The organism is Kitasatospora sp. NPDC058243, from assembly GCF_042882025.1.
Lineage (GTDB): Bacteria > Actinomycetota > Actinomycetes > Streptomycetales > Streptomycetaceae > Kitasatospora.
Map to the genome: position 1 here is coordinate 51407 of NZ_JBHVWW010000018.1, position 50888 is coordinate 102294.

Here is a 50888-nt window from a genome sequence, read left to right on the forward strand (position 1 = left end):
TCCGTGATGGGGCGGAGGCAGCTGGGGGGGGGGGGGGGTGGGTCGGGGCTTTTGGGGTTTCGGGGGGGGGGGGGGGGGGGGGGGGGGGCAGCCCCCCCCCGCACCCGTTCAGGAGGCGAACAGCACCCGGGAGTAGTCCGGGCGCAGCACGACGTTGTTGTCGTACAGGCAGTACCGCACGGCCAGCAGCGGCACCGACGGGTCGCCGGGTTCCACCGCCGTACGCACCGCCGCGAGGACCTCCTCGACGGAGCCGAACCGGGCGGCCAGCTCCGCGCACACCTCGTAGGCGGTGCGCCCGGTCCGGTCGTCCCAGTACCGGGGCAGGCCGATCCCCGCGAACGCCGAACGGACAGCGGGCAGTTCGGTCCCCACCGCCAGCTCCACCAGGGTCCGGGCGAGCGGGCCCTCGGACTCCGACCCGTCCGCCGGATCCAGCAACCGCCCGACGAGAGCCACGCCGCCGTCCGACGCGAGGGCCGCCCGGACGGTGCGCAGCTCCGCGCTGTCGCCCTCACCGCCGCTCCCCAGGCGGCCGCACCAGGCTGCCAGTTCACCCGCCCCGGCGTTCCGGGCGAGGAACCCCTGCCAGTCGAGGCGGGCACGGTGGGCGCGGGAGAGGTAGGTCGCCTCGACGTGGGCGAAGAACTCGTCCACCGCCCGGGCGCCGCCGAGCGCCGCGACCAGGGCGGGCGGGTAGCTGAAGGTCGGATACAGCAGGTCCACGGTTTCCAGCCGGCCCCGGGGGCCGACCGAGTAGGCCGCGTCGCCCGGTTCTCCGGTGATCCCATCGCCGAGGTCGAAGACCCGGGTGGCACGGGTGATCAGGGAGTCCTCGAAGCGCTCGGCCAGTCGCAGGTCGCTGACCGCGCGCAGCGTGGTCGAGACGGTCTCGGGGGTGGCGTAGGAGTTCCCGAGGAACATGTCCAGCCTCCGCGGCGGCACCGGCAGGCCGCGTGCCAGGCGGAACGCCTCCTCCTCCTCCAGCCAGTCGACCTGTGCCTGCACGGCGTGGCGGGCCCGGTACGGCACGCGGGTACGTTTGAGGTTCGCGTCGTCGTACGAGCCGAACTGGTTCCAGCTGGGTTCGAAGTGCGATTCCAGCAGCATCCGGATCTCGGCGCGTTCGAGCGCCGGGTTGGGCAGCAGGTAGCAGGTCCACTGCACCGGCCGGGGCCGGTCGCGGTTGAGCCGGCGCATGCGCGCCGCCAGCTCGAACAGCAGGTCGTTGCGGCCGATGTTGACCTCGGAGCAGACCATCCAGATCCGGGTGACACCGCGATCGGCCAGGAAGCGGATGTCGGTGAGCACGGCGTCCAGGTCCCGCACCCGGTGCCGCCGGCCCTTGACCATCGGCTCGGTGCAGAAGTAGCAGCGGTACGGGCAGCCGCGCTGCACCTCCACCGGCACGTGGACCTCGGGCTCGGGGCCGAGGACGCGTTCGGGGCCGTAGAAGTCCAGGAGGTCGCGCAGGATCTCCTCGGTGTACTCGGGGTGGTCCGTGGGGGGCAGGAAGACCCGCTCGTTGACGGTGTAGCGGTCGCCGTGGCGGTGGGCCAGGTTGGCGATGCCGCGCAGGTCGTGCCCGGCCAGGATGTCGTCCAGGCGGCCCATGATCTCGTCCGGTTCGCCGACCACCCCGTAGTCCGGCCGCAGCCGCTCCAGCAGGGCGTGCGGCCTGGTGGTGAAGCCGAAGCCGCCGAGCATGACCGGGGTGTCGGTCAGGTCCCGCAGGATGCCGATGAGTTCCTCGGTCTCGTGCATCGGCCAGTAGCTGTTGCGGCGTACCGGTGGGGCGCCGGGGAGGTCGGCGTCGGCGTAGTTCCAGATGAAGATCGAGTCCAGTTGCCGCAGGTGGATGCCGATGAGGCGGGGGTCGGTACGCTCCAGCACCGCGGCCAGCACCGAGCGCCACTCGGGCTTGGGGGTGCGCAGCAGGTCGAACCGGGCGGTGGTCAGGCCGTGCCGTTCGGCGATCGCCGAAACCTGGACGAACGCGTAGGGATAGATGGGCAGTGCCGGGTAGTTCGAGGCGCTCAGCAGCAGCAGGTCCACGCCGTGTCGCCCCGGTACCACTGGGATGGGGTCTGCCATGCTGGGGATGGTGACACATCGTCAGTCCTCTTCACCACCATACGGATCAGCGCAAGGTGTCCGGATCCTCACTCTCTGCGGTGCAACCCCTTGACCGGAGCATGCACCGGACAACAATGGATTCCACGCTCCTGCCGCTCCGGCCCTGCGGCGGACCCACGAGCTTCCGCGTGCCACCGCCTCGCCGTCGCCCGCACCGCACCGCACCGTACCGACCGGACCCGCCGCGACGGCCCCCTCCCTCCCGTGAGGAGTGAATCCTTGACCTTTCCCGTGCTCTCGGCCGACTCGCACGTCGTCGAACCCGTGCGCCTGTGGACCGAAGGACTGGAACGCAAGTACCGCGACCGCGCGCCCCGGGTCTCCTGGGACGCCGAGCGGCGCGGCTGGTACTTCACCTGCGACGACCTGCCCCCCGCCCTCGTCAACAGCCTCTACGCCACCGACGCCACCGCCGAGGGGTTCGTCACCGACGCCGAGACGGTGGTCGAGGCGGCCCGGCCGGGCGGCAGCGATCCGGCCGCGCGGCTGAAGGACATGGCCCTGGACGGAGTGGCCGGCGAGGTGCTCTACCCCAGCCTCGGCCTGCACCTGTTCTGGCTCTCCGACGGAGAGTTCCAGCGTGCCTGCTTCCGCGCCTACAACGACTGGCTCGCCGAGTACGTGCGCCACACCCCGGAGCGACTGGTCGGCCTCGGGCTGATCTCACTGTGGGACACCGAGGAGGCCGTACGGGAGCTGCGCCGTTGCCGCGAGCTGGGCCTGCGGGGCGCCGCGATCTGGGCCTCCACCCCCACCGAGCGGGACTTCGGCGGGGAGATCAACGACCCGTTCTGGCGGGAGGCCCAGGCCCTGGGCATGCCGGTGTCGATGCACTGCCTCACCGGCTACCGGGACAGCCCGAAGCTCTTCGACTACGACAGCCCGCTCGGCCGCATCCGGCGCAACATGGGCTACCCGGAGGAACTCCAGCACACCCTCACCGACCTGATCTTCTCCGGGGTCCTCCAGCGCTTCCCGGACCTCCAGGTCGTCCTGGCCGAGAACGACATCGGCTGGATCGCCTACCATTTGCTGCACGCCGATCGCATCTACGACAAGCTCGGCCCGGCCCTGCGCACCGACCTCACCATGGCGCCCAGCGCCTACTTCCGCCGCCAGGTGCACGCCACCTTCACCGAGGACGAGGTGGGCGTGCTCACCATGCGGCTGCTCGGCTCGGGGAACTTCCTCTGGGGCAGTGACTACCCGCACTACGAGGGAAGTTGGCCGAACTCCCGGCAGGTCCTGGACCTCGGGCTGCGGGACGCCGGCCCGCAGGCGCGGCAACAGGTGACCTCCGAGAACTGCGCCCGGCTCTACGGGTTCGACCTCGCCACCCTGGCCGCCGAACCGACCGAGTGACCCAGCCGTCCACCGCTAGGGAGCCCGCATGGCGGAGCAGAACGCGAACCGCTGGTACCGCTTCATCGACGACGACATCGAACGAAGGACCCGGACGAGTGTCGGCTTCACCAACCTGATCTCCACCCGCCCCTACCCGATGGACACCGGGACCTTCGAGGGTTTCATCGATCGCAACGCCCTGATCCGCGAGTACCTGCGGATCACCCGGGACGTCTTCCTGGCCAGCGTGCGCGGCGAGATCGACCCGGCCGTCGCGGACACCCTGCTCGCCCGCCAGCCCCCGGAACGCGACCACACCTACCACAAGAACCTGACTGAACGGCACCTGGAACTGCCCCGGTACTTCCGCACCGACGAGCCGGCCCCCGGCCAGATCGCCGAGGTGCAGTGCCCGGCGTCCGGCTGGGAGATCGCCGACCAGGTGCACGCGCTCTACCAGGCCTTCCCGGACGACTTCGGCGGCCCCTCACGACACCTCGGGGCGCCGATCGACAACCTCGCCGACTCGCTCCGGGCCCGCTTCGGCGACGACCTCGTCGTCCACCACCTCACCGGCAACGCCTCCCGGCCGCACGGCGTCCAGTACACCGTGCAGCGACTGCGCGAGCGGGGCATCCGGCACTTCGGCTTCGACCGGGTGCACTGGAAGGACTGCGGGCTCGTGCGCGCCCACGAGTTCTACGACCTGCGCTACAACGGCTTCTTCGACCAGTGGATGGAGGCCTGCGAGCGCGGCGAACTCTTCTTCGACCACCCGCCGACCCCGCTCTACGACGCCAAGGTGACCATGGCCTGGCCGTTCTGGGAGAAGACCCGGCAGTACTACCCGGACCGGGTGCGCGGGCTCTTCCCGCACACCGAGATCGTCACCCCCGACGGCTTCCACCTGCCCGACGGCAGCTGGATCGGCCTGGACGAGTACTGCGCGCTCGGACAGGGCAAGCGCCGCTACTACCTCAAGTTCGGCAGCCATCACCCCACCCTGAACTGGGGCAGCCGCGCCGTCTACCACACGGGCAGCTTCTCCGGCGCGGCGCTGCGTGCCCTCTTCGACCGGGCCCTGGTCGACACGGCGGCCGGTCACCTCTGGGTCGCGCAGGACGCCCGCCTGCTGCCGGAACCGGCCACGGGCGTCACCCGGGACGGCGAGCAGGTGGGCTTCGACGCCTACACCAAGCTCAGCGGGTTCTACACCCCGGAGGGCCTGGCCGGAGTGATGGTCATGCAGGAGCGTGCCCACAAGGTGCACGGATCGCCGCAGACCGTGCTCAGCATCGCCTACTGACACCCCCCGACCCCGAACGAGGGAGAATCGCGGCCATGGCCGACCCGGGCGCGACCCCGACGCTGGCGGGACGCCGGCGTCGGGGTCGCGTACTTCCGCTTCCTGGAACGGGACGGCGTGGACTGGGACGCCTGGTGGGACGTCCTGTCCGGCCGCGTCGCCGGCACCATCTTCCGCGGCGCGCTGGCACCCGACGTCTGCGAGCGCACCTGCCGCCGTTTCTGGGCCAGTCCCCTGACCGTCAGTCCCCCGCAGGCCGTCCGCAGCACCGACCGCGTCGCCGGCCCGATCCTCGTCTCCTCCGGGAGCCTCGACGCCTACCTGGACGCGTCCGAACGCGCCCGCCCCGGCCTCGACGCGATCTGGGAGGGGCCGGGCCCGACCCTGCCCGATCTGCTGGAGGACTGCCGCGCGCACCTGGCCGGGCTCGGCGTCGAGCTGCGGCCGGCGGAACACGAGGGCCGACAGGCCGCCGTCTTCAAGCTGCGGTCGCGTGCCAACAGCGAGACCTTCGGCCTGCTGCCGCACGACGACGCCCCGTACGGCTGGATGAAGCCGCACCTGGCCGGCTTCGAAGTCATCCGGGTCCGACCAGTCTGCAACGCCCTCACCTGCCTGGAGAACGGCCCGGGCGGCGAGCTCGTCTACTGGAACGCCGCGCCCGGCCCCGAGGACCGCAGGGCCCTGGGGCTGCCGCCCGGGAGCTACGGCTACCCGCTGGAGGCCCTGGAAGGGGTGGAACGGATCACCCTGGAGATCCGCCCCGGAGACGTCTACGTGTTCGACGGCGGCAACGTCCACGCCGTCGCGCCCAGCGGACGACCGGACGTGCGCCGCACCGTGGCGCTCTGGTCGACCGGCCTGCTCGACGAGCGGACCGTCCTGCAGTGGGCCTGACCGGCCAGGCCGACCGACCGGAGGGAAAGGACCTCATGACGGAAGCAACGGGCGCGGGGATCGACGTCCGACAGCTCGCGGGCCACATCGGCGCCATGATCGACGGGGTCGACCTCGCCGAAGCCCTGCCCGACCCGACGATCGACGCCGTCCGCGCCGCCCTGCTGCGCCACAAGGTGGTCTTCCTGCGCGGCCAGCGGCTCGGCCACCCCGAGCACATCGCCTTCGGGCGGCGCCTCGGCGAGCTGACCCGGCGTCCCGGCCGCAAGCACGGCGTCCACCCGGACGGGTACCCCGAGGTCCTCACCGTCGATCCGGACGTGGAGGACACCCGGCACGGCCAGCGGTTCGAGGAGCGACTGAGGCCCAAGGCCCTGGAGCCGTACTCCGGCTGGCACGTCGACCTGGCCGCCGCCGTCAACCCGCCCGCCATCTCGGTCCTACGGGCCGAGACCGTCCCCCCGTACGGCGGCGACACCCAGTGGACCAACCTGGTCGCCGCCTACCAGGGCCTCTCCGAACCGCTGCGCGTGCTCGCCGACGGACTGCGCGCCGAACACACCCTCTACGCCGCGAACCGCCTGCTGCTGTCCGACAAGGAGGACGTCGAAGTCCTGCGCCGGCTCACCGAGGACACCCTGCTCTCCGTCCACCCGGTGGTGCGCGTCCACCCCGAGACCGGCGAACGCGCCCTGTTCGCACCACCCGCGTCCGTCACCCACCTGCGCGGGCTGCTGCCCTGGGAGAGCCGCCACCTGCTGGAGCTCTTCCACGGGCACATCGGCCGCCCAGAGTACAGCGTGCGCTGGCAGTGGGCCCCCGGCGACGTCGCCATCTGGGACAACCGCGCCGTCGCCCACCTGCAACCCGCCGACCTGGACCGCACCGACCACCGCCGCACCCTCTACCGGGTGACCGTACTCGGCGACCGCCCGGTCGGCCCGGACGGCTTCACCTCCGAGGCCGTCCACGGCGAACCGCTCACCGCGTACCGCGGCAGCTGACCGACGCTGACGACCGCTCCTACAGCGAGGACTCCCGCCAGTGGCACCAGATCGTCCGCAAGCTGCTGTTCCGGGCCCGATCCGCCCAAGCCGGCCAGCCCTGAACCTTCCCTCGACCCGCCTGACGAGGTCTCCCATGGACAGCACGCCGGACAGCCCCCTGTCACCGCACGCCCTCGGGCCGCAGCTGCTCGAGCGGCTCATGGCCCCCCTGCGGCAGGCTGGTTGGACCCAGGCAGATCAGTGGTACGAGGACGAAGAGGACGAGGACGATTCTGGCGCCGACGCGGCGGCAACGGTCGAGCTGAGCCGCTCCAACTTCCACCTCTTCATCAGCTGGTCTCCGGCCACCGGCCGCCTCGTCATCGACGACCCCACCGACGGCTGGGACTGGGACGGGTACCTTCCTCCGCTGTTCGCGCTCGACGAGCCGCTCATCATCGACCTGAGCCCGCAATCCACCCAGGTGGACAGGGCGGAGGCCGCACGCCGGGCTTTCGCCGCCGCCGGGCTGCTCGACGTGACGCGCATCTATCTGCCCGGCGACGAGACATCGCTCCGCGGGACCCTGAGCACCCTGTTCTGGAAAGAGCACATCAGCCCCGCGATCCGTCGGCACCGCCGCGAGCACGACAGCCTGCAGGTACTCAGGGCGTTCGGCGAGGACTTCTACTGGCGCATCGGAAGCGGGCTGCGTGCCTACCCGGTGATCTCCCCCGACTCGGTGCCGTCAGCGGCAGCGCGAGGGATCGCCGAATGGTGCTGGCGGCGCGAGAGCGACGTCGAGGACTGGCACTTCAAGATCGACGACATCGCGATGGCCCGGGCCAACATCGCCGCCACCCGGGCCGTCCTGCCCCACGTCCACCTCGAGGCCATCGACTGGCACGCTGTGCGTCTCGCCCTCACAGCCCCCGCCCGCCGACTCGCGGACGGCCAGGCCCTGCGGGACACCTTCGAAGAAGGCTGGGGGCCGATCCTTGCATCCATCCACCGTGAGATCGACCTTTGGCAACAGGTCGACGAGGATCTCGGCGCGGAGGCCACCATGCGCCTGCTCTCCATGCATGGTTCCCACACCGAGTCCGTTGGCGAGTGGTGGGGCTCAGGCTGGTTCGAAACCGTGACCCGCAGCGCTATCGCCCGTGCCGCGGATGCCGACACCCTCCCCGCCTCGGTCCTCGAGGTCTTCACAGACCCGGAACAATTCGCTGACGCCGCCGGCGGCCACCCCGACCTGTTAGACGATGACACCTTCGCTTGGCTGACACGTGCCATCTTCCACAAACGGCTCCTCCAGCAAAAGGCCCGTTTGCCCCGGACCACCGCACTGGCCCTTCCCGACTGGGCGACGCAGAGCCTTCTGGCCCTGATCGAATCGGACGATGAACCTTCACCGACAGAAGCGTCATGATGAGCGAAGGTGCCCACGCAGGCAGGCACCAAGAGCCAGATGGCGAAGCATCCACCCGAATCGTGGGGTCGAAGCATCGAGCCGGGCCGGCAGAGGGCTGTTACTCCGTGTGGCCGAATCCGATGCTGGGCCTTGACGCTGTTTTGGGAACAGCCGATTTGGGTGCTGGTGGACGCAGTAGGACTTCTCAGGACGGCAAGGCCTCAAGCTGGGCATGGTCCTCGGTTCGTCGGGATGCTGTCCGAGGTCGCGGCCCGCAGCCTGCTCACCGCCCGCCCCGAGGCAGTCGGCGTGCGCACCCTGCCGATGAGCCTGGCCTCCGTCGCCGCCGCCCCGCTCGGCGCGGCCCTGTCCGGATGCTTCGGTGCGCCGCCGACGTCGACTAGCGGCGCCGGACAGACTGCGGCCAGAGGTTGCCGACCGGGTGCGCTTCGTCAGCGGGTGAGGGGCAGGCGTAGAAGCGAGCCCGCCCGCGCCTACGACCGGCGCTCGCGACTGCGCACCCTGCAGAAAGGGTCAGCTCAGGCCGCGCGCCGCCCCCGCAACCCTCCCGGACTGGGCAGCTCACGACCTCCTCGACATGCTCCGCCCGGACTCCGAGGAGCACGAGGCCCCAGCTGCCGACGCCACGCTCGGGCGTCCCTGACCGGCCGCACAGCCAGAGACGCCTCACCCCGCCCAAGCCGCAGTACGGAAGCCCTCCGACGCGCGGCTACGCCGCCCGCCGGAGGACCTCACCAGGCCCGGGGACCGGACTCCGTCCGGCGGCGGCCCGGTCGAGGGCCTGGGCCAGGGCGAGCACGGCCTGGTCGGCGGAGTCCTTGAGGAGGTGGCCGTAGAGGTTGATCGTGGTGGCGATGGTGGAGTGCCGCAGGGTCTTGGAGATGACGGCGACGGGGATGTTCTCGGCGATCATGATGCTGGCCGCGGTGTGGCGAAGGTCGTGCAGGCCGATCCTGGGCAGGTCGAGCTCGGCGGTGCGCTTGCGGAGCTGGTCGAGGACCCACTGGGGCCGTAGCGGGGTTCCGCCCGGGCGGCCGAAGACCAGGCCCTCGAGCCGGCCCTCCGGGTCGCCGGCCATCTGGATGGCGGCCTGGTGGTGGAGGGCGGTCATGACCCTGGGGGAGAGGCTGATCCAGGCGCGGCCGGCCTCGGTCTTGGGCTCGCGGAGGTGGATCTTCCCGTTGTCGATCGCGGCGAGGGTCCAGCGGACGAACAGCTTGCGGTCCATGAGGTGGACGTCGGACCAGTGCAGGGCGAGAACCTCACCGCGGCGCATGCCGGTGCCGAGCATGACCTCGAACAGGTCGGTCAGCTGGTCCGCGTACTGCTCCGCACTGTGCTGCAGGAAGGTGGCTGCCTGCTCGGGGGTCCAGCAGGTGCGCTCGGCGGCGCGGGGCTTGGGCGGCACGGAGTGCTTGGCCGGGTTGTAGCGCAGGCGCCACGAGCGGACGGCGGCGTTGAGTGCGTTGCGCAGGGTGGACGCGGCCCGGTAGACGGTGACGCGCCCGCGCTGGGCCTCCAGCTGGGTGGTGACCCAGTCGTCGATGTGTTCCGGGCGCAGGTCGAGGAGCCGGAGGTGGCCGAAGGCGGGGACGAGGTCGCGCTCGACGCACGCGGCGTAGCCGGCGTAGGTGTTCGGTGCGAGGTGCGGCTTTCTCGTGGCGAGCCATTCGCGCAGGTAGCTCGCGACGGTGGTACGGCGGTTCTCGTATACCCCGCGCAGCTCACCGTCGAGCACCGCCCTCATCTCCCGGGCCGCCTCAGCGCGGCTGGCGAACCCGCCCCGCCGACGCGTACGACGCCTGCCCTCCTCCGGAGTGAGGTCGACGCAGTACGTCCACGACCCGTGACCCGCCTCCTCCAGCAGCCGCACACACCACGGACCCAACTGCTTCCCGTGCCCGCCCGTACAACCACACCGCCGGTAGACCCGACCACGCCGTGCACGCTGTCCCATGAGCTTCCCCATTCTCTCGGACCGGATGATCCCGAGACCAAGGTTCGCCGCCTCGTCGGGCGTGGCGGCAGAGCGTGCGGGGCGGTGCGCGAAGCACGTCAGAACCACAGGGCGACGACACGCTCAAGACGACACACCGCCCGGAAGATCACTGTCCGCAACCGGTGGGTAAGCGACCATGATCCGTCCGCAGGACCGGGACCCGCGGGTCGGCTGACGGCATCGACGCAGGGGCGGTCGGGCAGGTACGACGCCGCTTGCTGAAGGGCCGACAGGTTTCGATCACACGCAGTAGCTGTGGCGGGGCGCTCGGCCTGGGGACCACTTTGGGACCACACCCGATGAGCGCCTATGGGCGCCCATGGTCCGAAACGGACACTTCTGCACGAAGTAAACACTGAGCAACTGTCAGCTCGCTGCGTCGGCGATTCCGTTGAGAAGTCCCAACTCACTTGCACCTCAGGATGGTTGAGCAACAACGAAGCCGAGGCCACGAGGCCTCGGCTGCCGACAATAGTTGAACCCCTGGGGGTCAAGGGGTCGCAGGTTCAAATCCTGTCGTCCCGACCAGCGTTTTCGCAGGTCGTAGGCCGCTTTCACCGAAAGGTGGAAGCGGCCTTTTTGATGTTTCGTCGGCTGGTGGTCGCAGTGTGGTCCCGGGGGGTTGGCCGGGGCGCCGGTTGGCGACGTTGTGTCGTTTTCCGTGTCTGCTGGGTGGTCAGACGTGGTGCGCGGGGGCTGCGGGGGATTCGGGCTGCGTGGTTGCCGTGCAGGGCGTTGTGGTCGGCCTGGTCGAGGGAGTGGTTGATGGCGTCGACGGCTTCGCGGACGGCCTGGATGGTCAGGTAGTGGTAGACGTCCACGGTGGTGGAGAAGGTGGAGTGCCGCAGCGTCTTGGAGACGATGGGCAGCGGCACGTGTTCGTCCATGGCCAGGGCGCAGGCGAGGTGGCGCAGGTCGTGGACGCCGATGACGGGGACGCCGGCTTCGCGGCAGAGGCGGTGGAATCGGCGCAGGACGTAGGAGGGGTGGAGCGGGCGGCCGTGGCGGTGGAAGACCAGGCCGTGTCCGGGAGCGGGGTTGGGGCCGCGGAAGGTGTCGGGGGCGAGGCGGTGGGCGATCGCTGCGGTGGCGCGGTCCGACAGGGCGACCCAGTTGCGGCTGGAACGGGTCTTGGGTTCGGTGAAGACGAGTTCGGTGTTGTCGATGGCCGAGAGAGTCCAGCGGATGTACATGAAGCGCTTGTCGAGGTAGGCGTCGTCCTCGTGGAGGGCCAGGGCCTCGCCCTTGCGGATGCCGGAGCCGATGAGCAGTTCGGCGAGGTCGGCGATCAGGGGGTCGGCGCCGTGGGCGTAGCGCAGGAACGTGGCCGCGTGGTCGACGGTCCACTCGATGCGGTCGGCGCGGCGCGGCCGGCGGAGGACCAGGGGCCGACCGACGTTGCGGCGCAGGCGGCCGGCCCGGACCGCGTCCCCGAGCGCGCTGGAGAGCGTGCACAGCATGCGGTGGACGGTGACCCTTCCGCGGCCGTGGGCGAGCTGGTGGTCGGCGAAGGTGCGGATGTGGGGCCGGCGGAAGTCGTCGAGGCGGATGGTGCGGAAGGCGGGGATGAGGTCGTCGTACACGTACCTGCGGTAGTGGGAGGCGGTGGTGGGCTTCAGTTCGGCCTGTTTGGCGTGGAACCAGTCGTCGAGGTAGTCGGCGACGCTCTGGTCGGGGTCGCGGGGGATGCCGGTGCGTTCGCCTTCGAGGTAGCGGTGCAGGGCTTTTTTCGCGGCCTTCTTCTTGAGGTAGCCGCCGCGGCGGATGGTGTGGCGCTTGCCGTCGATGGCGGTGTGGCTGTCGACGGCGAAGGTCCAGGTGCCGTGGTGGGGGTCGGCGGCGAGGAGGGGGCAGCGGGCGCCGAGCTGTTTGCGGTGCTGGTCGCGGCAGCCGCAGCGGCGGTAGACGCGGCCGCGCTTGGCGGAGGAGCGCATGATGATCACTTCACGCAGGGTCGTGGTCGGGTTGGCCTTTCCAGTTTCGTCCCGTGCGGGCGCACTGCGGCTGCCGATGGGACCACCGTGCGACCACCAGAGGCTTTCAGGGCCTCTGGCCTGGTGTGATCCCTTGACCTGCGCTCAGATTGCCTACGGCTCCCTTCGGTGGCTCGCAGCCTTGTGGATCATGTCCGGAACTCTGGCGTCCGGACGTGTCGTCGCTGATGGCGACCGGACGGATGCTCTCGGGTGTGGGAGGGTCCGGGGTGCGACGCCGACTGCGGTGCGGCCGGAGGCCGGCTGCGAGTGATTCTGAGGTGCTCTGATTTTATCGAATTCCTCCGGATATCGGCAGGGAATGGATCTCTCATTCCCCGCCCGCGGGGCCGCTCGGGCCGTTTCGGAGGAGGCAGAATTGCGGCCGCTTTTCGGGGATGCGGAATTCCCGGACCTGATTGTACGTCAGGCATGCATGCCATGATGGTCACGCTGAGTAATATCGGCCGGGGTTCGAGGGCGGGTGTCGACGGCCTGGGGCGGACGTGCCGTTGCCGACAGGTCGACGGCTGTCACGCGGAGCTGCCGACAGGCGCGGTGGCCAGAGCCCTCCGCTGTCACCCTGGGTGATTGTCGAGGGATGCGTCGTGTGTCCGGGCAGGCGGTCTCGGCGGCCGGTCAGGTGAGCCGGTCGCGGTGGACGGCTGCGGCTTCGCGGACGAGGTGGGCGAAGCGTTCGCGGCTGTGGTCCTGGTGCCGCTCGGCCGGTTCGTCGTCCCCGTCCTCCGCCTCGTCGGCATTGGTGTCCTCGTCGTCCAGTTCGTCGTACTCCTCGTGGAGGAGCCAGCAGCCGTGGATGCCGGCGAGGAGGTCTTCGAGGAGGTCGACGGCGGGGCGTTTGGGGTCGAGAGGGGTCAGGCGCAGGCCGGTGTCCTCGGGGTCGGTGTCCGGGCCGGTGTGGTCGGCGAGGTCGTCGTCGAGGTCTTCGAGGTGTTCGCGCAGGCCTGCGGGGTCGGGGAGGAGGCCGTCGGCGACGTGGAGGGCGTGGCGTACGAGGCCGGTGACGGCGTCGTAGGGCGAGACGCCGGCTTCGATGAGGCCGAGGACGAGGGTTGGGGTTTCGTGGGGCAGGGCTTCGATGTCGTCGGCTTCGAGCAACACGGTGATGGGGGAGTGGCCGGTGACCTCGGCGGCGGCCGCGAGCCAGTGTGCGGCGGCGACGGCCGCGGCGGTGGGGTCGATCTCGGAAAACAGTGCGGCGGGGCCGAAGGGGTCCTGTTCGAGGAGGTGGTCGGCGGCGGCGACCTGCACGGGGGAGGCGCCTTCGCGGCTGAGGAGGACGGCCTGGCGGGCACGGCCGGTGAGGTCGCCGAGCTCGGCGTTCTCCACGGCGGCGAGCTCGATGGCGGCCTCGGCGAGGACGGCGTCGGTGAGCTTCCGGTCGTCCAGGCCGTGCAGGGCGCGGCCGGCGCGGTGGGCGGATTCGACCAGCGGGCTGTAGGAGACGTCGAGCATGCCCTCCTGGGGAAGGTTGGGCCGGGCGATGGCGCCCGGGACCTCGTCGAAGGACTTGCGCTCCTCCTCACGGCGCCAGCCTTCGGAGCCGGACTCCTGGGAGGCGGCGGCGCTGGCGGGGTGGGTGTAGGTGCGCCAGGCGGCGTCGGACAGGTGGCTGAGCGCGCGGGCCAGGCGCAGGAGAACGGAGGCCTCGGCCCCGGCCGGGAAGGAGGCCACCCGAGTGGCGAGGTCGCCTTCACCGGTTCCCCAGGTGGCGAGCAGCTCGTGCCGCTCGGGGTCGACGCTGTAGCGGGTCACGAATCCCTACCTCCAGGACTGCCGCGGTGCTCGGTCGCCGTGCGGGCCCATTGTGACCGACCGGCGGGAGTCGGAGGCGCGGGCGCAGGCCTTCGGCCCGGCAGCGGGCGGAATCGATCGGGAGTGGTCCGGTTCCTTCGCGGTACGGTCGTCCCGTGACTCAACTTCCCAGCAGTTCGGCCACGTTGGTGGTGCGTACCGACTTCTCCGGCCCCGCTTCGTGGGAGCGTCTGCGCAAGGTCCTGGCCACCCCGAACGAATACGGGTTCCTTCCCGACGTCGAGCTCGTGGACGATCCCCGCTTCGCGGGTGCGACCTGCGCCGAGGTAAGAAACCTGCTGCCGAGCGACTATCGGCACCCGCTGCTCGTCCTGGCGGACACGGTGGCGCTCGGCTCGGCCGAGCTGCCGGTCGTCGTCGTGGACCTGTGGGGTGAGCCGGGGCGCTTCATCCGGGTTGTCGCCGCGGAGCTTTGGGGGATCGAGAACAACCTGTCGATCGCGAACATGGACTTCGACGATTTCGCCCGTGCCGTCGACCAGGACGGGGTGTTCAGGGACTTCTGAGCCGGACCGGCCGGCCAAGCCGCTGGTTGCAGAGGGCGGGTTCACTGCCCAGGAGCAACAGCGTCGGGAGCGGGTGCGGCTGGAGGTGGGCTTTACCCCGCCGCAACCCGCGCCGCGGTCGACGAAGTCGTCGCCACCTGGGAGAACCAGGCCCGGGAAGCGGCCGCATCCGAGGAGTGCACCGCTCTGCAGCAGGTGACCGTACGCCTGCCCGAGGTCAAGGAGGACACCGCGCCGCCCTGGCGCGAGCACGGCTTCCTCCGTGACCTCGACGACTGGACGACCGGCGTGCTGATCACCCACCTCGCCCACGCCGACTGGGTGGGCCGCACCCTCACCCTGCGCGTGTCACGGCTCATCGCCGACCGGCTCCTGTCCCGCTCCCACGGCCTCGACTGCCAAGCCCACCAGGACAGGCCAGCCCCCACCGTGCCCGTACCTTCGGCGAGCCCGATTCGGCCCGGGATCTTCGACGACACCCCGGTCCACGGACGCCAGCCGCTCACCGCGGATCATCTGCGCCTGCTGCGTTCCACTCGGGCCGCAGCCGCGGACGAGCTGTACATCGTCTTCTTGTAACTCCTCACCCCCGGTTGGAACATCCGAAAGAGTCGAGTTTCTGGCGGCCATCTGACCTGGTCGCCGTGGGTGATCTGAGTCAGGCTGTCTCCTGGCAGCCAAGCACGGGGATCGGGCGGGGACGGCCGACGACGGTGGCAGCACCCGGGTCTCCGCGTGCTGCCACCAGTATGTCGGCGCCCCGTACTCCTCGTGGGCCCGGCCGCACGCCGTGGGATGATCAGTCCCATGAAAGGCACCGGCCTGCGGGGGACAGCATGAGTGACGGCACCGGACATCTGTCCAAGCACGTCTGGTCGGTGGCCGACCTACTGCGTGGCGACTTCAAGCCTTCCGAGTACGGGCGGGTGATCCTGCCGTTCACGGTGCTGCGCCGGCTGGACTGCCTGCTGGCACCGAGCCGGCCGGCGGTGCTCGACGAGGCCGAGCGCACCGACGGCGAGCAGGAACGGGAGCAGCGCCTGACGGCGGCCTCGGGTTGGTCCTTCTACAACCTCAGCCGGTTCTCCATGGAGAGCGTGCTCAGCGATCCGGAGAACGCCGACCGGGTGCTCCTGGGCCATGTCGCCGGGTACTCCCGGAACGTCAGGGAATTGCTGGACGGCTTCGAGTTCGAGCGGACCGTCGCCCGCCTGCACCAGGCACGACTCCTCTACCCCGTCGTCAAGCAGTTCGCCTCGATTGACCTGGGGCAGATGATCACCGACGACCACATGAAGGACCTCTTCGAGGAGCTCGTGCGCCGGTTCGCGGAGAGCAGCAACGAGTCGAGCGGGGAGCACTACACCCCCCGGGATGTCGCCCACCTGATGGCCGGCTTCCTCATCTCCGCAGACTCGGACCTCCTGGCGTCGCCGCACGCCGTCCGCACCATCCTTGATCCGGCCTGCGGGACGGCTGGCCTGTTGACTGAGGCGGCTTCGTACATCGCGCTGATGAACCCCGGGGCAGACATCACGTTGTACGGTCAGGAGATCAACCGGGAGTCATGGGCGATCTCCCGTTCCACCCTGCTGACCAGCGGCCGCCGGGCCTCGACGATCGCCTTCGGGAACGTCTTCGCCGAGGATGGGCACCAAGGAACCGCCTTCGACTACCTTCTCGCCAATCCGCCGTTCGGCGTCGACTGGAAGAAGAGTGTGTACGCGGTCCGGTCGGAGCACGAGCAGCTCGGCTTCGCGGGCCGCTTCGGGGCCGGTCTTCCTCGGATCAACGACGGCTCACTGCTCTTCCTGCAGCACATGCTGGCGAAGATGAAGCCGGTGAGCGCCTCGGGCGAGGGCGGCAGCCGGATCGCGGTCCTCTTCAACGGCTCCCCGATGTACGCCGGGGCCGCGGGGTCCGGCGAATCGGACATCCGGCGGTGGATCGTGGAGAACGACTGGCTCGAGGCCGTGGTCGCGCTGCCCGAGCACCTCTTCCACAACACCGGCATCAGCACCTACCTGTGGGTCCTCAGCAACCGCAAGCCGGCACAGCGCAGGGGCCAGGTGCTGCTGCTCAACGCCCAGGACCAGTACCAGCGGATGCGCCGCTCCATCGGCTCGAAGCGCAACTACATCACGTCGGACCAGATCGCCGAGATCACCGGGCTCTACCTGGACACCCTGTCCGCCGACCCCGCCCAGCAGCCGGACGACCGGGTCCGCATCGTCTCCACCGACGAACTGATGTACCAGCGGGTCACAATCGAACGACCGCTGCGGCTCCGGTACGAACTGTCCGAGGAGGTCCTGACTCGGCTCGCCGAATCGCGCATGATGCAGAAGACCCGCGATCCCGCCGCCCTGGTGGCCGCCCTGCGTCCGCTGGTCGGCTCGACGTGGACGAGGGGCCAAGAGGCCGTCACGGCGCTGCGCGGGGCGGTCGCCTCGGCCGGCGTGAGCTGGCCGCGCGGGAAGGTCTTCGAGGCAGCGGTCCGCAAGGCCGTCGGCGTGCGCGACGGCGACGGAGAGCCGCAGCGGATCGGCGAGGCGTACGAGCCGGATTCCGAGCTGCGCGAGTTCGTCCACCTGCCGCTGCAGGTGGATCCGAGCGACCACCTCCGACGCGAAGTGCACCCGACCGCTCCGGACGCCTGGATCGACGACAGCAGGACACGGGTGGGCTGCGAGATTCCACCCGCGCTCTTCTACCGGCCGGAACTCGACGGCGACTTCGAACTGCTGCGCAACCTCGCGCGGCTGGAGACCACCCGGGTCAACCCGCCGCAGAGCGGGGAACAGGAGGACGGCGCCGACCGGCCCAAGCACCTGCGCGCCCAGGACCTCCACGAGGCGGACTCGGCCGTCGAGCTCCCCGACGCTCCGGAGGATGGGACGTCGCTGACCCTGTGCTCGGGCGGCATGCTCGTCGGACGGCCGGGCAACTGGCGCCTGCTGCCGCAGGGCTTCGGTGAGGCGGCGACCTCCCTCTTCGTGCTGCAGCCGCTGCGCGGCAGCGGCCAGGCGCTCTGCGAGTGGCTGAACTCCCGCAAGGACAACGGCCAGTACCCCAGCGCCCGCGATCTGCTGGACACGCACGTCCCCGTCGACCTGGTGACCGACAGCGAGGTGGAGAGCCTCCTGGAGACCGTGCAGGAGGGGCGGCGCGCACTGCGGACCACGATGTCGGGAATCCTGCCCAATGTCTTCGGCAGCGGCGAGCGGGACGTCCAAGGCGTTCGGAACGAGATCAGGTTCGCCGCCCACGAGGCCGGCCTGATCGGCGAACTCGTGCGGCCGCTGGACGACCCGATCTGGCGCGCCGAGTGGAGCTTTCCGCACCATGTCGCCGCGCTGTCCCGTCGGTACCGGGTCAGTACACACCCGGCGGAGCGGAAGGACGGACTGCTCAAGCTGGGCGAGGGCCTTGCCCGGGTGCTGGGCGTGCTGGCGCTCACCGAGCTCGCAGCGTCGAACGGCTTCTCCAGGAACCTGCGCAAGCAGTTCCGGACCGGCGCTACCTTCGGTACCTGGCTCTGGCTCCTAGACCGGTTGGAGGCCGAGGGCATCGCGCCCCGCGTTCAACAGCTCGCCACCGTGCGCGACCGGGGTAACGCACGCGCCCTGTTGGGCCACATCAAGGACTTCAGGAACACCTCGCACCACGCCCACGGTGTCCGCGCCAGCCATCAACTGGCGGAGGACGTCGAGCGGCTGGAACCGCACGTGGTGCGGGCGATCAGCGCGGTCAGCTGGCTCTCCGGGGCACACTGGGACTGGGTGGAGCGGTGCGAGTACCTCGACGAGGGCTCGTACCGGATCGTCGGGCTCCGGCTAAGGGGCAGCCATCCGAGTTGGGAGCCGTTCGAGCGGTCGAGCACCCAGCCGCTGCGGCCCGACCGCATCTACGTGGACAGTGCACCGCACGGGGCTCCGGTCGACCTCTGGCCGTTCGCCGCCGTCAGCCTGTGCGAGGAGTGTCGGACCCGGGAGCTCTTCCTGCTCAATGAGGTCCGGGACGGCCAGTTGACGCTCCGCAGCCTGGAGGAGCATTCGCTGGAGATCACCTACGACCTGCCCCAGTAGCGGCGAGTTGCTCCGTCAGCTGGGCTTGGCACTGGCTTGCCGATGGGAGTTCGCGGCCGCAGCTCTCCACTGCTCAGCACCCGGGCCGCACCAGTACGGCGCAGCAGGGCGGCGACCGGTTCGGTCGGTCGGAGCAGGTGGAGCTGCGCGCCTGCTTCGCGGGCCCGCAGGTGGGCGCGGATGAGGGCGCTGAGGCCGCCGGAGTCGCAGAACGCGACGCGGGACATGTCCACCACCAGCTCCCCCTGGAGGGTGGGCAGGCCGGTGGCGTTCTCCACGGCTGCCTCCAGCAGCGGCGCGGTGTCTTGGTCGAGGTCGCCGACTGCCCCTGGAAGCTCATGGGACAGCGTGCGCGGCGGGGACGGGTCTACCGGCGGTGCGGGTCTCCCTTGGCCAGTGCTCAAGGGAGACCTGGTAGGAGGCAGGCCCGGTCCTACTGCCGGGCGGGCCGGTCAGATCAGGCGGTCGTGGTGCTGAGCTGCAGTCTCGTGGACGCGCTGGGCGAAGCGGTCGCGGCTGCGTCGCTGGTGTTCCTCGGCCTGTTCGTCGTCCCAGTCCTCGGCGCGGCCGAGGTCTTCGTCCGTGTCGAGGCTGGCGTGCTCGCTGTGGAGGAGCCAGCAGCCGTGGATGCCGGCGAGGAGGTCTTCGAGGAGGTCGCGGGCGGGGCGCTTGGGGTCGAGCGGGGTCAGGCGCAGCTCGATGTCCTCGAGGTCGGGTTCGTCCTCGTCGGTGTAGTCGCCGAGGGTCTCTTCGAGGTCGTGGAGCTGTTCGCGCAGGGCGGTGGGGTCGGGGAGCACGCCGTCGGTGATGTGCATGGCGTGGCGGACGAGGCCGGTGACGGCCTGGTGCGGGGTGGCGCCGTCGGCGATGAGGCCGAGGACGAGGGTGGGGGTTTTGTGGGGGAGAGCCTCGATGTTGTCGGCTTCGAGGACAACTTGGGTGGGGTGTTCGCCGGAGACTTCGGCGGCGACCTCGGCCGCGGCGGCGAGGCAGTGGGCTGCGGCGACGGCAGTGGCGGTGGGGTCGACGGCCAGGAAGAGTTCGGCGGGGCCGAAGGGGTCCTGCTGCAGGAGGTGGTCGGCGGCGGCGACCTGGACGGGGGAGGCGTCCTCGCGGCTGAGGAGGACGGCCTGTTGGGCGCGGCCGGTGAGGTTGCCGAGCTCTGCGCTCTCCACAGCGGCGAGCTCGGTGGCGCTCTCGGTGAGGACGGCCTTGGTGAGGTCGGAGTCGTCGAGGTCGTGCAGGGCACGCCCGATCCGGTTGGCGGATTCGGTGAGGTGGCTGTAGGAGACGACCATCGCGCCGCCGCTCGGGAGATTCGGTCCGGTGATCGCACCGGCGACCTCGGCGAAGGCCTTGCGCTCCTCCTCGCGGCGCCGGCCCTCGGAGTTGGGCTCCAGCGACGGGGCGGCGCTCGCGGGGCGGGTGTAGGTGCGCCACGCAGCGTCCGACAGCTGGCTGAGGGTACGGGCCAGGCCCAGCAGCGTGGACGTGCCTGCGCCGTCGGGGAGGGCCGCGATGCGGGTAGCGAGGTCGCCCTCGCCGGTTCCCCAGGAGGCGATCAACTCACGTCGGTGAAGGTCGACGCTGTAGCGCGTCCTGGGCTGCACCTCCGATGGTATTGCTGTGCACCGTATGGTCGTTCGCCATTCTGACGCACTGGCAGGCGACCGGGGCGTCGCGGCTGGAGGTGCCCTGGGCCCGGTTGACCTGCCGGGTGGGATGGACGTGGTGATTGGGGAAGGGGGGCTGATGTCGGTCGGGCAGGGTCGAGCAAGGGGCGCGGTCCCGAGTTCAGCGCGACCACTTGGGGCCGTCGTGGCCGTCGGCGTGCCGCAGCTCCGCTGGTACAGAGGTGAGAGCCGGCCGGAGGCGTGCGAGGGCGGGATGCCGGTGACGTTGAGTGCCAGCTACACGGCCTGTCGCTGGCGGCACTGACTTTATGCATAAGCCCGCGGACATCTCCGATAGGCGCGTGAAGGACCCGTAGGGACGGGGTCGACGGCGATGTTGAGGTGTCTGTGCTGTCGAGTAATCGCCAGGTTGCGCAGGGTGGCCAGGTCGTGGGTCCGCGGTTGGCGCGGACTGGCCTCGGCGGCGCGACTCGACTGCCTGCCCCGTCCTCACTGGGGCCCTGGCCGCAGGCTGGCAGTGCGCTGAAGGTGGCGCTTGGAAGGCTCGCCAAAGTTGAGTGCCATCTTGTCAAGAAAGCTTTGGTGGCGCTATAACTTTCTCGTCGAGGTGCCCGGGCGGGAGAGCAGGGCTGGGCAGGCCCGGCGCCATGCCGTCCGTGGGCACCCGTGGCCGTTCACGACTGTGAGGAGCTGATCTCCCTTGCTGATGCGTACCAACTCCCTGCGCGACCTCGACCGGCTCCCTCCGCAGCCGGTCGGCACAGTCTCCCAGCCGGCAGGGATGCCGCTGGTCGCCTACCGCGACGGCGAGGTGTTCGTACTGTGCCTGGATCTGCCGGGCATCGACCCGCAGACCGTTGACCTGAACGTGGAGCGCAACGTGCTGACCGTGCGCGCGGAGCGCGCGTCCGGGCTCCCGCAGGGTGCGCAGGTGCTGGCGGACGAGCGGGTACTGGGCCGGTTCTCCCGGCAGGTGCTCCTGAGCGATGCACTGGACACCGACCGGATCGAGGCCGACTACGACCAGGGCGTGCTGAGCGTGCGCGTGCCGATCGGCGAAAAGGCCCGCCCCCGCAAGATCACCATCACGGCCAAGGCCGAACGCGAGGCCATCTCCGCCTGACCCTGGCGGCGCGGCTTGGAGGTTCGTTCCCAGTCCCTGCCGCTGACCGGCCGCCGCCCTGCCGGGTGTCGCTCGCCGACACCGGCGAGCACCCTGGGCGCGAGCGGACCCGTTCGTACGGGCCCGGACCCCCCTTCCGGTCCGGGCCCGTACGGCGGGCCGCCAGCGGGGTGCCGGCGTGGTCCACGGCTGGCCGGCCGGCCGGCCGCCCTTGCCCGGGTGCGGTCGCGTGCGCGGCCTTGGGCGCGCACGGTTGACCCATGGGGATCGTGGTTCTGCTGGAGCTGGTCGAGCCGTTGGACGCGCGCATCCTGGGGGTGGGCGGTGATCCGGTGGACGTCCTGTCGGTGTGCCGGGTCCACGCCGCTCTCTCGGATCCGGATGCCCCCGGTGGCCCGGGGCCTTCGACCGCGTGCGGAATGGACACCGGCGCGATGGTGGTCGAGCGATGGAGCCCGGAACGGCCGGGGCAGGGGTGGCATCCGCCGCGTTGGGCCGGATACGTCTGCCTGACCTGTGATGCCGCTGTCCGCGCCTTCTGATTCAGGAATGCGGCGGGCCGGCTGGGCCTATCGGGCCCGCGGCGGACTGTCATCGTCGTGGGGGGCATCGATGGCGTCGCGCAGGGCGGGCAGGTCCGTGATGGCGGCCTGTTCGGCGAAGCGGGCCAGAAGCCTACGGAGGCCCCGCTCGTCCCGGTCTCGGACTGCTTCGCCTATGGCCGCCGCCAGCGACGCCTGGGTATGGGGGTCGGGGGTGCGCACCTGCCGCGCGGCCTGCGGCCCTTCCACCGCTCGCCTCCCGTTCACTTGTGGTCCTGGCCGCTGGGCGCGGCGTCTTCCGTCCTTGCGCGGCTGCGGCGACCGGTCGCCCCACCCCGTGCGGGGCGAAGACTACCTCCCCAACCGGCACCGAAAAATCTATGCCCGCCGGAGTAGACATTGCCGCGCACCATGGTTAATGTTTCTCTCGTAGACGAGGTCAGCGGTACCCGCCAGACACGAACTGGCGGGCAGCAGTACAGAAGTTCGCAGGTAGGAACGGTTGCAGGGTCCTGAAGCCAGGGATGGTGCAGTAAGGCGACATGACCGGTGACCGGGCCGGGCGCCCGCAGGTATCAGGGGCCGCCGCCCAGCGGTACCGCAGTTCAGCAGGAGCAGTACCCGTAGGTGAGAAGGACGCAGGACGCGCCGAGCAGGTGGGCGTGAAGTAGTGACGCAACAGCGGCGCGGTAGCGGAGTCCCGGAGCTACGGCAGGTGCAGGACGGCGACGGGACTGGCGGCCGGGCCAGGTGGCCCGCAGGCATCAGGGGTCGCCACCGAGCGGTACCGCAGTTCGGTAAGCGCAGTACCAGCAGTGTGAAGTCGAGTTGGGCAGTACCAGCAGTCGAAGTACGCGGTATCCCGGTGAAGGCGCCCAGACTGCGGGCGCGCGCGCTGGGAGTCCGGCAGTGGGGTTCCAAGCCGAGTGCTTAGCAGGACGGGCGACGGGGCTGGCTGCCGGACCCGGTGGACCGCAAGGACCGCCACAGCAGCACCGAGTGGTTGGCACTACCACGCAGTTCGAAGTACAAGCAGTTCCGCAGTACCAAGCAGTTCGCAGTACCAGGCCAGTACAGAGGATGAATGGAGGGGACAAAGCGCCATCAGGATCGCCCGGCCCGTGAGGAAGTCGCCCGGGCGGAATCCGAGGACCCCAAGGCAAGGACGGTGGTTTCCGGTCACGCATACGCGATCCCCGCACACCCCCTCCCCCGGGGCAGTGCGGATACAAGGAAGCCGGCCACAAGGCCGGCAGATGGTGTAAAACCCTTCGGGGCCCCGGGAGCCGAAATGGCCCCGGGGCCCCTCAGCGCGTCCCCGGACACAACAACAAGAAGAGGTGCAGTGACCACGGCAACCATTCGACCGCATACCCCCGACTCCCTCGACGACGACGACTACCCCGCCTACACCATGGGCCGCGCCGCCGAGATGACCGGCACCACCCCCGGCTTCCTGCGAGCCCTCGGCGAACACCGCCTCATCACCCCCCTACGCTCCGACGGCGGCCACCGCCGCTACTCCCGCTACCAACTACGCATCGCCATGCGCGCCCGCGACCTCGTCGACCAGGGCACCCCCATCGAAGCCGCCTGCCGCATCGTCATCCTCGAAGACCAACTCGAAGAAGCCCTGCGCATCAACGAAGAGCTCCGCCGTTCCCCGCGCGGCCAGGAGTCCGCCGCCGACACCTGACCCGCCTGCCAGGCTGACGAGACCGGTCCGCGGTGAGCGACGGGCGCTCACCGCAGGCCGCCCCGGGGCGCGACTACCCCTCAGTCCCCGATCGCCGGCCGACCGTTCTCCAACGGCCAGGCTGCCGGGCCCCCTGTCTCACTGGCGCGGACCGGTTCCAGGCCACCCGGTATGACGGCACGCCGCCCGTTGAAGTGCACGCCAGGGGTTCATCCACCACCGTTCTGCCCGGGTCATGACGCGTGCCCCGCAGCGTGGGCCCCGGCCTGCCCGAGACCGGGGCTGCGAGGAGTACTTCGGTGGCGGTCCCCGCGGAGTCCGACTCCTTGCCCTCGCCATCCGCCTGCGACCGGGGACCGGCGCCCTGGTGTTCGACGCGACGGGCGACCGGGACCAGGACGGCGGCCGAAATGCTGAACGCCGTCGTGGACAGCGCCCTGGGCACGCGACTGCCGGCGCGTCGGCGCCGGCAGAGCCGGCCTAGAAGCTGAGCAGGCCGATGGCGTGGCCGTCGGGGTCGACCACCGGCCACGTGTCCAGGCCGCGGGCGCGCATGGCGGCGGCTGCGGTGTCGGCGGGCATGTCGGCGGTGGCGAACGGGGCCTGGACGAGGACGATGTCGCGCACGGGGGTGCGCTCGGTGGCCCGGGTGCGGGTCTGGAACGGGGCGAGGTGCATGCGGGTCAGCAGACCCGCGCAGCGGCCGTCGTCGTCGCGGACCAGGAGGTGGTCGGCGCCGGAGCTGTGCAGGATGTCGATCGCCATGTCGACCATGACGTCGTCGCTGATCTGCAGCTCGGGGTGTCTCATGAGGTCGCCGACCGTGGCGGTGGTCGCGGGGTGTTCGAGGGTGAGGGTCATGGGCGGACTCCTTGGTGTCGGTTCCGCCGGGGCCGGCGATGGTCGGGGCCTCGGCGGTGGGATGGCCGGCGGGGTCCGCCGGACCGAGCCGGGACTCGTGTTTCGCGCTGGTGAGTCGTGGGGGGGTTTGGCGCGGGGGGGGGGTAAGGACCACACCGGGGTTGTGTTTTTGTGGGGGGGGGGTGGGGTGGCGTGGGTCGGGGTGGGTGCCCAAGGCCCACACCTGCCTACTAGGCGGCGAGGGCGACGCGCCTCGGTGCCCGGCGGCGGCCGGAGGAGCCCTGGTTGTCGCGGCCCGCGACGGTCGCGCGGGTGTCACCGGTCGCGCGGGCGGGGCGTCCTCGACGGTTGCGGCTGGTGGAGGTGCTGCGGCGGGGGCGTTCGACGACGGGGGCGGCGATCACGGTGGGGATGCCGGTGGGCACGCGGGCGCCGGTGATGCGGGCGAGGTCCTCGTCTCCGGCGCTGACCCTGGTGGTGGCGGGGGTGATGGCGGCCGTGGTCATCATGCGGGCCATCTGGCGGCGCTGGTTGGGCAGGACGAGGGTGACGACGGTGCCGGACTCGCCGGCCCGGGCGGTGCGGCCGCCGCGGTGGAGGTAGTCCTTGTGGTCGCTCGGCGGGTCGAGGTTGACGACGAGGTCGAGGCCGTCGACGTGGATGCCGCGGGCGGCGACGTTGGTGGCGATCAGTGCCGTGACCTGGCCGGTGCGGAACTGCTCCAGGGTGCGGGTGCGTTGCGGCTGGGACTTGCCGCCGTGCAGGGCGGCGGCCTTCACGCCGTTGGCGAGCAGGTCGTCCACCAGGCGGTCGGCGCCGTGCTTGGTGTCGGTGAACATGATCACCCGGCCGTCGCGGGAGGCGATGTGGGCGATCGTGGCGTTCTTGTCGTAGTTCTGCACGTGCAGCACGTGGTGTTCCATGGTGGTGACCGCCGCCGCGGACGGGTCCACCGAGTGGGTGACCGGGTCCTTGAGGAAGTTCCGCACGAGGCGGTCGACGTTGCGGTCCAGGGTGGCGGAGAACAGCATCGTCTGGCCGCCTTCGGCGACCTGTTCCAGCAGTTCGGTGACCTGCGGCAGGAAGCCCATGTCGGCCATCTGGTCGGCCTCGTCGAGGACGGTGACGCCGACCCCGTCCAGCCGGCAGTCGCCGCGCTGGATCAGGTCCTTGAGCCGGCCGGGGGTGGCCACCACGACCTCCGCCCCCTGGTTCAGGGCGTGGGCCTGGCGGCCGATCGACATCCCGCCGACCACGGTCACCATCCGCAGCCGCACCGCGTGGGCGAACGGGGTGAGGGCGTCGGTGACCTGCTGGGCGAGCTCGCGGGTGGGGACCAGCACCAGGGCCAGCGGGCGGCGCGGCTCGGCGCGCCGGCCGGCGGTGCGGGCCAGCAGCGCGAGACCGAACGCGATGGTCTTGCCGGAGCCCGTCCGTCCACGTCCGAGGACGTCGCGTCCGGCCAGCGAGTTCGGCAGCGTCGCGGCCTGGATCGGGAACGGCTCGGTGACGCCCTGACGGGTCAGGGTGGAGAGCAGGGCCTTCGGCATGTCCAGTGCGTCGAACGCCTCGACGGCCGGCAGCGCCGGGGTGGTGCTCACCGGCATCGCGAACTCGCCCTGCGGAGAAGAACCCTGGCGGCCGCCACGGCCGCCGGCGGGCCGGTCGCCGTAGAAGGAGCTGCCGCCGGAGCGGGAGGAGGACGAGGAGCGGGAGGAGGACGAGGAGCGGGAGTTGGCGTTCTGGTACGGGGAGCGGCTGGAGCGGTTCATGTGAGACCTTCCTGGGGCGGCACGTCGCGAGGAAGCTCCGCAGCGCGGGGCGCCGGCAGGAGGCCGCAAGGAACGGGCCGAAGTGTGGAGTGCGGGGCGTGGACGGTGGAACCGTGCGGCACGTCACCTTGAGGTCGGCGCTCACCGCGGAGGGCGGGAGCGGAGAACCTCGAACCGCGGGGTGTCACGGCAGGGCGGCGATCCGGACGCGGCGCTGTGCGTCTCGCGTGGGGATGGCAGCCGGTGGCGGAGCCAGGGGGCCGGAATCAGCCGGGGAAGCGCGTCGTGGCGCAATGCCGAGGGGCCCGCACCGGGCATCATGTACGCGGTGCGGGCCCCTCGCTACCAGGCGGGTGCCGTGGCAGAAAAACTACAGCGGACGAATGTTCTCGGCCTGCGGGCCCTTCTGGCCCTGCGTGACGTCGAACTCGACCTTCTGGCCCTCGAGCAGCTCACGGAAGCCGTTGGCGTTGATGTTCGAGTAGTGGGCGAAGACGTCAGCGCCGCCACCGTCCTGCTCGATGAAGCCGAAGCCCTTTTCCGCGTTGAACCACTTCACAGTGCCATTAGCCATAAAGAAATCTCCTTCAAGGGGCTGTCCGAAGCCCGCACAGCGCGCGCTTCGAGTCGCCGCGATGAGCACCCACCCGGGGAAGAGCCGGGAAACAAAAAGGCGCCTGCGAAACATCAGCAGGCGCACACAAAGTTCATGGGAACCACTACTGCAACTAAAGCGACTCTAGCAGGCCCAGGCCCGTCGCGGGTGGATATTTCACCCCCACTTCTCCGGGAGCCTTCCCCCGGGGCCGTCGGCCGCGAGGCGACAGGACCACCAACACACATGGAGAGCGGCCTGGTTGAGCGATCACCCGTACTCCTTCGGCGCCGACCACTCGCCTTCCCCGGGGAAGGCGAGTCGCGCGGGTGCGCAGCGCCTGCCCTGGCCGCGCCAGACCCGTGAAAGCGACGCACCACGCCCACCGGCGCCATCCGGGGGCGCGCTGTACGGCTTGCGCGAAATTCCTGTCGTAGCTCCGAAATTGAGTGCGTCGAGAAGTCCCGCTCCCGCGACTTTCGGCGCATACTGCAGGGAATGACGAAATCTGCAGCAGTCCGCCGTGTCCTGCCCACCAGTCCCTTCAAGGCCCGGATCGAAGCGCCGCGCAAGCACTTCGCCGTCGGCGACCGCGTCACCCACGACACGTACGGCCTCGGCCGGGCCATCGGCGTCGAAGGCGACAGCGACATCGCGGTACTCGTCGACTTCGGATCGCGGCGGGAACGCATCACCCACCCCTACGCCGCGATGTTCAAACTCTGACCCAGGGCGCACGCGGCTCTCCGCCGAGTGTGCCGCGAGTGTGCGGACCCCTGCGGTACGCCCCTGGCTCGCCGCGTCGGCACGCCGTCCAGGGGACACGCACCCCGATCGGGTCGAACGGGAATCCGCAGCTCCGGCCCTGTAGCCTCGCCGGCCATGGCTGGAACAGCATGTGACGAAATGTCAAGGGCGGCTGGCTGCGGGCTGGGCAGGCGATAAACTCTGCGCGTGGATGACAAACATCTGTTTGAGTCCGTCTGTGCAGTGCTCTCCCTCCGAGGGTTCGAGCCGGCGCCGCCCCAGGCGTCCGGGCTCTGCGCCCGGCGGCGTCCGGGGATCGGCCTGGTGCTGGAATGGAGCCCGGGCCAGGACCTGATCGGACCGACCCTCCACGCCTGCCCGCATCCCGCCGACGCCGCCGGGCGCACCGAGTTCCGCGGCATCCGCGGCGCGCTGATGCTGGCCCTGGCGGAGGTCCTCGGCTCCGAGGGCTTCACCGTCACCGCCCTCGGAGCCGACCTGCTCGTCACCGCCGGCCCGTACGATCCGGGCGATGCCCCGACCCTCACGGCTGCTCTCAACTGCCCCGCACCACGACGCAGCCGATCGGCGTGTCAGGTCGCCGCCATGTAGCGCCGTGCCGTGCAGCAGGCGCAAGGCCCGTGGTCGCCGTGGCCGCTGCCCCGACCCGTGGGCGCCGCGGAGGCCGTGTCCTATTCTGGTGGGCATGTCGAACCCTGACGGGCTGCTCGTCGACATCGCCGCGATGGTCGAGTCCGAGCACAGCAATCAGATGTCCCTGACCGTGGTGGTCCCCGGCGCGGTGATCACCGGCAGGCTCGCGCCGGTGACCCTGTGGTTGGATCGGGTGGCGGAGGTCCTCCAGGCCTCGGAGCACCTGAAGCCGTTCGCCGCTCTCTTTGCCCCGCCCGCCGACGGCCCGCCCGCACGGCCCACCCATCTGCATCTCCACCGGGCGAAGATCCTTCAGGGCGACTTCGGGCTGCCCCACACCGGCGGCATGTACCGCATCGCCATCGAGGATGTCAGCAGCTGGACGGTCGGGGACCTCAGCTACTCCGATTCCTGAGGACCACGGCAGGCCGAGCGGCCGCCCGGCTCGACGCCCTACGTCCCCGCTGCAAGGAGTCGCTGAGCCTCGAGTGGGGTGTCGTGACCGCTGGCCAGGGTGTCGGGGTGGAGCCGCTGACGGCCCCGGCCGGAGAGACGAAGGGCACAGCGGGCAGGCGGAAGGCGCCGGCGCCCCGGGCGGTGCCGTCCATCTCCGAGCGGACCATCCCGAGGACGCGCCCGACGGCGTCCAGCCCGGCTGCGCCCTCCAGTCGCCACGTCTTGTGCCGCGCTGCGGTGTTGCCGTCCGGGGCGACGGCCAGAGCGTGCAGCGCGAGGCCGTCCCCGATCCGGCCCCTGCGGCGTGGCCGTGCGGCTGGAGGGAGCTGTGGCCGGGTTGCCGGTCCGGTCAGGTGTCCGCGGCGGGTTCCTGGTGGTGTTGGGTGCGGCGGAGTTGCTCGTTGATGCGCAGGGCTTCTTCGAGTTGGTCTTCGAGGATGACGATGCGGCAGGCGGCTTCGATGGGGGTGCCCTGGTCGACGAGGTCGCGGGCGCGCATGGCGATGCGTAGTTGGTAGCGGGAGTAGCGGCGGTGGCCGCCGTCGGAGCGTAGGGGGGTGATGAGGCGGTGTTCGCCGAGGGCTCGTAGGAAGCCGGGGGTGGTGCCGGTCATTTCGGCGGCGCGGCCCATGGTGTAGGCGGGGTAGTCGTCGTCGTCGAGTTTGTCGGGTGTGTCGGGGCTGGCCGTTGTAGTCACTGCACCTCTCTGGTTCTCGGGGAGAACGCGTCGAGGGGCCCCGGGGCCGTGTCGGCTCCGGGGCCCCGAAGGGGAACAACACCATCTACCGGCCTGGGCCGGTCCTTCTACTTCCGCACTGCCCCGGGGGAGGGGTGTGCGGGGATCGCGAATGCGTGACCGGAAACCACCGTCCTTGCGTTGGGGTCTGCGGTGTCCGCCCGGGCGAGTGTTCACGGGCCGGGCGATCCTGATGGCGCTTGCGCCCTCCGTTCATCCTCTGTACTGAACTGTCACTTTCGTACTGCTGGTACTGCACCTGCTGAACTGCGTCCTGCTGGTCGGTGGCCGTGACGGCCCACCCGGTCCGGCAGCCCGGGCCCGCCGGCCGCCCCGCGTCTGCGGTGGCCTGGAACCCCACTGCCCGGACTCCTCGGCACGCGCGCCCGCAGTCTGGGCGCCTTTGCCGAGGTCCTGCTTGTCTGGCGACTGCCGGGTACTGCACTCACTGAACTGCGCACTGCTCGGTACCGCTGGTGGCGGCCCCTGATGCCTGCGGGCCGCCCGGTCCGGCAGCCAGTCCCGTCGCCGTCCTGCGCCTGCCTGGCTTCGGAACTCCACTGCCGGACCGAACTGCGAACTTCGGTCCAACAACCCCGGCCAGTTCGTGTCTGGCCGGTATCGCCGACTGCTGTCTACGAGAGAAACGTTAGACCCACCCACGAGCAATGTCTACTCCGGCGCGCATAGATTTTGCGGCACCCGTGTGTGAGGTAGTCTTCCGCTGCGCGGCGGCGGCAACCCCCCGAGCCGCCGCCGTGCGCCCGAAGAAACGAGCGACACACCGCATGGAGGCGGCAGTGGAAGAGCTGGTGCCCACAGCACCAGAGACGGCCCGGAACGGACAGGCGGCCCTGATCGAAGCGATCACCGAGGCCGTGCGCAACGGTGACGACCGCCCCGTCCGCCGGCTGCTGGCCCGCTTCGCCGAACAGGCCACCATCGCCGACCTGTACGCCCTGCGCGACGCCCTCGACACCACCCGCCCATCCGGCGACCACGGGCAGAGGTGACTCCTGCCGGAACGCACTCGCGACCCTGCCCGGCCAGGCGTTCAGGTCGACCCCGGGCCTGGCGTCGCGGCTGCTGCGAAATGCGCGCTCGCCCTGGCTGACCGGTGCGAGGGAGCGGGTTCCGCAGGCCAACTGGCTCCGGCACCGTGCCCGTGTCGGCCGGCGCCCGGCACGGCTGGGCCGTTCGCACCTGCCCGAGGTCGATGTCGCGGCGCACCACCGTGGCGCCGGACTCGAACCGGGCGCCCGGCGGGGGCGGTCGGTCTCTCGTCGTCGGTCAGCGCTTGGAGGCCGACGCCGGCCGGATTGAACGGCCCGGCGCCGGCCACCCTGCCATGTTGTGTGGCCGGTGGCCGGCGCCGGTAGTGCCGCCCCGGGTCAGGCCGCGATCGTGAGGTCGGCGCGGCCGAACAGGAGCGCGTAGCCGCGGGGAAGGCCGGCGAGGAGGCGGTCGGTGAGGTGGTCGCCGGCGAGGTCGTTGAGGGCGGCCAGGACGGAGGACGCGTCCCAGCGGGCGCTGGTGAGGCTGGTGTTCAGGGCGCGGGCGACGGCTTCGACGAAGGCGGGCGCTGCGACCGGCTGGGGCAGGGGGATCTGGGCGGCGAAGACAGCGCGGGCCCGGTCGGGGAGGCTGGCGGCGACGTCGCAGCGCTCCTCGCCGGTGAGCTGGGAGCCGAGGACGGCCAGGACAGCGTGCAGGACGCGTTCGGCCTCCTCGTCGGAGGTGTAGCGGCCGAGGGTACGGACCTGCTGGAGAAGGAGACGGTACCGGGTCATGGCGGTGGTGGCCTTCCAGGGGTGGGCCGCCGCTGGCGGTACGGCGGCGCGAAGGTAGGGGTCAGGGCCGGTGGCCGGGCTGGGGGCGGCCGAACAGGAGGTCGTAGCCGGGCGGCAGCTGGAGCAGGACACGCTCGATGAGGTCGTCGCCGGCCGCGTCGGCCACGGTGCTGAGGACGGCGCCGATGTCCCACAGGGCGGTGGTCTCGGTGGCGCCCTCGATCCAGGCCGCCGTCGCGCGCACGAACCTCTCCGGGCTGAGCGGCTCGACCGCCCGCAGCGGGCTGAGCAGGACCAGGGCCGTGGTCTCCGGCAGGCGGGCGGCCAGTTCGGCGCGCACACCGCCCGCCAGGTGGGCGCCGAGCAGGGCCAGAACGACACGCGCCGCCCGCTCGGCCTCCTGGGGTGTGTCGTACTCACCGCGTTCCCGGATCTCCTCCAGGAACGCCTCCCATCGAAGAGTCACCACAGTTCTCCCTCTGTCCCAAAGACGGGCGCGAACGCCGTCGGCGCCCGGTCAGGGCTCGACGATCAGGCGCCCGTTCAGACCGGTGAGCTTGAGCAGCCGGACCACGCAGCGGCCGGCGCCGCGAAGGGCCAGGCGCCCGCCGCACCGGTCGGCCTGGTTGTGGGCCTGGACCAGGACGCCCAGGCCCGCGCAATCCATGAACGTCACCTCCGACAGGTCGAGGACCACCTCCCGATGTGACTTGAGCGCGGCGGTCAGGGCACGGCGCAGCGAGGGGGCGGTGCCGAGGTCGATCTCGCCGTCCGCCCGGACCACGAAGGGGTCGTGCCCTTGGTCGTGCATGGTGTCTCTAGCTGTCGGCCCGGGACGCCGTGGTGTGCAGGGGCCGCTGGGCCGGGCGGGTCGTGGCTGGGTGGGGTGGCCGTCCCGCAGGGCCCGGGGGATTGGCGGTGCGGGACGGCGGTCCGGGGGCCGGTCAGGCCTGGATCTGCTTGCGGCTTCCGCTATGGCTGATCTCGATCTTGCGGGGCTTGGCCTTCTCGGCGACAGGGATCTTCAAGGTCAGTACGCCGGCGTCGTAGTCGGCGCTGATCCCCGCGGGGTCGAGGGTGTCGGAGAGCATGACCTGGCGGGAGAACACGCCGAGCGGTCGCTCGGACAGCTCCCACTTCACATTGTCGCCCTCGTGGCGGGGGCGGCGTTCAGCCTTGACCGTCAGCATGTTCCGTTCGACGTCGATGTCGATCGCCTGCGGGTCCACCCCGGGCAGGTCGAAGCAGATCACGTACTCGTCGCCGACACGGCAGGCGTCCAGCGGCATCGGGGCCGGCCGGGACCAGGTGCCGTTCGTGCCCAGGAACTGCTGGGTCAGACGGTCCAGCTCGCGGAACGGGTCAGTGCGCATCAGCATCGCGAAACACCTCCACTGATCGATGGGAGCCAGTGCGCTTCACCTGAATCTGTTCTAGCATGTCATCCATCCGATGACAAGCAGCGAAGTCGCCAAAGGAGTGACACCTATGGGAAAGCGGCACGACCCGCCCGCCACCGGCGGCAGCCCACCCACAGGACCGGCGTCCTTCCTCGCCGCCGCCGCCGCGGCGCTCGCCGCCATCGCCGACGCCGTCCGCACCGCCCAGAACACCAGCCCGGCCACCCGGCCCGGCGCCGGTGCACCGGACGAGGGACCGAGGCCGGCCCTGGCCGCGCTGGTGCTGCTGCGCGAACTGCGCACCGAGCTCGCCGGCTGGGAGGCGGGCCTGGTGGAGAGCGCCCGCGCCGGCGGCGCCACATGGGCCGACCTCGCCCGGCCCATGGGCGTCGCCAGCCGTCAGGCCGCCGAGAACCGCTACCTGCGCCTGCGCCCCGCCGACAGCGGCTCCACCGACGCGGAGACCGGAGCGGAGCGCGTCAAAGCCGTACGCGACCGCCGGGCCGCCGACCGCGCTGTCACCGCCTGGGCCCGCGACAACGCAGCCGACCTGCGCGTCCTCGCCGCCCAGATCACTGCCGCGCCCGGCCTCATACCCCGGGCCCGCCCAGCGCTGACCGAGCTCATAACCGCCCTCGGCGCCCCCGACCCGGCCGACCTGATAGCGCCCCTCGCCGACATGCGACCCCACCTCGCCGCCGCCCACCCGGACCTCGCTGCCCGCCTCGACGACCTCACCAACCGCACCGACCGCCTCCGCCATGACAGCGACCAACGACGAACCTGACCCCCTCATCACCGAAGACCGCTGGCAGCACATCGAAGACCGGCTCGCCGCCATCGAACGCCGCATCCGCGAGCACAGCAGCGACGCCATTGCCACCGTCGACGCCTGCCTGGCCAGACTCGACGCCCTCCGCCACGACCTGGCCCACGGGTCCCGGCTCCCGCAGGCCTTCCCCACGCCCGCGGACCCTCCGGCCATCCCGCCGCAACCGGCGCGAGCCCGCACCGAGAGCCCGCCCACAACGGCCGGCCACCGGCACGCACCAACCGTCCCCGGACTCACCGCGACACGCCTCGGAGGCCGCCAGGCAGCGGTCCGGGTGCCCGCATGACAGGGAAGGTATGGAGAGCTGCCATCCCAGATGGCCCAGGCGATACACCGTGATTGGACGTTACGGTCGAGCGGAACCGCGCCGACTTCGTCCTTGTCTTACCTGGCTGGACACCCCTGCCCCTGACGTTGGTGAGGCGGCCGGGCTGCGGCGGAGGACTCCGCGTGCGCGTCCCACACTGCCCCGGACGTGCGCTGTCGCGGCGCGGGAGGCGGGCAGGTCACGCGGCATTCGCCAGCTCGGGCAGCCAGCCCGGCAGCCATCCCCGCCCGGCTCAGACCCGGGTCCTGCGAGCGCACCAGTCGGTGCAGTAGCGGCGGGCGCGGCCGGTGGAGGCCGGCGGCATCGCCTGGGCGCAGCCCGGGCAATGGCCCGGCGGAACCGGAGCGGCCAGGTGTTGATGAGAATCCGCGATTTCCCCCAGACCTGCTCGACCCGTCCGACGATCAACGAAGCGGGGAGGCCGGGTGAGTAGGCCGTTTCCGACGCCGTCAACGGCAGGGCGGGTACCGTGCGCGTCGGCCCGCGGCGGTGCGTTCAGGGCTCGGGATAGCCGGGGCCCGGCGTGGCCTCGACCAGGGCGGCGTTCAGCGTTGCCAGCGCGGCGATCACCGCGTTGACCTGCCCACCGGGCAGCCCAGGGAGCAGCTGGCGCAGTGTCGATTCGGCGTCCCGGTTCCTGGCTTTCTGCCGTGTCGCCGCGCGCTGGGATGCCTCCTGCGTCCTTACAGCCCTCGTCGGTGATCAGCTCACGACGGCTTCCTCACCTACCTCCTACTCCCCCCGCGGCTACGCGCTTCTGTCGCCGCCGTCTGGCCCTTGCCGGCCAGGACGGCCGCTGATCCGTCCCGCGCGCATGAACGGACGAATATCGGTAAAAAGGGGTGAAGAAGGGGCGGTGCGGCTGCGGCGCCCGGCGGACGACTGGAGGACCTGATGAGCGACCTGTCGAACAAGGCGCGGGAACTGGGTGGCAAGGCGAAGGAGAAGGTCGGTGACCTGACCGGTGACGAGGAACTCAAGGGCGAGGGCCAGGCCGACCAGGTCGATTCGAAGGTCAGGCAGGCCGCGGACGATGTCAAGGACGCCGTACAAGGCGCCGCCGACCGGGTGAAGGGCGCCCTGAAGCGGAACGACTGACCAAGGGAGGCACCGGAATGGCCCTGTTCCTGTTCATCCTGTTCATCGCCGTGGTGTTCGGCTTCGTCGGCGCCCTCGTGAAGGGCCTGCTGTGGCTGCTCGTCATCGGCGCCGTGCTGTTCGTCGCAGCCCTGGTGCTCGGCGGCGTGCGCCTGGGCCGCGGGCGAGGTGCACGCAGATAGGCGCGGGCCCCAGGCGTACCGTCCGCACAGGGGACAGGCCGCCTGTGTAGGCGCTGCGCTGGCCTCTGCGACACGATCCTCAGGGGACAGGACCGGCTCTGGGGTGGCACGTGTTGGCAGGTCTCCCGCCTCTCCCGCCCCACCTGCGCCCATCGGTGTCTCGCAGCGGCATTCCGTAACCGGCCACGGGGGACGGGAGTTACCAGGTTCGTGACCGAGACCGCCCAGGTGCATCAGAACCGGTCTCGGCGTACCGGGCACTCCTGGTCCGTGGCGCGCTGGCGGGCGTGCTGGCACGGTTTCATCCACTGGAACGTCACAGGAGCGCGCCAGCGGGCCGCGGAACTCTGGCATCTGGAGGTTCTCAGAGCACGGTATTTCACGTGATCCCAGGCTGGGCGATAGCGGTATCGCCGGGGTACTCGGGCCTCAGCCCACGACTTTCGTCCTGGGCCGCTCTGCGCGTGCGCGTTCTCCGGTTTCAGGGGGAGCCGGAGCCGCCGTAGCCCGCGCGAAGCGTCGGTGAAAGGGAACGGTGGGGCGTAGCCCGGCTCGTCGAGTTCAACTGGCCGTGGCCCACTGGGTGGTTCGCGCGTGCAGACGGGAGACGACTGCGGCGTAGCAGTTTCCGGGCAGGTCGGTGACCCAGTCGAGGGTGACGCCGTGCTGGGCGGCGGCGTGGAGCATGTCGGCCAGCAGGACGGTCGCGGCGGCTTTCTGCTCCTCGGTGCCGGGTGTGGTGCGGCGCTGAGCGGCTTCGTTGATGCGGTCGGTCAGGTCGCGGTGCCTGAGGACGGCGCGGTAGCACGTGCTGGGCAGGTCGGTGACCCAGTCGAAGGTGTCGAGGGTGATGCCGTGCTTCGCCGCGGCGTGGAGGATGTCGGCCAGCAGGGCGGTCGCGGCGGCGCGGTCCTGCTCGGTGCCCTCGTCCGGGCGTCGCTCGGCGGCGGCGTTGACGCGGTCGGCCGGGTCACGGCGCCTGGCCATGGCGCGGTAGCACGTGCCGGGCAGGTCGGTGACCCAGTCGAAGACATCGAGGGTGACGCCGTGCTGGGCGGCGGCCCGGAGCATGTCGGCCAGCAGGGCCGTCGCGGCGCCTTTGTCCTGCTCGGTGCCCTGGTCGAGGCGTCGCTCGGCGGCGGCGTTGACGCGGTCGGCCAGGGTGCGGTTCTTGCGGTCGGTGTACTGGTACACGCTTCTGTCTCCTCGGTCGGTCGGGTGGCCGTCGGCGTGGCCGGGGTTCGTTTCCGGCTGTCGAAGCGGGTGATGGCGGCGGTGCCGCAGGGGGTGTGGACGCCGAACCGGGTGCTGCACGCGCGTCCCGCCGGGCCAGGCTCGGCTCTGGCGGGACGCTCGGTTCGATGCGACTCGTGTGAGGCGCCCCCGACCCTTGCCTGCGGCGTGTGCCGGGCGCGGACGGCCAAGCGGTGCGGGGGTGCGGCCGGCCGGGCTGGTTAGGCGTACGGCGGGCCGCACCCCGGTGGGAGCGTTACAGGCTGTGGGTGAGGTGGTCGGTCAGGAGGCGGGTGAAGCGGGCCGGGTCGGGCAGGTCGCCGCCCTCGGCGAGCAGGGCGCTGCCGTGGACGAGTTCGGCGATGTCGGTGAGGACCGGGTCGTCGGACTTCGCCCCGTGGGCCCGGTGCAGGGCGGTGATCAGGGGGTGGGTGGGGTTGAGCTCCAGGATCCGCTTCACGGTGGGGAGTTCCTGGCCCATGGCCCGGTACATCTTCTCCAGGGTGGGGGTCAGGTCGTGGGCGTCGCCGACCAGGCACGCGGCCGAGGTGGTGAGCCGGGTGGAGAGGCGGACCTGCTTGACGTGCTCGGCCAGGGTGGCCTGCAGCCAGGTGAGGAGGGCGGCGAAGTCCTCCTCGCGCCGGGCCTTCTGCGCCTTCGCCTCGTCGTCGCCGTCGGTGTCGGCGTCGTCGCCGAGGTCGACCTGGCCCTTGGCGATGGACTGGAAGCGGTGGCCCTCGAAGGCGGGGACCTGGTCGGTCCAGACCTCGTCGACGGGGTCGGTGAGGATCAGGACCTCGTAGCCCTTGGCGGTGAAGGCCTCCATGTGCGGGGAGTTCTCCACCATCTGGCGGTTCTCGCCGGTCAGGTAGTAGATGGTGTCCTGGCCGTCCTTCATCCGCGCGACGTACTCGCGCAGCGTGGTCGCCTTCTGCGCGTCGTGGGTGGAGGCGGCCGAGACCAGGGGCAGCAGCGCGTCGGTGTTGTCGCGGTCCTCCAGCAGGCCTTCCTTGATCACCCGGCCGAACTGCTCCCACGCCGTGGCGTAGGCCTCGGGGTTGGCGGCCTGCATGTCCTTGAAGGCGGTGAGGACCTTCTTGACGAGTCGCCGACGGACCGCGGTGATCTGGCGGTCGTGCTGCAGGATCTCGCGGGAGACGTTCAGCGACAGGTCGTGGGCGTCGACGACGCCCTTGACGAAGCGCAGGTAGTTCGGCATGAGCGCGTCGCAGTCGTCCATGATGAACACGCGCTTGACGTACAGCTGCACGCCCCGCTTGGTGTCGCGGGAGAACAGGTCGAACGGGGCGTGGGCGGGGATGAACAGCAGCGCCTCGTACTCGAAGGTGCCCTCGGCGCGCATGTGGACGGTCTCGGCCGGGGGCTGCCAGTCGTGGCTGATCTGCTGGTAGAACTCGTGGTACTCGGCCTCGGTCACCTCGCTGCGGGGGCGGGCCCACAGGGCCTTCATCGAGTTCAGCGTCTCGAGCTCGACTGCGGGTTCGGCGCCGTCCACGGTCTCGGCCTCGGTATCGGCACCGTCCGCGGAACCGGCCGCGGCGGCGGGTTCGGCGGCCATGCGGATGGGCCAGCGGATGAAGTCCGAGTACTGCTTGACGATCTGGCGGATCTTCCACCCCGCCAGGTAGTCGCCGAGACCGTCCTCGCCGTCGGCCGGCTTGAGGTGCAGCGTCACCGAGGTGCCCGCCGGCAGGCCGTCGGCCGGCGCGATCGTGTAGGTGCCCTCGCCGTCGGACTCCCACGCGGTGCCCTGCTCGGTGCCGGCGCGGCGGGTGTGCAGGGTGACCTTGTCGGCGACCATGAACGCCGAGTAGAAGCCGACGCCGAACTGGCCGATCAGGTTCTGCGCCGCCTCCGCGTCCTTGGCCTCCTTGATCCTGGCCAGCAGGCCGGCGGTGCCGGACTTCGCGATGGTGCCGATCAGGTCGACGACGTCCTCGCGGGTCATGCCGATGCCGTTGTCCCGCACCGTCAGGGTGCGGGCCTGCCGGTCGACCTCCAGGGTGATGTGCAGGTCCGAGGTGTCGACCGCCAGGTCGGTGTCGGTGAGGGATTCCAGACGGAGCTTGTCGAGGGCGTCGGAGGCGTTGGAGATCAGCTCGCGCAGGAAGATGTCCTTGTTCGAGTAGATCGAGTGGATCACCAGCTGCAGCAGCTGGCGGGTCTCCGCCTGGAACTCCAGCGTCTCGGTCGGGCTGACCACGGGAGGCGTCTCCTTTGTATGCGCGTAGTGGGAAGGGCTCGGGTCGGGCTGCCGGGGCTGGCCGGGGTGCTGTGTGGCCGGCCCCGGGGGTGTTCAGATGTGGCTGAGGGGTTGGTAGGGCTGCTCGGGGCGGGCGGTGCCGGGTCGGGCGGTGCCGTAGCAGGACAGGAAGAGCTTCCAGCCGTCGCGGCACTCCAGCGTCGCGCCGTAGCGCACTGCGGGTGGGTCCGGGCGCGTGCTGTACCGGTCGACGCGCACGATCCCGGCGGCCGGGTCGTCGGCCGCCATGGCGGCTGCGACCAGGGCCTGCTCGACGAGGGCCACCGGAATCGACGAGCCCGTCAGGTCCGGCGCTTCCACGCTCTCGGCGCCGTCACCGTCGCCGGTGGTGATGGTGGGGGCGGTGCCGCTGGCACCGGTGATGGTCCACCACACCTGTCCGCCGCTCTCCAGGGTCACGGTCAGTCCGTAGGGGCTGTCGTCGTCACGCTGGCAGGCGCCGGTAATGCCCGGTATGCCCAGGGCGCGCTCGATGAGCAGTTGCTGCAGATCGGCTGGAGTCATGGGAGTCGGCTGGGATCGGGGACGGCGCGACCGTCGCCGTCCGGAAGATTCGGGTGGTCTGCACGCCGCGAGCCGTCAGGCGTCAACTCGCGCCCCGTGTGGGGGCACAGGCGCCTCGTGCGGGCTTGCGGCGGTAAGCCGGTCCACGGCGTGCGGGTCGTGGACCGGCAGGGGTGTGACTCGGGGTGGTCACGGGCTGGCTGAGGGTGTGCGGCGCTGCCGGTTGCTGTCGGCGCGTAGCTGGTCGGCTCGGGCGGTGAGTTGATCGAGGCGGTCTGCGATCTTCGGGTGCTCCGCCTCCAGTAGGGGCCGGGTCTCGGTGAGCGGGGCGAGCAGGCGGGCGGGGTCGTTGTGGCCGAGTGCATCCAGGAGGCGCTCTATGGTGGGGGCCGCTTGTGTGCCGAGGCCGTCCAGAGCGCCGATCTGTCCGGCGAGGCGGCGCAGGTCGGCGGCGTTGTCGCGGGCCCAGGTGGTCACCGCGCGGTCGGCGGCGCGCTGGTCGCGCGTGGCCTGGACGCGTTGCTCGCCGGTGCTTCCCGCCCCGGTGCCGGCGTTCGCGCTGGGACGCAGGCGCAGGTAGCGGCGTTCGGCGGCTTGGCGGCTTTGGACGCCCAGTGGTTCGGCGAGGTCGGCCCAGGTGGCGCCGGCATCGCGAGCGGTCTCGATCAGGCCGGTCTCCCAGTCGGCGAGTTCCTCGCGCAGGTGGCGTAGCAGCAGGATTGCGGAAAGGGCCGGTTGTGGATCGCTTTGGCCTGCGTCGTCCGAGGGTGCGTGGCGGGCGGTGCGGGCGGCGGCGTCCATCATGCCCAGCGCGGCGGCGGCGGCCAGGAACGAGGCTGGCCCCACCCCGGCCGCGCCGGTGTCCTGGGTATCCATGTCGTCACTCTTTCGCTGACTGGGTGAATGTCATCGTCTGGATGACATGCTACAACGGTTCGTGTCGCGCCGCGCCGGCGCGAACCACCCAAAGAGCTGGCGCGAACCACCCAAGAACCTTCTGGACCGGAGGTGTCCGACGATGTCCATACGCACTGCGGAGACCCACCAGGCGTCCCAAGCCCTGGTCGTAGCCGACCCCGATCCCGATGGACACCTGACGCGAGGACGACCGCCTCGTGCTCGCGCTCGACCTGCCCGGCATCCCGCTGGAGGCGATCGAGGTTCAAGCGCTGGGCCGGATAGTCACCGTGAGGGTCGAGCGCCGGTCCGACCCGCGCTGCCAGGGCGTGCACACCCAGCTCGCCGAACGGGCCCCGGGGGGCGGGGGGCGAGCGCCGCATCCAGCTGGCCGACAGCCTCGACCCGGCCCGCATCGGGGCTCACCTGCATGACGGCGTCCTGACCCTCACTGTCCTCGTCGCCGACCGGCTCCTGTCCCGCTCCCACCGCCTCGACTGCGAAGCCCATCAGGACAGGCCGGTCCCCGCCGTGCCCGTACCTTCGGCGAGCCCGATCCGGCCCGGATCTTCGACGACACCCCGGTCCACGGACGCCAGCCGCTCACCGCGGACCATCTGCGCCCGCTGCGTTCGATGCGGGCCGCAGCCGCGGACGAGCTGTACATCGTCTTCTCGACGGACGGCGGCGCCGAGGTCCTGCCCCTGCCGGTGATCGAGAAGCGCCTGGCCCGCGGGTGGCAGTGCTTCCTCCTCGCCGGCACAGTTGACCTTCCCGCAGACGTGACCGAACCATGGGCCCGTGAGGTCGGTCCCAGGCCCGAAGGACAGGAGAGCCTCTGGCCGCAGTACCCGCGCAGTGCGCACGACCCGCTCTTCGGCGAGGACCTCGGCCTGGCACACGGCGCCACACGGGCGGCGTGGATCGGGTACGAGCACGAGGACGCGGAGCGCAACCTGCGTCTGCTCGCCATGGCGCGCGGCGTGCGGGACCTTCGGACGCTGGACGGCGGGTACGACGACCACGGCCGCTCCCGCCCCCTTCCCCAGTCGGTGTGGCTGGGGCTGCTGGCCCACGCCGAGGACCTGGACCGAGAGCCGTTCGAGGCCCCGGGCACCGACCGGTGGCGCAGCGGCGGCAGTGGCATCCCGCTCGGCGTCCTCGCGGACGTGCAGGTCTACACGACCAACGCCGACCCCCGGATCCAGGGCAAGGGCCACTCGCCGTTCTGCGCGCACTCCCGTGAACGCGGCGTCGTCGCCGGCGACGACGTGCTGACCGTCGCGGACCTGCTCGACGACGGTGGCTACGACTGGTGCAGCAAGTGCCAGGGCTACGCCGTCCGGCGCCTGACCGACACCGAGCTGTCCTACTGCCGCGCCGCCCACCGGCTCCACGACATCGCGCAGAATCTCGACCCCGGTCGAGGCGGCCACGACCGCCTCGATGCCGAAACGATCATCCGCCAGCTCCGTGAACTCGCCGACTGGCGACCGATCGGCGAAGACCACTGGTACATGAGCGGAGCGCGGCGCTGGCGACGCATCGTCGGCGAGCTGCAGGTGAGGGCGGACGCGGCCGGACGCGACACCCCGTGACCCAACCGCGCAATGCCCCGAACGCGACCGAACTGAACAGGCCACCCATGACCAGCACACCGCGCGAGACGACCCTGTCGCCGCACGCCACCGGCCCCCGGCTGCTCGCCCGGCTCACTGCACCGCTCCGCCAGGCCGGCTGGACGGAGGGCGAACTCTGGGACGAGACGGCCTCATGCGGCGCTGGCGAGGCGTAGAAGGTGGAGCCGAACGCGAGGCTGGTGGGCGTGTCGGCTGCCGCCCCGGCGTGGTCCGCCCGGGCCTTGTCTGCGCGTCGGTGCTTCGAAGGAGTGGCGAACCGCTCGTTGCTCTCTCGTAGCAGACCGGTAGGCTCCGGGACGTCGCGTACCGGCTGCGGGCAAGCTCATGGCAGACGCGGCCGGTGTCAGAGGTCCCGGGTACCGTCCGATCGGAGGGTCAAGTTCGGGCGGGAGGGATCGGTATGGCTGCGGAACGGAAGTGCAGGGAGTGCGGGAAGGGGGCGAGTGCCAACCGCAAGGGAAAGCCCGGCAGGTGTGTGCCTTGCATCGACGGGCACTACGTGAAGCTCGGCTGGAACCCCTGCGAGCCCCATGTCTGCACGGAACACGAGCGTCGTTGCCTGTGCACCACTTGTGACCAACCCGACGCGATCCCGTACAGCGAGATTCGCAACAAGCAGGTCCGATACTGCAATTCGTGTGCCTCCCGGAAGATGTACGAACAGGGCCTCGTGCGCGAGCCGGCGAAATGGGACATCACGAAGGAGGAGGCCGCGCGGATCGTGCTGGGGGAGGAGTTCCTCGCGCGTGACGCTGCCGGTGCCGTGGTAGATGAGTCCGGACTTGCCCAGAGGATGGGGCACGTGTGGTCGCTCGTGGAAGTGGAGTGCGCGGTCTGTGGAACGGCCAAGAGGTGGAGCGCGTCGATGAGCCTCGGCAGCCGGGCCGTGCCCGGGCGCAGCCGGTGCTCCAACTGCTCTGCACTGCCCCTGACCGCCTGGCAGGTCAAGTTCTTCGCCGCGTACGGGCTCGTGCGCGATCACGTGGGCTACGCCCGGCTCAGCGAGCGGGTCGAGGCGCACTGCACCGACTGCGGGGCGGCGCGCAGGACTTCCGTCTCCGAGCTGGCGAGCGGGGTTTCGCCCTGCCTCACCTGTGACGCTGCGACCACCGACCCGGATGCCTCGCATCTCGTCTACGTCGTGCACTTCCCGAGGCTTGGCGCCTACAAGGTGGGCATCACCGGTACCGGGGTGCGGCACGACCGGCTCGCGTCCCACGCGGCGCAGGGCGGCGTTCCGGTCGGACGGAGAGTGGTGCCGAACAGGGAAGCCGCGCGGACGGTGGAGGAGTTCGTCCTGCGCGTGGTGCGGGACCATCCGAGCGGCTGCACCGCCGAGGACTTCCCGCAAGGGGGCTTCACGGAGACCTGGGCCGAGGACGGACCGGAGGTGGATCTCGGTGGCATCGTCGATCGGCTGGCGCGCGAGGAAGCGCCCGGCTTCGACCGGCTTGGCAAGGTCAAGGCCTTCTTCGAGGACGAGCCGCTGACCATCGAGGAGCTGGTCGAGTTTCAGAGGATCGAGACCATCGAGACGGACGGGGGCGAGGTCCATTGTGTGGGCCTGAGCGAGCCGTTGGAACAGGTTCTTCGCAAGGTACGGGCCCGGAGGGCCTCGGGGGGCGACGGGCAGAAGTAGCGGGGGAAGTCGAGTGGGCCAACGGCGAGCCCGGGTCGGCCGACACGGTGCTGCGGACCATCAGGCCAAAGGGCTGATCCGTTGGACGTAGCCGACGTGGCGGCCGGCCACCCCGACCTCCTCGCCGACGACACCTTCGTCTGGATCATCGAAGCCGTCTTCAAGGAGGATCGTTGCGGCGCGAAGCCAGACTCCCGGTCCCGCCAGCCATGACCCTCCCGGACTGGGCAGCTCACGTTTGCCTCGACATCCTCCGCCCGGACCTCGGGGAGGACGAGACCCTGCCGCCGACGCGAGGCTCGGGCGTCTCTGACCGGCGCTCCGGCCAGAGACGCCCCGCGCTCGGTTGCAAGCCGTAGTGCCGAAGCCGTTCGACGTGTGGCTACGCCGCCCGCCGGAGGACTTCGACAGGCCCGGGGATCGGACTCCGCCCGGTGGCGGCCCGGTCGAGCGCTTGGGCCAAGGCGAGCACGGCCTGGTCGGCGGAGTCCTTGAGGAGGTGGCCGTAGAGGTTGATCGTGGTGGCGATGGTGGAGTGCCGCAGCGTCTTGGAGATGACGGCGACGGGGATGTTCTCGGCGATCATGATGCTGGCCGCGGTGTGGCGCAGGTCGTGCAACCCGATTCTGGGCAAGTCGAGCTCCGTGGTGCGTTTGCGGAGCTGGTCGAGGACCCACTGGGGCCGCAGCGGCGTTCCGCCCGGGCGGGCGAAGACCAGACCTTCGAGCCGGCCGTCGGGGTGGGCGTTCATCTGGATCGCGGCCTGGCGGTGGAGGGCGGCCATGACTCTGGGGGAGAGGCTGATCCAGGCGCGGCTGGCCTCGGTCTTGGGCTCCCGGAGGTGGATCTTTCCGTTGTCGATGGCGGCGAGGGTCCAGCGGACGTAGAGCTTGCGGTCCATGAGGTGGACGTCGGACCAGTGCAGGGCGAGGATCTCGCCGCGGCGCATGCCGGTGCCGAGCATGACCTCGAACAGATCGGTCAGCTGGTCCGCGTACTGCTCGGCGCCGTGCTGCAGGAAGGTAGCGGCCTGTTCGGGGGTCCAGCAGGTGCGTTCGGCGGCGCGGGGCTTGGCCGGCACGGAGTGCTTGGCCGGGTTGTAGCGCAGGCGCCAGGAGCGCACGGCGGCGTTCAGCGCGTTGCGCAGGGTGGCCACGGCCCGGTAGACGGTGACGCGCCCGCGCTGGGCGTCCAGCTGGGTGGTGACCCAGTCGTCGATGTGTTCCGGGCGCAGGTCGAGGAGCCGGAGGTGGCCGAAGGCGGGGATGAGGTCGCGCTCGACGCACGCGGCGTAGCCGGCGTACGTGTTCGGCGCGAGGTGCGGCTTTCTCGTGGCCAGCCATTCCCGCAGGTAGCTCGCGACGGTGGTACGGCGGTTCTCGTAGACCCCGCGCAGCTCACCGTCCAGCACCGCCCTCATCTCCCGGGCTGCCTCGGCCCGGCTGGCGAAGCCGCCCCGCCGACGCGTACGACGCTTGCCCTCATCCGGGGCCAGGTCGACGCAGTACGTCCACGACCCGTGCCCCGCCTCCTCCAACAACCGCACACACCACGGACCCAACTGCTTCCCGTGACCGTCCGAACAACCACACCGCCGGTACACCCGACCCCGCTGCGCACGCTGTCCCATGAGCTTCCCCTTCTCTCGGACTGGGTGGTGCCTCTGGGGCAAGAGTGGCTGCCATGTCGGGTGTGGCGGCAGAGCGTGCGGGGCGGTGCGCGAAGCACGTCAGAACCAGACGGCGAAGACACGCTCAAGACGACACACCGCCCGGAAGATCACCATCCGTAGCCAGTGGGTAAGCGACCGTGATCCGCTCGCAGGAGCCGGACCCGCAAGCTGGCCAGCGCCGTCGACACAGCGGCTGTCGGGATCGCACGGTGGTGCTTGCTGAAGGGGCGACAGATACCGCTCACCGGCAGTAGCTGCGGTGGGGTGGTCGGCCTGGGGACCATTTTGGGACCACGCGGGATGAGCGCTCATGAACGCTGATGGGTGAAAACGGACGCTTGTGCGCAAAGTAAACACTGAGTCACCGTCAGCATTCTGAGGCGCCACTTTCGCTGAGAGTTTCCAACTCACTTTCTCCTCAGCATAGTTGAGCAACAAAGAAGCCGGGACCTTGAGGTCCCGGCTGTCGACAATAGTTGAACCCCTTGACTGGGGGTCAAGGGGTCGCAGGTTCAAATCCTGTCGTCCCGACTGTGAAGTCGGTTGTGAGAGCGGGTACTTGGGAAACCGGGTGCCCGCTCTTTCTGTTGCCGTGTCAGTTGGTGGTCGCATGGTGGTCGCCGGGCCACATCGGCCATGGTGCCGGGGGTTCTTCTGTTCGTGCCTGCTGATATGCGGGCAGGTGCCGGTGGGGGCGTGGGTGCTGGCGCCATGGGCGCTGGGCGCGGCAGACGGTGCGTCCGAGTACGGCGCGGTCCGCGTTGTCGAGGGTCCAGGCTGCGGCGTCGACGGCCGCGCGGGCGGCGAGTCGGGTGAGTTCTGCGTAGATGTTCGCGCTGGTTGACAGGGTGCGGTGGCGCAGGGTCTTGGAGATGACGGGCAGGGGGACTCCGGCGGCCAGGGTGAAGCTGGTCATGAGGTGGCGCAGGTCGTGGAGGGCGATGCGGGGGACTCCGGCTTTGTCGCACAGCAGGTGGAAGTGGTCGAGGACGTTCTTGGGATGGAGCGGCCGGCCGTGGCGGTGGAAGACGTAGTCGCCGCTGTCGGCGATGTTGCCGAAGGCGCGGGTGCCGGCGCGGTCGTCGAGGGCCGAGGCGACACGGTCGGAGAGGGCGACCCACATCCTGCTGCCCTTGGTCTTCGGGTGGTGAGCACAAGCTGGTTGTTGTCGACGGCGGAGAGCGTCGCGCGGACGAAGAAGACACGGTCGGGGAGGTGGACGTCGTCCCAGCGCAGGGCGAGTGCCTCGCCTTTGCGGATGCCTGAGCCGATCATGAGCTCGGCGAGGTCGGCGTAGAGGGGGTCGGTGACGTGGGTGAAGCGCAGGAAGCGGGCGGTCTGTTCCTCGGTCCACAGGCGTCTGGGGGCGGAGGCGGGGCGGGGGAGCAGCGGGGGCTTGGCGGGGTTGCGGGCGAGCCGGCCGTCGTGGACGGCGCTGCTGAGGGCGCTGGAGAGGGTGGCCATGATCCGGTGGACGGTGACCCTGCCGCGGCCCCGGCGCAGAAGGTTGGTGACGAAGGCCTGCAGGTGCTGACGGGTGAGGTCGATGAGGGGGATCGTGCCGAGGGCGGGGATCAGGTCCTGCTCGGTGTAGGTGCGGTAGCGGGCCATGGTGGCGGGCTTGAGGCGGAGCTCCGTCTCGTCGAGCCAGTCCCTCAGGTACTCGGCGGTGCGCTGCCTGGGGTCGGTGATGACGCAGAGGGCGAGGCCCTCGTTGAAGCGCCGCAGCGCGGTGCGGGCGTCGAGTTCGTCGGGGAAGCCGGCGCGGCGGACGGTGCGGCGGTGGCCGTCGATGGGCGGGGTGTCGACGGTGAACGCCCAGGTGCCGTGGCGGGGGTCGGCGGTGAGGCGGGGGCAGGTGGTGCCGAGCTGTCGACGGTGGTCGTCGCGGCAGCCGCAGCGCCGGTAGACGCGTCCTCGGTCGTTTCCCGGGTTCGGTGAGCAGCGCATGGTGATCGCCTCGGAAGGTCGAGCGGCGCGCGGGATCTGCCTCCCATCCTGCTCTTCTACGGCGACCACCGTGCGACCGCTGAGCCCGGAGAATGTTATTGACCTGCGGGTCTCCCTTGGCCAGCGACAAGGGGAGATGAGCTGCAGGCCGGGCTCGGCCGCGTTCGGGGCTGTTGGTTCTTGTGCTGCTCGGCCTCTTCGTCGTCCCGGTCTTCGGCGTCGTCGCTGAGGTCTCCGTCGATTCGTTAGCTGGCGATTGCCGCGTGACCTGCCCGTGTCCCACGCGGCGACAGTGTGGAACACGCACGCAGAGTACTCCGCCTCAGCCCGGCCGCCTCGCCGACGTCAGGGCGGGGGTGGGGGTGTCCAACCAGGTAGGACATGGGCGAAGTCGGCGCCTCCGCTCGGCCGTGGCGTCAGATCGCGGCGTATCGCCAGGGGGTCTCGGGGGCGGTAGCTCTCCCTGTCTACGGGTACCCGGACTGCTGCCTGGCGGCCTCCGAGGCGTGTCGCGGTGCGTTCGGGACGGTAGGTGCGTGCCGGTGGCCAACGGGGTCGGAGGGGTTCTGCGTGGGGGCTCGCGCTGGTTGCTCCGGTGGGATGGTCGGAGGCCCTGCCGGCGTGGGGAAGGCATGCGGGGGCCAGGACCCGTGGGCCAGGTCGTGGTGGAGGGCGTCGATTCTGGCCAGGCAGGTGTCGACGGTGGCGATGGCGGCGCTGCTGTGCTCGCGGATGCGGCGTTCGATGGCGGCGAGCCGGTCCTCGATCTGCTGCCAGCGGTCTTCAGCGGTGGTGAGGGGGTCAGGTGCGTCGTTGGTCGCTGTCATGGCGGAGGCGTTCGGTGCGGTGGGTGAGGTCGTCGAGGCGGGCGGTGAGGTCCGGGTGGGTGGCGGCGAGGTGGGGGCGCATGTCGGCGAGGGGCGTTATCAGGTTGGCGGGGTCGGGGGCGCCGAGGGCGGTGGTGAGCGCGGTCAGCGCGGGGCGGGCCCGGGGTGGCAGGCCGGGTGCGGCGCTGATCTGGGCGGCGAGGACGCGCAGGTCGGCTGCGTTGTCGCGGGCCCAGGCGGTGACGGCGCGGTCCGCGGCCCGGCGGTCGCGGACGGCTTTGACGCGCTCCGCTCCGGTCGCGGCCTCTTCGGGTCTGCTGCCGGCGGGGCGCAGGCGCAGGTAGCGGTTCTCGGCGGCCTGACGGCTGGCGACGCCCATGGGGTGGGCGAGGTCGGCCCAGGTGGCGCCGCCGTCACGGGCGCTCTCCACCAGGCCCGCCTCCCAGCCGGCGAGCTCGGTGCGCAGTTCGCGCAGCAGTACCAGGGCGGCCAGGGCCGGCTCGGGGCCCTCGTCCGGTGCACCGGTGCCGGGCCGGGTGGTCGGGCGGGTGTTCCGGGCGGTGCGGACAGCGTCGTCGATGGCGGCGAGCGCGGCGGCGGCGGCGAGGAAGGACGCCGGTCCCGTGGGTGGGCCGCCGCCGGTGGCGGGTACGTCGGGCCGCTTTCCCATGGCTGTCACTCCTTCAGCGACTTTGCTGTTTGTCATTGGATGGATGACATGCTAGAACAGATTCAGGTGAAGCGCACTGGCTCTCATTCGATCAGTGGAGGTGTTTCGCGATGCTGATGCGCACTGACCCGTTCCGCGAGCTGGACCGGCTGACTCAGCAGTTCCTGGGCACGAACGGGACGTGGTCGCGGCCGGCCCCGATGCCGCTGGACGCTTGCCGTGTGGGCGACGAGTACGTGATCTGTTTCGATCTGCCGGGGGTGGCCCCGGACGCGATCGAGGTCGACGTCGAGCGGAACATGCTGACCGTCAAGGCTGAACGCCGCCCCCGTCACCAGGGTGACGACGTGAAGTGGGAGCTGTCCGAGCGCCCGCTCGGCGTGTTCTCCCGCCAGGTCATGCTGTCCGACACCCTCGACCCCGCCGGGATCAGCGCCGACTACGACGCCGGCGTGCTGACCCTGAAGATCCCGATCGCGGAGAAGGCCAAGCCCCGCAAGGTCGAGATCAGCCACAGCGGCAGCCGCAAGCAGATCCAGGCCTGACCCCTCCCCGGACCGCCGTCCCGCACCGCCAACCCCCGGGCCCTGCGGGACGGCCCCGGCCGGCTCCACCGTCCGGCCCGGCCGCCCCGGCGCACCACGCCGTGTGGGCCGGGCCGGCGGCGGGAGACCACCATGCGCGACGACCAGGGGCACGAACCCTTCGCGCTGCGGGCGTGCGGCGAGATAGCCCTCGACACCGCCCCCGCGCTGCGCCGTGCTGTGACCGCCGCGCTCGGGGCACATCGGGAGGTGGTGCTCGATCTGTCGGAGGTGACGTTCATGGACTGCGCGGGCCTGGGCGCTCCGGTCCGGGCCCGCAACCAGGCCGACCGGTGCGGCAGCCACCTGGTCCTGCGAGGGGCCGGCCGCCGCGTGGGCCGGCTGGGCAAGCTCACCGGTGCGCACCGGCGCCTGGTCGTCGAGCCCTGACCGGGCGTCGACGGCGTTCACGCCGAGCCCCGGAACGGAGGGAGAGGAACCGTGGCTCTTCGATGGGAGGCGTTCCTGGAAGACGTCCGGGAACGCGGTGAGTACGACACATCCCGGGAGGCCGAGCGGGCGGCGCGCGTCGTACTGGCCCTGCTCGGCGCCCACCTGGTCGGCAACGTGCGCGCCGAACTGGCCGCCCGCCTGCCCGAGACCCTCGCCCTGATCCTGCTCAACCCGCTGCAGGCCGCCGAGCCGCTCAACCCCGAGCGGTTCACGCGCGCGACCGCGGCCTGGATCGAGGGTGCCACCGAGACCACCGCCCTGTGGGACATCGGCGCGGTCCTCAGCACCGTGGCCGACGCCGCCGGCGACGACCTCACCGAGCGCGTCCTGCTCCAGCTGCCGCCCGGCTACGACCTCCTGTTCGGCCGGCCCCGGCCCGGCCACCGCCCCTGAACACCGTCCGCGCCGCCGCACCCGTCCGGCCGGCCCCGTTTCCCTGGAAGGCCACCGCCATGACCCGGTACCGCCTCCTGCTCCAGCAGGTCCGCACCCTGGGCCGCTACACCTGCGACGAGGAGGCCGAACGCGTCCTCACCGTCGTCCTGGCCGCCCTCGGCAGCCAACTCACCGGGGAGGAACGCTGCGACCTCGCCGCAGCCCTGCCCGAGCGTGCCCGCACCGTCTTCGCCTCGCAGATCCCGCTGCCCCGGCCGGTCGCCGCCCCCGCCTTCGTCGAAGCCGTCGCCCGCGCCCTGAACACCAGCCTCACCGCCGCCCGCTGGGACGTCTCCTCCGTCCTGGCGGCCCTCACCGACCTCGCCGGCGACCCCCTCACCGACCGCATCCTCACCGACCTGCCCCGCGGCTACGCGCTGCTGTTCGGCCGCGCCGACCTCACGATCGCGGCTTGACCCGGGGCGGCACTACCGGCGCCGGCCGCCCGCCACCCAGCGTGGCAGGGCAGTCGGCGCCGGGCCGTCAATCCGGCCGGCGGCGGCCACCGGAGCGCAGGACGACGACGCAGGACCGCCACCGCCGGGTACCGGTTCGAGTCCGGAGCCACGCCGGTGCACCCGCGACATCCACCTCGGCCGGGTGTGACCGGCCCAGCCCTGCCGAGCACCGGCTGGAACCGGAACCATGTTGGAGTTCACCTCCTGGCCGGGCATCAGCTCCCTCGCCCCGGCCAAGCAGGGCGAGCGCGCTGCGCACCACGACGCCAGGCGCAGGACCGATCTGGGCATCTGGTCAGGCAGGTCCGCGAGCGCGGCCCGGCAAGAGTCACCTCTGCCCGTGGGCGCCAGCTGGGCGGGCGGTGTCGAGGGCGTCGCGCAGGGAGTACAGGTCGGCGAGGGTGGCCAGTTCGGCGAAGCGGGCCAGCAACCGGCGGATGGTTCGGTCGTCGCCGTCGTGCACGGCCTCGGTGATCGCCTCGACGAGGGCAGCCTGCCCGGGCCGGGCGGTCTCCGCTGCTCCGGGCACCAGGTCCTCCACTCCCGCCTCCTGCGCGGTACTGCTTGTTCGTCGGCGGTGGGGGGGGGGTGGGGGGCGGGGGGGGGGGGGAGGGGACAGGGAGGCGCGGTCAAAGTAGCACAAAGACCTCACGACCGCCACCTGGAGCCAGAGGCTTCTCAGAATTGGGC

General features: G+C 71.0%; 50 protein-coding genes, 1 tRNA gene and 1 pseudogene. 28 read left to right on the forward strand and 24 right to left on the reverse strand.

Annotated elements, in window-relative coordinates; genetic code table 11:
* Positions 1-108: 108 nt before the first annotated feature.
* Positions 109-2094, reverse strand: a complete 1986-nt coding sequence (locus tag ACFVX9_RS14915; protein ID WP_380371648.1) for a B12-binding domain-containing radical SAM protein — start codon at positions 2092-2094, stop codon at positions 109-111.
* Positions 2095-2355: 261 nt separating this feature from the next.
* On the opposite strand from ACFVX9_RS14915, the gene ACFVX9_RS14920 reads away from it, so the two are divergent.
* From ACFVX9_RS14920 to ACFVX9_RS14940, 5 genes are all read left to right on the forward strand, one after another.
* Positions 2356-3498 (forward strand): amidohydrolase family protein, encoded by a 1143-nt coding sequence (locus ACFVX9_RS14920; RefSeq protein WP_380371645.1) that lies wholly within the window; start codon positions 2356-2358, stop codon positions 3496-3498.
* Positions 3499-3526: 28 nt separating this feature from the next.
* Positions 3527-4786 (forward strand): hypothetical protein, encoded by a 1260-nt coding sequence (locus tag ACFVX9_RS14925; protein ID WP_380371642.1) that lies wholly within the window; start codon positions 3527-3529, stop codon positions 4784-4786.
* A gap of 117 nt (positions 4787-4903) precedes the next feature.
* The gene (locus ACFVX9_RS14930; RefSeq protein ID WP_380424868.1) at positions 4904-5683 is read left to right on the forward strand and encodes a hypothetical protein; all 780 of its coding nucleotides are present in this window, start codon (positions 4904-4906) and stop codon (positions 5681-5683) included.
* Between the two features lie 35 nt (positions 5684-5718).
* Positions 5719-6687, forward strand: coding sequence for a TauD/TfdA dioxygenase family protein (locus ACFVX9_RS14935; protein ID WP_380371637.1), 969 nt, complete (start codon positions 5719-5721; stop codon positions 6685-6687).
* Between the two features lie 136 nt (positions 6688-6823).
* Positions 6824-8101 carry a hypothetical protein gene (locus ACFVX9_RS14940; protein WP_380371635.1) on the forward strand — a complete coding sequence of 426 codons (1278 nt, stop codon included), beginning with the start codon at positions 6824-6826 and terminating at the stop codon, positions 8099-8101.
* Positions 8102-8813: 712 nt separating this feature from the next.
* On the opposite strand, the gene ACFVX9_RS14945 is transcribed toward ACFVX9_RS14940, so the two are convergent.
* From ACFVX9_RS14945 to ACFVX9_RS14955, 3 genes are all read right to left on the reverse strand, one after another.
* Entirely contained in the window at positions 8814-9851 is a 1038-nt protein-coding gene (locus ACFVX9_RS14945) for a tyrosine-type recombinase/integrase (RefSeq protein WP_387981908.1), read from the reverse strand.
* 806 nt (positions 9852-10657) lie between these two features.
* On the reverse strand, positions 10658-12037 hold the full coding sequence (gene xerC, locus ACFVX9_RS14950) for a tyrosine recombinase XerC (RefSeq protein ID WP_371522885.1): 1380 nt from the start codon (positions 12035-12037) through the stop codon (positions 10658-10660).
* Positions 12038-12715: 678 nt separating this feature from the next.
* Entirely contained in the window at positions 12716-13852 is a 1137-nt protein-coding gene (locus tag ACFVX9_RS14955) for a hypothetical protein (protein ID WP_371519628.1), read from the reverse strand.
* A 155-nt stretch (positions 13853-14007) separates the two neighbouring features.
* On the opposite strand from ACFVX9_RS14955, the gene ACFVX9_RS14960 reads away from it, so the two are divergent.
* From ACFVX9_RS14960 to ACFVX9_RS14970, 3 genes are all read left to right on the forward strand, one after another.
* Positions 14008-14418: a DUF6924 domain-containing protein gene (locus ACFVX9_RS14960; RefSeq protein WP_371519631.1), complete on the forward strand. Its 411-nt coding sequence runs from the start codon at positions 14008-14010 to the stop codon at positions 14416-14418.
* A gap of 195 nt (positions 14419-14613) precedes the next feature.
* Positions 14614-14997: a hypothetical protein gene (locus tag ACFVX9_RS14965; RefSeq protein WP_371519633.1), complete on the forward strand. Its 384-nt coding sequence runs from the start codon at positions 14614-14616 to the stop codon at positions 14995-14997.
* 257 nt (positions 14998-15254) lie between these two features.
* Complete coding sequence (locus ACFVX9_RS14970) at positions 15255-18506, forward strand: N-6 DNA methylase (protein ID WP_387981911.1); 3252 nt, start codon at positions 15255-15257, stop codon at positions 18504-18506.
* Here ACFVX9_RS14970 and ACFVX9_RS14975 read toward each other — a convergent pair.
* Positions 18488-18910, reverse strand: coding sequence for an STAS domain-containing protein (locus ACFVX9_RS14975; RefSeq protein ID WP_371519638.1), 423 nt, complete (start codon positions 18908-18910; stop codon positions 18488-18490). The two genes, ACFVX9_RS14970 and ACFVX9_RS14975, sit on opposite strands and share 19 nt — an antisense overlap.
* 48 nt (positions 18911-18958) lie before the next feature.
* A complete protein-coding gene (locus ACFVX9_RS14980; RefSeq protein WP_387981913.1) occupies positions 18959-20116 on the reverse strand; it encodes a hypothetical protein in 1158 nt (385 codons plus the stop codon).
* Positions 20117-20840: 724 nt separating this feature from the next.
* Between ACFVX9_RS14980 and ACFVX9_RS14985 the strand changes: the two genes are divergently transcribed.
* From ACFVX9_RS14985 to ACFVX9_RS14995, 3 genes are all read left to right on the forward strand, one after another.
* The gene (locus ACFVX9_RS14985; protein ID WP_371519643.1) at positions 20841-21263 is read left to right on the forward strand and encodes an Hsp20/alpha crystallin family protein; all 423 of its coding nucleotides are present in this window, start codon (positions 20841-20843) and stop codon (positions 21261-21263) included.
* Between the two features lie 260 nt (positions 21264-21523).
* Positions 21524-21805, forward strand: a complete 282-nt coding sequence (locus ACFVX9_RS14990; protein WP_371519646.1) for a hypothetical protein — start codon at positions 21524-21526, stop codon at positions 21803-21805.
* 1414 nt (positions 21806-23219) lie between these two features.
* Positions 23220-23501, forward strand: coding sequence for a MerR family transcriptional regulator (locus ACFVX9_RS14995; protein ID WP_359913448.1), 282 nt, complete (start codon positions 23220-23222; stop codon positions 23499-23501).
* A 480-nt stretch (positions 23502-23981) separates the two neighbouring features.
* Here the strand turns inward: ACFVX9_RS14995 and ACFVX9_RS15000 are convergent, their stop codons facing one another.
* The 3 genes from ACFVX9_RS15000 to ACFVX9_RS15010 all read right to left on the reverse strand — a co-directional run bounded on the left by ACFVX9_RS15000 (position 23982) and on the right by ACFVX9_RS15010 (position 26708).
* A complete protein-coding gene (locus ACFVX9_RS15000; protein ID WP_387981915.1) occupies positions 23982-24362 on the reverse strand; it encodes a CBS domain-containing protein in 381 nt (126 codons plus the stop codon).
* A 230-nt stretch (positions 24363-24592) separates the two neighbouring features.
* Positions 24593-26134, reverse strand: a complete 1542-nt coding sequence (locus tag ACFVX9_RS15005) for a DEAD/DEAH box helicase (protein WP_387981917.1) — start codon at positions 26132-26134, stop codon at positions 24593-24595.
* Between the two features lie 370 nt (positions 26135-26504).
* Positions 26505-26708, reverse strand: coding sequence for a cold-shock protein (locus ACFVX9_RS15010; protein WP_099897249.1), 204 nt, complete (start codon positions 26706-26708; stop codon positions 26505-26507).
* A 519-nt stretch (positions 26709-27227) separates the two neighbouring features.
* On the opposite strand from ACFVX9_RS15010, the gene ACFVX9_RS15015 reads away from it, so the two are divergent.
* From ACFVX9_RS15015 to ACFVX9_RS15025, 3 genes are all read left to right on the forward strand, one after another.
* A complete protein-coding gene (locus tag ACFVX9_RS15015) occupies positions 27228-27455 on the forward strand; it encodes a hypothetical protein (protein WP_371519656.1) in 228 nt (75 codons plus the stop codon).
* Between the two features lie 345 nt (positions 27456-27800).
* Positions 27801-28088, forward strand: a complete 288-nt coding sequence (locus ACFVX9_RS15020) for a hypothetical protein (RefSeq protein ID WP_387981919.1) — start codon at positions 27801-27803, stop codon at positions 28086-28088.
* Positions 28089-28182: 94 nt separating this feature from the next.
* A complete protein-coding gene (locus ACFVX9_RS15025) occupies positions 28183-28545 on the forward strand; it encodes a hypothetical protein (RefSeq protein ID WP_359913424.1) in 363 nt (120 codons plus the stop codon).
* A gap of 390 nt (positions 28546-28935) precedes the next feature.
* On the opposite strand, the gene ACFVX9_RS15030 is transcribed toward ACFVX9_RS15025, so the two are convergent.
* Positions 28936-29217, reverse strand: a complete 282-nt coding sequence (locus ACFVX9_RS15030) for a MerR family transcriptional regulator (RefSeq protein ID WP_371522889.1) — start codon at positions 29215-29217, stop codon at positions 28936-28938.
* 917 nt (positions 29218-30134) lie between these two features.
* Here ACFVX9_RS15030 and ACFVX9_RS15035 point away from each other — a divergent pair.
* Positions 30135-30335 carry a hypothetical protein gene (locus ACFVX9_RS15035; protein WP_371519662.1) on the forward strand — a complete coding sequence of 67 codons (201 nt, stop codon included), beginning with the start codon at positions 30135-30137 and terminating at the stop codon, positions 30333-30335.
* A gap of 378 nt (positions 30336-30713) precedes the next feature.
* Here the strand turns inward: ACFVX9_RS15035 and ACFVX9_RS15040 are convergent, their stop codons facing one another.
* The 4 genes from ACFVX9_RS15040 to ACFVX9_RS15055 form a co-directional block, all read right to left on the reverse strand.
* The gene (locus tag ACFVX9_RS15040) at positions 30714-31112 is read right to left on the reverse strand and encodes a DUF2267 domain-containing protein (protein ID WP_359913418.1); all 399 of its coding nucleotides are present in this window, start codon (positions 31110-31112) and stop codon (positions 30714-30716) included.
* A gap of 61 nt (positions 31113-31173) precedes the next feature.
* Complete coding sequence (locus tag ACFVX9_RS15045) at positions 31174-31578, reverse strand: DUF2267 domain-containing protein (protein WP_387981922.1); 405 nt, start codon at positions 31576-31578, stop codon at positions 31174-31176.
* 51 nt (positions 31579-31629) lie between these two features.
* Positions 31630-31923, reverse strand: coding sequence for an STAS domain-containing protein (locus tag ACFVX9_RS15050; RefSeq protein WP_371519665.1), 294 nt, complete (start codon positions 31921-31923; stop codon positions 31630-31632).
* 133 nt (positions 31924-32056) lie between these two features.
* Positions 32057-32491 carry an Hsp20/alpha crystallin family protein gene (locus tag ACFVX9_RS15055; protein WP_359913409.1) on the reverse strand — a complete coding sequence of 145 codons (435 nt, stop codon included), beginning with the start codon at positions 32489-32491 and terminating at the stop codon, positions 32057-32059.
* Between the two features lie 109 nt (positions 32492-32600).
* On the opposite strand from ACFVX9_RS15055, the gene ACFVX9_RS15060 reads away from it, so the two are divergent.
* The 4 genes from ACFVX9_RS15060 (at position 32601) to ACFVX9_RS15075 (ending at position 34952) form a co-directional block, all read left to right on the forward strand.
* Complete coding sequence (locus ACFVX9_RS15060; protein WP_387981924.1) at positions 32601-33299, forward strand: hypothetical protein; 699 nt, start codon at positions 32601-32603, stop codon at positions 33297-33299.
* Complete coding sequence (locus ACFVX9_RS15065) at positions 33274-33630, forward strand: hypothetical protein (protein ID WP_371519671.1); 357 nt, start codon at positions 33274-33276, stop codon at positions 33628-33630. The genes ACFVX9_RS15060 and ACFVX9_RS15065 overlap by 26 nt, the downstream gene beginning before the upstream one ends.
* 936 nt (positions 33631-34566) lie before the next feature.
* Entirely contained in the window at positions 34567-34770 is a 204-nt protein-coding gene (locus ACFVX9_RS15070; protein ID WP_380541191.1) for a CsbD family protein, read from the forward strand.
* A gap of 17 nt (positions 34771-34787) precedes the next feature.
* On the forward strand, positions 34788-34952 hold the full coding sequence (locus ACFVX9_RS15075) for a hypothetical protein (RefSeq protein ID WP_371519677.1): 165 nt from the start codon (positions 34788-34790) through the stop codon (positions 34950-34952).
* 561 nt (positions 34953-35513) lie between these two features.
* Here ACFVX9_RS15075 and ACFVX9_RS15080 read toward each other — a convergent pair.
* The 4 genes from ACFVX9_RS15080 to ACFVX9_RS15095 form a co-directional block, all read right to left on the reverse strand.
* Complete coding sequence (locus ACFVX9_RS15080; protein WP_387981927.1) at positions 35514-36146, reverse strand: hypothetical protein; 633 nt, start codon at positions 36144-36146, stop codon at positions 35514-35516.
* A gap of 295 nt (positions 36147-36441) precedes the next feature.
* The gene (gene htpG, locus ACFVX9_RS15085) at positions 36442-38409 is read right to left on the reverse strand and encodes a molecular chaperone HtpG (RefSeq protein ID WP_387981929.1); all 1968 of its coding nucleotides are present in this window, start codon (positions 38407-38409) and stop codon (positions 36442-36444) included.
* 93 nt (positions 38410-38502) lie between these two features.
* A complete protein-coding gene (locus ACFVX9_RS15090) occupies positions 38503-38973 on the reverse strand; it encodes a hypothetical protein (RefSeq protein WP_359913391.1) in 471 nt (156 codons plus the stop codon).
* A 189-nt stretch (positions 38974-39162) separates the two neighbouring features.
* On the reverse strand, positions 39163-39849 hold the full coding sequence (locus ACFVX9_RS15095; RefSeq protein ID WP_387981931.1) for a type III effector protein: 687 nt from the start codon (positions 39847-39849) through the stop codon (positions 39163-39165).
* 656 nt (positions 39850-40505) lie between these two features.
* Between ACFVX9_RS15095 and ACFVX9_RS15100 the strand changes: the two genes are divergently transcribed.
* The 4 genes from ACFVX9_RS15100 (at position 40506) to ACFVX9_RS15115 (ending at position 43362) form a co-directional block, all read left to right on the forward strand.
* Positions 40506-41468: a hypothetical protein gene (locus ACFVX9_RS15100; protein WP_387981933.1), complete on the forward strand. Its 963-nt coding sequence runs from the start codon at positions 40506-40508 to the stop codon at positions 41466-41468.
* A 47-nt stretch (positions 41469-41515) separates the two neighbouring features.
* Positions 41516-41665, forward strand: coding sequence for a hypothetical protein (locus tag ACFVX9_RS15105; RefSeq protein ID WP_387981935.1), 150 nt, complete (start codon positions 41516-41518; stop codon positions 41663-41665).
* 344 nt (positions 41666-42009) lie between these two features.
* Entirely contained in the window at positions 42010-43149 is a 1140-nt protein-coding gene (locus ACFVX9_RS15110) for a hypothetical protein (protein WP_371519695.1), read from the forward strand.
* Positions 43150-43230: 81 nt separating this feature from the next.
* Entirely contained in the window at positions 43231-43362 is a 132-nt protein-coding gene (locus ACFVX9_RS15115; RefSeq protein ID WP_371519698.1) for a hypothetical protein, read from the forward strand.
* 169 nt (positions 43363-43531) lie between these two features.
* Here ACFVX9_RS15115 and ACFVX9_RS15120 read toward each other — a convergent pair whose 3' ends face one another.
* Entirely contained in the window at positions 43532-44689 is a 1158-nt protein-coding gene (locus ACFVX9_RS15120; RefSeq protein ID WP_371519700.1) for a tyrosine-type recombinase/integrase, read from the reverse strand.
* A gap of 576 nt (positions 44690-45265) precedes the next feature.
* Between ACFVX9_RS15120 and ACFVX9_RS15125 the strand changes: the two genes are divergently transcribed.
* Positions 45266-45352 (forward strand) — tRNA-Pro (locus ACFVX9_RS15125).
* A 64-nt stretch (positions 45353-45416) separates the two neighbouring features.
* On the opposite strand, the gene ACFVX9_RS15130 is transcribed toward ACFVX9_RS15125, so the two are convergent.
* The 4 genes and pseudogenes from ACFVX9_RS15130 to ACFVX9_RS15145 form a co-directional block, all read right to left on the reverse strand.
* Positions 45417-45944 (reverse strand): tyrosine-type recombinase/integrase, encoded by a 528-nt coding sequence (locus tag ACFVX9_RS15130; protein WP_380481529.1) that lies wholly within the window; start codon positions 45942-45944, stop codon positions 45417-45419.
* A gap of 284 nt (positions 45945-46228) precedes the next feature.
* Positions 46229-46771: pseudogene (locus ACFVX9_RS15135) on the reverse strand (hypothetical protein); the annotation flags it as partial.
* A 467-nt stretch (positions 46772-47238) separates the two neighbouring features.
* Positions 47239-47598 carry a hypothetical protein gene (locus ACFVX9_RS15140; RefSeq protein ID WP_380481527.1) on the reverse strand — a complete coding sequence of 120 codons (360 nt, stop codon included), beginning with the start codon at positions 47596-47598 and terminating at the stop codon, positions 47239-47241.
* On the reverse strand, positions 47573-48268 hold the full coding sequence (locus ACFVX9_RS15145) for a type III effector protein (protein WP_387981938.1): 696 nt from the start codon (positions 48266-48268) through the stop codon (positions 47573-47575). Before ACFVX9_RS15145 ends, ACFVX9_RS15140 begins: the two co-directional genes overlap by 26 nt.
* 110 nt (positions 48269-48378) lie before the next feature.
* Here ACFVX9_RS15145 and ACFVX9_RS15150 point away from each other — a divergent pair, with 110 nt between their 5' ends.
* The 4 genes from ACFVX9_RS15150 to ACFVX9_RS15165 all read left to right on the forward strand — a co-directional run bounded on the left by ACFVX9_RS15150 (position 48379) and on the right by ACFVX9_RS15165 (position 50156).
* Positions 48379-48813 (forward strand): Hsp20/alpha crystallin family protein, encoded by a 435-nt coding sequence (locus ACFVX9_RS15150; RefSeq protein ID WP_380481523.1) that lies wholly within the window; start codon positions 48379-48381, stop codon positions 48811-48813.
* Between the two features lie 132 nt (positions 48814-48945).
* A complete protein-coding gene (locus tag ACFVX9_RS15155; RefSeq protein ID WP_380481521.1) occupies positions 48946-49242 on the forward strand; it encodes an STAS domain-containing protein in 297 nt (98 codons plus the stop codon).
* Positions 49243-49293: 51 nt separating this feature from the next.
* Positions 49294-49698 (forward strand): DUF2267 domain-containing protein, encoded by a 405-nt coding sequence (locus ACFVX9_RS15160; protein ID WP_387981940.1) that lies wholly within the window; start codon positions 49294-49296, stop codon positions 49696-49698.
* Between the two features lie 59 nt (positions 49699-49757).
* Positions 49758-50156: a DUF2267 domain-containing protein gene (locus tag ACFVX9_RS15165; RefSeq protein ID WP_380493104.1), complete on the forward strand. Its 399-nt coding sequence runs from the start codon at positions 49758-49760 to the stop codon at positions 50154-50156.
* Positions 50157-50526: 370 nt separating this feature from the next.
* Here the strand turns inward: ACFVX9_RS15165 and ACFVX9_RS15170 are convergent, their stop codons facing one another.
* Entirely contained in the window at positions 50527-50739 is a 213-nt protein-coding gene (locus ACFVX9_RS15170; RefSeq protein ID WP_380481515.1) for a hypothetical protein, read from the reverse strand.
* Positions 50740-50888 lie beyond the last annotated feature (149 nt).

Excerpts from the sequence above, each read along its gene's own strand:
- ACFVX9_RS15040 (WP_359913418.1), bottom strand. The coding sequence starts at position 31,112 with ATGACCCGGTACCGTCTCCTTCTCCAGCAGGTCCGTACCCTCGGCCGC.
- ACFVX9_RS14925 (WP_380371642.1), top strand. The coding sequence starts at position 3,527 with ATGGCGGAGCAGAACGCGAACCGCTGGTACCGCTTCATCGACGACGAC.
- ACFVX9_RS15095 (WP_387981931.1), bottom strand. The coding sequence starts at position 39,849 with ATGGATACCCAGGACACCGGCGCGGCCGGGGTGGGGCCAGCCTCGTTC.
- ACFVX9_RS15090 (WP_359913391.1), bottom strand. The coding sequence starts at position 38,973 with ATGACTCCAGCCGATCTGCAGCAACTGCTCATCGAGCGCGCCCTGGGC.
- ACFVX9_RS14995 (WP_359913448.1), top strand. The coding sequence starts at position 23,220 with ATGGGCCGCGCCGCCGAGATGACCGGCACCACCCCCGGCTTCCTGCGA.
- ACFVX9_RS15145 (WP_387981938.1), bottom strand. The coding sequence starts at position 48,268 with ATGGGAAAGCGGCCCGACGTACCCGCCACCGGCGGCGGCCCACCCACG.
- ACFVX9_RS15070 (WP_380541191.1), top strand. The coding sequence starts at position 34,567 with ATGAGCGACCTGTCGAACAAGGCGCGGGAACTGGGTGGCAAGGCGAAG.
- ACFVX9_RS15065 (WP_371519671.1), top strand. The coding sequence starts at position 33,274 with ATGACAGCGACCAACGACGAACCTGACCCCCTCATCACCGAAGACCGC.
- ACFVX9_RS15165 (WP_380493104.1), top strand. The coding sequence starts at position 49,758 with ATGACCCGGTACCGCCTCCTGCTCCAGCAGGTCCGCACCCTGGGCCGC.
- xerC (WP_371522885.1), bottom strand. The coding sequence starts at position 12,037 with ATGCGCTCCTCCGCCAAGCGCGGCCGCGTCTACCGCCGCTGCGGCTGC.
- ACFVX9_RS14945 (WP_387981908.1), bottom strand. The coding sequence starts at position 9,851 with ATGAGGGCGGTGCTCGACGGTGAGCTGCGCGGGGTATACGAGAACCGC.
- ACFVX9_RS15060 (WP_387981924.1), top strand. The coding sequence starts at position 32,601 with ATGGGAAAGCGGCACGACCCGCCCGCCACCGGCGGCAGCCCACCCACA.
- ACFVX9_RS15105 (WP_387981935.1), top strand. The coding sequence starts at position 41,516 with ATGACCAGCACACCGCGCGAGACGACCCTGTCGCCGCACGCCACCGGC.
- ACFVX9_RS15130 (WP_380481529.1), bottom strand. The coding sequence starts at position 45,944 with ATGTGGGTCGCCCTCTCCGACCGTGTCGCCTCGGCCCTCGACGACCGC.
- ACFVX9_RS15055 (WP_359913409.1), bottom strand. The coding sequence starts at position 32,491 with ATGCTGATGCGCACTGACCCGTTCCGCGAGCTGGACCGTCTGACCCAG.
- ACFVX9_RS14935 (WP_380371637.1), top strand. The coding sequence starts at position 5,719 with ATGACGGAAGCAACGGGCGCGGGGATCGACGTCCGACAGCTCGCGGGC.
- ACFVX9_RS15010 (WP_099897249.1), bottom strand. The coding sequence starts at position 26,708 with ATGGCTAATGGCACTGTGAAGTGGTTCAACGCGGAAAAGGGCTTCGGC.
- ACFVX9_RS14990 (WP_371519646.1), top strand. The coding sequence starts at position 21,524 with ATGGGGATCGTGGTTCTGCTGGAGCTGGTCGAGCCGTTGGACGCGCGC.
- ACFVX9_RS15050 (WP_371519665.1), bottom strand. The coding sequence starts at position 31,923 with ATGCACGACCAAGGGCACGACCCCTTCGTGGTCCGGGCGGACGGCGAG.
- ACFVX9_RS14915 (WP_380371648.1), bottom strand. The coding sequence starts at position 2,094 with ATGGCAGACCCCATCCCAGTGGTACCGGGGCGACACGGCGTGGACCTG.
- ACFVX9_RS15150 (WP_380481523.1), top strand. The coding sequence starts at position 48,379 with ATGCTGATGCGCACTGACCCGTTCCGCGAGCTGGACCGGCTGACTCAG.
- ACFVX9_RS15015 (WP_371519656.1), top strand. The coding sequence starts at position 27,228 with ATGACGAAATCTGCAGCAGTCCGCCGTGTCCTGCCCACCAGTCCCTTC.
- ACFVX9_RS14970 (WP_387981911.1), top strand. The coding sequence starts at position 15,255 with ATGAGTGACGGCACCGGACATCTGTCCAAGCACGTCTGGTCGGTGGCC.
- ACFVX9_RS15155 (WP_380481521.1), top strand. The coding sequence starts at position 48,946 with ATGCGCGACGACCAGGGGCACGAACCCTTCGCGCTGCGGGCGTGCGGC.
- ACFVX9_RS15075 (WP_371519677.1), top strand. The coding sequence starts at position 34,788 with ATGGCCCTGTTCCTGTTCATCCTGTTCATCGCCGTGGTGTTCGGCTTC.
- ACFVX9_RS15100 (WP_387981933.1), top strand. The coding sequence starts at position 40,506 with ATGCGGGCCGCAGCCGCGGACGAGCTGTACATCGTCTTCTCGACGGAC.
- ACFVX9_RS15025 (WP_359913424.1), top strand. The coding sequence starts at position 28,183 with ATGTCGAACCCTGACGGGCTGCTCGTCGACATCGCCGCGATGGTCGAG.
- ACFVX9_RS15000 (WP_387981915.1), bottom strand. The coding sequence starts at position 24,362 with ATGACCCTCACCCTCGAACACCCCGCGACCACCGCCACGGTCGGCGAC.
- ACFVX9_RS15140 (WP_380481527.1), bottom strand. The coding sequence starts at position 47,598 with ATGACAGCGACCAACGACGCACCTGACCCCCTCACCACCGCTGAAGAC.
- ACFVX9_RS15030 (WP_371522889.1), bottom strand. The coding sequence starts at position 29,217 with ATGGGCCGCGCCGCCGAAATGACCGGCACCACCCCCGGCTTCCTACGA.
- ACFVX9_RS15005 (WP_387981917.1), bottom strand. The coding sequence starts at position 26,134 with ATGAACCGCTCCAGCCGCTCCCCGTACCAGAACGCCAACTCCCGCTCC.
- ACFVX9_RS14940 (WP_380371635.1), top strand. The coding sequence starts at position 6,824 with ATGGACAGCACGCCGGACAGCCCCCTGTCACCGCACGCCCTCGGGCCG.